Source organism: Allobosea psychrotolerans (assembly GCF_002917105.1).
GTDB classification, from domain to species: Bacteria; Pseudomonadota; Alphaproteobacteria; order Rhizobiales; family Beijerinckiaceae; genus Allobosea; species Allobosea psychrotolerans.
This window is the reverse complement of record NZ_PQFZ01000010.1, coordinates 1-53910: the sequence shown is the minus strand read 5'-3', so window position 1 is coordinate 53910 and position 53910 is coordinate 1. Positions and strand designations below refer to the sequence as shown.

Sequence of the window (53910 nt, the reverse complement as noted above, 5' to 3'; positions counted from 1 at the left end):
GAGGGCGGCATCATTGCGCCCGCTCTGGCGCAGTGCCAGCGCGCGATTGGTGTAGGCCGAGGCGAGATTCGGATCGATCTGCACCGCCTTGGTGAAGTCGGAGATCGCGTCCGAGAACCGGCCGACCCGGGCATAGGCCGCGCCGCGCGTGTTGTAGGCGTTGGGGTCGTTCGGGTTGCGGGAGATGACCTCGCTCAGCGAGCCGATGTTCACGCTCGCATCGGCGGCCGAGCTGGTGTCGATCTCCGCCACCGCCGGCTGGGAGCCGAGGCTCGAAACGGTATCGCAGCCCGCCAGCGCCAGGGTGATGCCCACTGCGGCCAGCCAGTTCCTGCCGCGATCCATGCTTTGCTTCATCGGTCTTGGTTTCCGTGCCTTGCCTGTCGCACGCGGCAGGCTTGCCGTTCGCGACCTGATTGCGCCCCCCAACCGACAGCGCGCTGCGAAAGAAACAACGCCTGCATTGTGCCAAGACTTGGTTAACGGCGCTCGAAAAGCAACAGCGCCCGGAGCGGGCTCCAGGCGCGGTTAGGTCTGTCGGTCTTGCCCTGCGGCGGCCGATGCCGCCGCGCGCAGGAAAATCAGGGGCGCTTGGGCTTCACCGGCGCGGGCAGCAGGCCCTCGCGCTGCAGCTTCTTGCGCATCAGCTTGCGGGCGCGGCGCACGGCCTCGGCCTTCTCGCGCGCCTTCTTCTCGGAAGGCTTCTCGTAATGGCCGCGAAGCTTCATCTCGCGGAAAACGCCTTCGCGCTGAAGCTTCTTCTTGAGGGCGCGGAGAGCCTGATCGACATTGTTGTCGCGAACGAGAACCTGCACGTGAGTGTCCGTCTTTAGCGGGTTGGTCTAAAAAGTCGGGCGAGCGGGCCTGCCAGGCAGGTCGCTCGAAGGATCGTGCGGATAACAGAAATCAATCCGGCTGTCCACGCCGCGATGCAGTGAAAATGCGCGGAAAATCGGGCTTCGCGCGGCTTTGCGGTCTCATCCAGGAATGAGAACAGGATTTATGCGAAAAACCGGTGCCCACTTTTCGCATCCTGCTCTGGCTCAGGCTTTTTCGGGCGTGACCCGCGTGACATGGCCCATCTTGCGGCCCGGACGGGCGTCGCGCTTGCCATAGAGATGCAGATGCGCGCCGGGCTCGGCCAGGAGATCGCGCCAGCGCAAGGCCGCAACGCCGATCAGATTCTCCATCTCGACGCGGCCGCGCCGGGTCGCCGAGCCGAGCGGGAAGCCGCAGACGGCGCGGACATGCTGGTGGAATTGCGAGGTCTGCGCGCCCTCGCTGGTCCAATGTCCGGAATTATGCACACGCGGCGCGATCTCGTTGACGATCACGCGCTCGGCCGCACCTTCGCCGACCACGAACATCTCGACTGCGAAGACGCCGATATAGCCGAGCGCGTCACCGATCCGGCGCGCGGCCGCAATGGCGGCCTCGCCGGTCTTCGGCGAAAGCTGCGCCGGCACGCGGGTGAAGGCGAGGATATGGTCGCGATGCTCGTTCTCGCAGACGTCGAAGGCGGCGAACGCGCCGTCGGCGCCGCGCGCCGCGACGACCGAAACCTCGCGCGTGAAGGGCACGAAGCCTTCCAGGATCGCGGAGAAATGGCCGATCGCCTCATAGGCTTCGGCGAGGTCGCTTCCGGCGGCGATCTTGACCTGGCCCTTGCCGTCATAGCCGAAGCGTCGCGTCTTCAGGATACTGGGGCGGCCGAGATCGGCGACGGCGGCCTTGAGATCAGCCAGCGAATCGACGGCGCGGAATGGGGCGACAGCCAGGCCCAGCTCGGCGACGAAGCTTTTCTCGCTGAGGCGGTCCTGCGTCACCGCGAGCGCGCGCGCTCCGGGGTGCAGCGGTGTGCGGGCGGCGAGGAAGGCTGCGGTCGCGGCCGGCACGTTCTCGAATTCATAGGTCACGACGTCGACCGCATCGGCGAAACGCGCCAGCGCCGCTTCATCCTCATAGTCGCCGACGGTATGGCGAGCCGCCACGTCGAAAGCCGGGCTGTCGGGCTCCGGCGCGAAGATATGGGCGCGGATGCCGAGATCGGCGGCGGCGAGCGCGAGCATGCGGGCGAGCTGGCCGCCGCCCAGGATGCCGAGCATGGCGCCGGGTGCAAGGCCGCTGGAATCGGGCGTGCTCATTTCTCGTCCTTCGCGGGGCGTGTCTCGTCCTTCACAGGGCGCGTCTCGTCCTTCACCGGATGCTCGGCGATCGCGGCGCTCTGGCGGGCGCGGTAGGCGTCGAGGCGCCTGGCCAGTGCTTCGTCGCCGAGCGCGAGCACCGCTGCGGCGAGGAGAGCGGCGTTGACCGCGCCGGCGCGGCCGATGGCGAGCGTGCCGACCGGGATGCCGGCCGGCATCTGTACGATCGAGAGCAGGCTGTCCTGACCCGATAACGCCTTCGATTCGACCGGTACGCCGAAGACGGGCAGGGGGGTCAGGGAGGCGGTCATGCCTGGCAGATGAGCTGCGCCGCCGGCGCCTGCGATCACCACCTTGAAGCCTTCGGCCTTGGCGCCGCGCGCGAAGCTGAACATCCGGTCCGGCGTGCGATGGGCGGAGACGATGCGCGCATCATAGGTGATGGCGAGCGCGTCCAGCGTCTCGGCGGCATGGCGCATCGTCGCCCAGTCGGACTGGCTGCCCATGATGATGGCGACGGCGGGGCTGGTCTGGGCCATGAAACGGATCGCTTCCGGAGCTTCGCGGCAGAAAGAGCCTGATGTTACCCGAAAACCGGGATCCGCTTTCGCTAGGGCGGACCTTCGGCTCGGCATCCTGCTCCGAGGACAAGGAAGCGCGCGATCTAGACCACGCAACGCTGCGGAAGCAAGCGGCGAATCGCCGTCATCCTGCTCAGGCGATGATATCGGGGGTCAAAGCGTCCTCGATCTGCGCGATGCGATCCTTCAGATAGAGCTTGCGCTTCTTCAGGCGTTGCACCTGGATCTGGTTGACCGCGCCGACCCGCTCCAGCGCGTCGATGGCGCTGTCGAGGTCGCGATGCTCCTCGCGCAGCCGCGCCAGTTCCGTTGTGAAGGCCTCGACCTCGTCAGGGCTGAGCTCGAATCCCATGAAGTGATCTCATCATCGCCGCGATTGGGCGCGACTATGCTGAGACGCCGCGTGCGCCGCAAGTGCGGGGAGCCTGCGGCGGAGGCAGGAGCGCATCATATTCGCGCCTTCCGAGACAGGAGCCGTTCACGATCACAGAATCTCATGGTGCGGCGCGAGATTGCCCCGCAGACGTGAAGCCGGCTCTGTGTCAGACTGTCTTGTCAACCGCTCATCAGGAGGATCCAGATGTCGCTGCAGACCCATCTCGTCGAGCTCGAACGGAAGCATCGTCAACTCGAAGAAGCCATCGCACAGGCCGTATCGAGCCCGTCCTCGGACGATCTCAGTGTGGTCGAGTTGAAGCGCAAGAAGCTGATGCTGAAGGAAGAGATCGAGCGGGTGCGGCAGACGATGCCGGACCGAACTCTGCATTGAGGGCCTAAGGCGGGCCGTAACAGCTTTGATGACGCATCAGCTCGCTCGGAACACCGGTTCCCACTTTTCAGGCTGATGCGCTCATCAAAAGGTTAGAGCAGGATCGACGCGAAAAACCGGTTCCCACTTTTTCGCATCCTGCTCTAGCGACCCGTTCTGGAGATTCTATTTCATCAGATCAGGCCGGCCCCGAGAGGGGCCGGCTTTTTGTTGGCGAAACCCGATGGAAATGGGCCGTCCCGACCTGCGGGTGAAACTCCGCCGGGGCAGTGCGGGAGAGCCGGAACTTCTCTCTGCGTCGGATGTTGAAGGGGGCGTGCGGAAGCGTGGGAGGCTGTCTTGGGTATCGTCTGGACCATCGTCGTCGGTTTCATCGCCGGCATCGTCGCAAAATTCATCATGCCGGGCCCGAACGAGCCTTCGGGCTTCGTGCTGACGACGATCCTCGGCATCATAGGGGCTTTCGTCGCGACTTATCTCGGCCAGTCGCTCGGCTGGTACGCGCCGGGCCAGGGAGCGGGGCTGATCGGCGCCATCGTCGGTGCGATCGTCGTGCTTCTGGTCTGGGGCATGATCAGTGGCCGCGACCGCTCCGTCTGATCGCAGCGATCTCATCCCGAAGCAGGAGTCAGTGTCGTGAGTGATGACAACACCAGCAGCAGCCGCAGCGGCTTTCCGTCGATGACCGCCCTTCTGGGACTTCTTGCCGTCGCCGGCTACCAGAACCGCGACAAGATCGCTGAATGGCTCGGCGGGCGAGGCCAGCCTGATGCCGGACAGGTCGCCGCGCCGCAGCAGGGACAGGCCGGCGCCGCGCCCGCAGAGCATGGCGGCCTTCTCGGCAGCCTCGGCGGCCTGCTGGGAGCCGGCGGGGCGGGCGCCGTGCTCACGAGCGGGCTCGGCGAACTCGTCGATCGCTTCAAACAGGCGGGACAGGGCGACAAGACCGATTCCTGGGTGCAGCCGGGCCCCAACAAGGCGGTCGCGCCGGGCGATCTGGAGCAGGCTCTCGGGCCGGAGGCTCTCGACGCGATTGCGCGCCAGACCGGGCTGTCGCGCACGGAGCTGCTGGAACGGCTCGCGCGCGTGCTGCCGGAGGCGGTCGATCGCTATACGCCGGAAGGCAGCCTCACCCGCTCTCCGGCTTGAAGCGCCATCGATCGAGGCGGGCGCCGCCTGGCTGCAGGGCTTCCTTGCCCGTGGCTCAGGCGCGGCTCTTACCCGTTCGGCTGGCTCCCGCCGAATGGACGGCCGAGCGGTAGCCTTGCCGATAGAGGCAGCGGAGGGGTCAGAGCGAGCGCGCCATTTCGCGCAGCTTGAATTTCTGGATCTTGCCCGTCGAGGTCTTGGGCACCTCGATGAAGATCACCGTGCGCGGGCATTTGAACGAAGCGAGCAGGCCCTTGCACCATGCGATGATCTCCGCTTCCGTCACGCTCTGCCCCGGCTTGAGTTCGACGAAGGCGCAAGGGGTCTCGCCCCATTTCTCGTCGGGTCTGGCGACCACGGCCGCTGTCTGCACGGCCGGATGCTTGTAGAGCGCGTCCTCGACTTCGATCGAGGAGATATTCTCGCCGCCCGAAATGATGATGTCCTTGGAGCGGTCCTTGAGCTGGATATAGCCGTCGGCATAGCGCACGCCGAGATCGCCAGTGTGGAACCAGCCGCCTTCGAACGCCGCCTTGGTCGCCTTCGGATTCTTGAGATAGCCCTTCATCACCACATTGCCGCGCATCATGACCTCGCCCAGCGTGGTGCCGTCATGGGGCATGGGCTCCATCGTCTCGGGATCGCGCACGTCGAGGCCTTCCAGCGCCGGGTAACGGACGCCCTGGCGCGCCTTCAGGGCCGCCTGGTCGGAGGCCGGTAATGCGTCCCAGTCCCGATTCCATTCGTTGACGACCGCCGGGCCGTAGCACTCGGTCAGGCCGTAGAGATGGGTGACCTCGAAACCGGCCTGCTTCATCGCGCCGAGCACGGCTTCGGGCGGCGGCGCCGCGGCGGTAAAGAAGGCGACCTTTTGCGAGAAGTTGCGCCGCTCCTCCGGCCGGGCATTGAGCAGCGTCGACATCACGATCGGCGCGCCGCAGAGATGGGTGACGTGGTGGTCGGCGAGCGCGTCATACATCGCCTTGGCGCGGACCTGGCGCAGGCAGACATGGGTGCCGGCCAGGATCGAGATCGTCCAGGGAAAGCACCAGCCATTGCAGTGGAACATCGGCAGCGTCCAGAGATAGACCGGGTGTCTGCCCATGCCGCCTGTGATGACGTTCGAGGTGGCGAGCAGGCTCGCGCCGCGATGATGGTAGACCACGCCCTTCGGGTCGCCGGTGGTGCCGGAGGTGTAGTTCAGCGCGATGGCGTCCCATTCGTCTGATGGCATCGCCCAGGCGAAATCGGCATCGCCGGTCGCGAGGAAGTCCTCGTATTCGACCGTCCCGACGCGCTCGCCGGGCCCGTCATAAACCGGGTCGTCATAATCGATGACGAGCGGCTTCACCGTGCACAGCGCCAGCGCCTCCTTGATCGTCCTGGAGAATTCACGGTCGGCGATCACGACCTTGGCCTCGCCATGGTCGAGCGAGAAGGCGATGATCGCGGCATCGAGCCTGGTGTTCAGCGTGTTCAGCACGGCCCCACACATCGGCACGCCGTAATGGCATTCGAGCATGGCAGGCGTGTTGGGCAGCATCGCCGCGACGGTGTCGTTCTTGCCGATGCCGTGCTTCTGCAGCGCCGAGGCGAGGCGGCGCGAGCGGGCGTAGAACTCGGCGTAGCTCCGGCGCAGCGGGCCATGGATGATGGCGACCTGTTCGGGGAAGACGCTCGCGGCGCGCTCCAGGAAGGGCAAGGGCGTCAGCGGCTGGAAATTCGCCGGATTGCGGTCGAGGTCGGTGTCATAAGCGCTGATGGTCATGTGGCGTCGTCTCCCCTCGGCCGTGCGGCAGCCTTAGCCTCTGCGAGCCTTGCGAGTAATCCATCCCTTTTTCCGAGATGGCGCAATCGGCGCGGGCTTCAGCCGAGCAGGTGCAGCCCGCGCACGCCGTCGAAGACGAGCTTCCCTCCGACCGCCAGCAGCAGCCAGTAGATGATCGTGTAGAAGCGTTCGGCCGGGACACGGCGCACGAGCCAGACGCCGGCGATGGTCGAGACGATCGCGACCGGGAACAGCGCAACCGAGGCGGTGAGGTTCGCTGTGGTGAACTGGCCGAGCGCGAGATAGGGGCCGAGCTTGATCAGGTTGAGCATGGCGAAGAAGATCGCACCCGTGCCGACGAAGACGGCAGGGGCCAGGCGCTGCGGCATGACGTAGATCTGGAAGGGTGGGCCGCCGGCATGGGCGACCATGCTGGCGAAGCCGCAGAGCGCGCCCCAGAACGAGCCGGCGCCATAGCTCGCTCGCGTCACCGGCGCTGCCGCTTTGCCGTCGCCCAGCATGCGGCGCAGCGCAAACCCCATCGAGATCAGCCCGATCGCGAGCCCCACGGCCGCGTCCGAGACCTTCGCCGCCAGCAGATAGCCGGCGAGGATGCCCAGCAGCGCGCCGGGCAGCAACGTCGCGAGATTGCTCCGGTCGAATTCACGGCGATAGGACCAGACCGTCACGACATCCTGCGAGATCAGCAGCGGCAGCATGATCGCTGCCGCCTGGACCGGCGAGACGACGAGCGCCATCAAAGGCAGGGACAACAGGCCGAGCCCCGAGAAGCCGCCTTTCGAGAGGCCCATCAGGATGACGGCGGGCACCATGGCGGCGAAGAAGGCGGGGTCGAGAATCATGGAGCCGGGGTGCTTGCGTCACAGCGACGCAAGGAGGGCTGAAAGGCCTCCTTGCTGGGCGAAAGTCGCACGGCCCTGCGCTTGCGCCGGAAGGGGCGAATGCGCACGATCCCCAGCAAAATGAGCCTCCGCCGCTGCCGTTCGATCTAGCGGTGTAGGCCAGAACAGGGCGAAGAGGATAAGCGTTCCATGAATGCCCCGCATGCAAGCCGCTACGCCGAGACCTATGCGCGCTGGCAGGCCGATCCGGAAGGGTTCTGGGCGCAAGCCGCCCAGGCCGTCGACTGGATCAAGCCGCCCAAGGCGATTTTTGACGCGACGCAGGGAGCCTATGGCCGCTGGTTCCCCGATGCGAGCTGCAACACCTGCTTCAACGCGCTCGACCGCCATGTCCGCGACGGCCGGGGCGAGCAGGCGGCGCTGATCTACGACAGCCCGATCACCGGCACGAAGGCGACCTACAGCTACGCGCAGATGCTCGACGAGGTCGCGACTCTGGCCGCGGTTCTGCAGGATCTCGGCGTCGGCAAGGGCGACCGCGTCATCCTCTACATGCCGATGATCCCGGAGGCGGCCTTCGCCATGCTCGCCTGTGCGCGGATCGGGGCGGTGCATTCGGTCGTGTTCGGCGGTTTCGCGGCCAAGGAACTGGCGACGCGCATCGACGACGCCACGCCCAAGCTCATCCTGACCGCAACCTGCGGCATCGAGCCGAGCCGCATCGTCGAGTACAAGCCGCTGCTCGATGCGGCGATCGATCTGGCGCAGCACAAGCCGCAGACCTGCCTCGTGCTGCAGCGGCCGCAGGCCGACGCCTCGATGCATGTCACCCGCGACAGGAACTGGCGCACGCTGACGGCGGCCGCCAAAGCCGCGGGCCGCAAGGCCGATTGCGTCGAGGTTGCCGCGACCGATCCGCTCTATGTGCTCTACACCTCCGGCACGACCGGTCGTCCCAAGGGCGTGGTGCGCGACAATGGCGGTCATATGGTCGCGTTGAAATGGACGATGGACAATCTCTACGACGTCAAACCCGGCGAGGTGATGTTCACGGCGTCGGATGTCGGCTGGGTCGTCGGCCATAGCTATATCGTCTACGGGCCTCTGCTGCAGGGCGCGACGACTGTTCTCTATGAGGGCAAGCCGGTCGGCACGCCCGATCCCGGTGCGTTCTGGCGGGTCATCGCCGAGCACAAGGCGGTCGCGCTCTTCACCGCGCCGACGGCCTTCCGGGCGATCCGCAAGGAGGATCCGCAGGCGAAACATCTTGCCGGCCACGATCTGTCGCATTTCCGGGCCTTGTTCCTGGCCGGCGAGCGTGCCGATCCCGATACGCTGAAATGGGCCGAGGCGATTCTGAAGGTTCCGGTCATCGACCATTGGTGGCAGACCGAGACCGGCTTCTGCATCGTCGGCAATCCGATCGGGCTCGAACTGCTGCCGGTCAAGCCCGGCTCGCCGACCGTGCCGCTGCCGGGTTACGACGTGCAATGCCTCGACGAAGGCGGCCGGCCCGTCCCCGCCGGGACGATGGGGGCGATCGTGGTCAAGCTGCCGCTGCCTCCCGGCGCCCTACCGACGCTGTGGCAGGATGACGAGCGCTTCAGGGAGGGCTATCTCGCGGCCTTTCCCGGCTACTACAACACGTCCGATGCCGGCTTCATCGATGCCGACGGCTATGTCTTCATCATGGGGCGCACCGACGACATCATCAATGTCGCCGGCCACCGGCTCTCGACCGGCGGCATGGAGGAGGTGCTGGCCTCGCATCCGGCCGTGGCGGAATGCGCGGTGGTCGGCATCAAGGATGCGCTCAAGGGCGAGCAGCCCTGCGGCTTCGTCGTGCTGAAATCCGGGGTGACCCAGAGCCCGGCCGAGATCGAGCGGGAGCTGGTGGCGTTGGTGCGCGACAAGATCGGCCCGGTGGCGGCTTTCAAGCTGGCCTTGACGGTGAGCCGGCTGCCGAAGACGCGTTCGGGCAAGATCCTGCGTGCCACGATGAAGAAGATCGCCGATGGCGAGGACTACGCGATGCCCGCGACGATCGAAGATGCGACCGTGCTGGGGGAGATCGGCATCGCCTTGAAGGGCAGGGGTCTGGGGTAGGGGCGTGTCGCTCCGGGGCTTCGCGCAGCGAAGAACCCGGAATGGCAGTCAGAACCCGATCGTCGCCCCATTCCAGCTCAGCTGGCGCGCAGGCCACTCCAGCCGCATCAGATCCTCGCCGATGATCAGCGGGCCGGCATAGCCTGCCTGCCTGACCTCGCGGGCGAGCGCGGCGGTGTCGGCGGCGGGGGGCACGAGATGGGTCAGCGCCAGCGTTTTTGCGCCCGACCGCAGCGCCAGCCCCGCCACCACCTCCGGCGTCATGTGGTAGCTCTGGACCGAAGCGACGGTCTCTGCGGAACGGACGCCCGCGACGACTGGCATCTGGCTTGAGATGAAGACCTCGCAGACGAGCAGGTCGCAGCCCTGCGCCGCCTGCTCCAGCGAGGGGGTCAGCCGCGTATCGCCGGAGAAGACGATGCGGCTGCCGCCATGGGAAAAGGACAGCCCGAAGGCCGGCTCGACCGGCCTGTGATCGACGAGGAAGGCCTCGATCGCGAGATCGCCGAGGCCGGAAACGATGCCCTCGCGCAGCTCCTCGAAGTTGACCTCCAGCCCCGTGGCGTCCGGGCGCCTTTCGAAGGCGATGCGCAGGGCGCGTTCGCGGGCGAAGGCCTCGTATTGCGCGTGCATATTGGCGAGCGCCGGGGCCGGGGCCAGGACGCGCCAGGGCCGGTTGCGGCCCTGATGCCAGGAGGAGACGACGAGCTGGTAGAAGTCGACCAGATGGTCGGAATGCTCATGGGTAACGATGAGCAGGTCGATATCGGCACCATGATGACCGGCGGCCACGAGGCGCTGGCTGACGCCCGAGCCGCAATCGACCAGCACTTTGCGCCCCGCCGCCTGGATCAGATGTGCGGGGCCGGCGCGGCGCAGGCTGACCGGCGGTGCGCCGGTGCCGAGGAAGGTGAAGGCCAGTCTGTTGTCCGTCATGGCGCGAGGCTGTCAGGCGGCGCGCATCTTCGCAAGCCGGGCGACGCGGACGCGTCCCGTTTCGGTTTGCGTGTCATACGACTTTACTTTGAATTTTGCGGGCGGCCGACAAAGTTCCCGGGCGCTGGATTGCGCCGTCGGGCTCTTCATGCGGCCATCTCCTGACCCCGCCGCCTGCTGCGGGGCGGGAGAGGTCTCAGTCCTCGTCGTCCTCGGCCGGGCGCTTGAGCTGCTTCAGCTTGGAGAAGACCGAATCGACGTCGATGGCCTCTTCTTCCTGGCGCTTCGGCTTGCCCATATCGGCGAAGGTCTGGTTGAGCGCAGGCGCCGGCGCGGTCGTCTCCTCGGCGGGGAGCAGGGTCGAGCCGATTTCGGCGATCACGGCGGGACGGTCCTTGGCGGCGCGGCCGACCTCGAAGTCGAGATCGATCTGCGAGCACAGGCCGAGGCTGACCGGGTCGATTGGCGTCAGGGTCTGGGCGTTCCAGTGAGTGCGGTCGCGGATCTGGGCAATGGTCGACTTGGTCGTGCCGATCAGCCGGATGACCTGCGCGTCCTTGAGCTCGGGATGGTTGCGCAACAGCCAGAGGATCGCGTTGGGTCGGTCCTGGCGCTTGGAGACCGGGGTATAGCGCGGACCCTTGGCGCGCTTGATCTCGGGCACCTTCACCTTGCGCTCGGCGAGCTTGAGGTGGTGGCTCGGGTTCTTGGCGGCGCGCTCGAGCTCCTCGCGGGTGAGCTGGCCCGAGGTGATCGGGTCGAGGCCCTTGATGCCGGCGGCGACTTCGCCATCGGCGATGCCGCGCACTTCGAGCGGGTGTAGTTTGCAGAACTCGGCGATCTGCTCGAAGGTCAGGGAGGTGTTCTCGACGAGCCAGACCGCGGTGGCCTTAGGCATCAGCGGGGGTTGTGACACGGGACGTCTCCTGAATCTCGAAAGCCGGTCTCAGACCGGGTCAGCGTCGCGGACAATAGCTCTCATGCGCAGACCGGCCTCCTCGGCCGGCCATCCAAATCATCGACGATGAACAGGATGGCGCGGCTTATAGGCAAAGCCGGGGCAGGTGTCCATGAAAAGCGTGAGCTGCCCCGTCATTGCTTTGCCGCGCTTGCAAGGAGGATGGGCCTCAGACTGTCAGCACGATCTTGCCGATATGGGCATTGCTTTCCATCAGCGCGTGGCCGGCGGCGGCTTCCGCGAGCGGGAAGGTTGCGTGGATCACCGGCTTGCAGCGCCCGGCCTCGATCAGCGGCCAGACCTTGGCCTCGAGCTCGGCTGCGATCCCGGCCTTTTCCGCGATGGTGCGTGGTCGCAGCGTCGAGCCGGTATGGGTCAGGCGCTTCATCATCAGCCTGCGGTAGTCGACCTCCGCCTTCGGGCCGTTGAGGAAGGCGATCTGCACGATGCGGCCGCTCTCCGCGGCTGCGTCGTAGTTGCGGTTGATATAGTCGCCGCCGACCATGTCGAGGATCAGATCGACGCCGCGCCCTCCGGTTGCCTCCTTGGCGGCCGCGACGAAATCCTGCTCGCGATAATTGATCGCATGGTCGGCGCCGAGGTCGCGGCAGGCCTGGCATTTCTCCGTGGAGCCCGCGGTCGCCAGCACCGTTGCGCCAAACGCCTTGGCGAGCTGGATCGCGGTGGTGCCGATGCCCGATGTGCCGCCATGGACCATGAAGCTCTCGCCGGCCTGCAGGCGGCCGCGCTGGAAGACGTTGGTCCAGACGGTGAAATAGGTCTCGGGGATGGCGGCCGCCTCGATCAGCGAGAGCCCGGCCGGCACGGGCAGCGCATTGCTCTCATGGACCACGGCATATTCCGCATAGCCGCCGCCGGCGACGAGACCGCAGATCCTGTCGCCGAGCTTGAAGCGGCTCGCGCCCTCGCCGAGCGCGACGACGGTGCCGGCGATCTCAAGGCCGGGAATATCGGAGGCGCCGGGCGGTGGCGCGTATCCGCCCAGCCGCTGGAGCACGTCGGGACGGTTGATGCCGGCGGCCGCGACCGCGACCAGCACCTCGCCGCGCCCCGGCTGCGGCACGGGCCGCTTCCGGGCCTGGAGAACCTCGGGGCCTCCCGGAGCCTCGAAGCCGATTGCGGTCATCATCTGGGGCAAGGCGGTCATCGGGTTCGGGTCCTGTCCGAAAGAGGGGCGGCGAGGGGCGGCGCGGGACGTGCCGCCCCTCGCCTCGGATGAAAGTGGAGCTGCGGGCGCGATGCCACTGTAGTGCTTTGATCCTGCATCGGCTTGTCCCGAAAACCGGTTCCCACTTTTCGTAGCCGATGCTCTACTCTGCGCCGCCGTCGAGTTGTCGAATGTGAGGCCGCCATGTCGATCTTTCCAGAGGATGACCGTCCGAAGCCGAAATCCGTGCATGAAATCGGGCAGGATCTTTCGATGCTGTCGCTGGCCGAGATCGACCTGCGTGTCGAGGCTCTGAAGGCCGAGATCGAGCGGCTGGCCGAGGCCCGGGCCAAGAAGGATGCTTCGCGCTCGGCGGCCGACGCCTTCTTCCGCAAACCGGGCTGAGCACGTCTTCTGCCCTTGCGTCATTAAGGGTCTCTTAACGATTCCAAAGTATGAATCGGATTGTCCAGTTTGTCTGGATGTCGAGTGGCTCCTGCCCACTCTGTTTGACGCCTCCCTGTTGACCTTCGAGCCGCCCAAGGGCGGCTCTTTTTTCAGCTGCATTATCCCGTTAAGGTTAACCCTATCTTACCGCAGCCCCGATCGCGCTTCGGCGCTATCCTTGCGGTGTTGTCGGCCTGAAGCGTTGCCGCGTCCCTGACGCGGACGCTGTTGTGCCGAAGGGGAACACCGCGATGAACGATGTGCTGATGCTGGAGCCGCAGGTTGACGATGGCGCGATCTCCTTTGCGCGCGGTTTCGTCAAATCAGACGCCTTCATGCTGCTGTTTCGCGAGGGCATGGGGCTGGTCGAGCAGACGGCGTCCTATCTCGACGGCGACGGGCGTGCCGAGTCGGCGGCCCTGCCGCGCGACGTCGCGCTGACCTACGCCACCGAGAGTATGCGGCTGACGACACGATTGATGCAGATCGCCTCCTGGCTCCTGGTGCAGCGCGCCGTCGCCGAAGGCGAGATGACGGCCGAGCAGGCCCGCGCTGAGAACAACAAGGTCAGGATGTCCGATGCTGCAGGGCAGCCGGCTCATGACGAGGTGGCCCGCCTGCCGCAGACGCTGCGCGATCTGATGGCACATTCCGTCCGCCTGCAGGAGCGCATCCGCCATCTCGAAGGCCAGATGTCGGGCGCTGGCCTTGCCCGCGAGCAGGCCAACCCGGTGCAGGACCAGCTCGCCAACCTGCAGGCGCGGCTGGGGCTTGGTCGCTAAGTCCCTTCGCGGGCGCGACCAATCGCCGCCGAAACGCAAAAAGGCCCGGCCAAATTGGCCGGGCCTTTTTGATTTAGATCAGGGGCGACCGTAGCCGATCGCCGCTAAATCACTTCTTGCCGAGAGCGCCAAACGCGCCAAAGCGGGAATTGAAGCGCGAAACGCGGCCGCCGCGGTCGAGCATGTGCTGCGTGCCGCCGGTCCAGGCGGGGTGGGTCGTGGGATCGATGTCGAGATTGAGGGTGTCCCCCTCCTTGCCGAGCGTCGAACGGGTGAAGTATTCCGTGCCATTGGTCATGACGACCTTGATGGTGTGGTAGTCGGGATGGATGCCGGTCTTCATGGCGAAATCCTCAATCGATAAAAACGGGCCTGCCTCGATCAGCGGGCATGGATAGTCGGCCCGTCGAATAATTTCGTATGAGCCTGTCTGTGAAGTCGCCAGCGCCATAGCGCAGGCGGGCCGGCAGTGCAAGCATGACAGGATAAAGACGCGTGGCCGAAGCCAATAAAGACGATACCAAACCGCGGCCTGATTTCCGCTCGCTCTCCTCCTTCTGGCCCTATGCGCTGGCCCAGAAGGGCCGGATCGCGCTTGCTCTCCTGGCGCTGGTCGTGGCTTCGGCCGCGACGCTGGTTCTGCCGCTGGCCGTGCGCCGCGTCATCGATGTCGGCTTTTCCGGCGGCGAGCAGCGAATGGCCAACAGCTATTTCCTCGTCCTCGTCGGCATCGTCGCGATCCTGGCGCTGGCGAGCTCGGCGCGCTTCTACCTCGTCATGACGGTGGGCGAACGCATCGTCGCCAATCTGCGCTCGGACGTCTTCGCACATCTGACCAAGCTCGAGCCGGCCTTCTTCGATTCGAGCCGGGCGGGCGACCTCGTCTCGCGGCTCACCGCGGACACCACGCAGATCAAATCGACCTTCGGCTCCACGGCCTCGATCGCGCTGCGCAACGGCATCATGGTGATCGGCGCGCTCGGCCTGATGATCTTCACCAGCCCGCAGCTCTCGGCCATCGTCATTGCCGCGATCCCGGTCATCGTCCTGCCGCTGGTATTGTCGGGCCGCTCGGTGCGCCGACGCGCGCGGGCGGCGCAGGACCGGCTCGCCGACGCCTCGGCCTTCGCTTCGGAAGCGGTCGGCGCGATCCGCACCATGCAATCCTTCGGGGCATCCCAGCAGACGGCAGCGCGTTTCGCAGCGGCCTCGGACGATGCCTTTGACGCCTCGCGCTCGGCCACGGCCTCGCGCGCGCTGCTCTCGGGCGTCGCGATCTTCCTGGTCAGCGCCAGCGTGGTCTGGGTCTTGTGGACCGGTGCGACCGAGGTGTTCGAGGGCCGCATGACCGGCGGGCGGCTGTCGCAGTTCATCCTCTATGCGGTGATGGCGGCAAGCTCGCTCGGGCAGCTTTCGGAGGTCTATGGCGAGATCTCGGCTGCTGCCGGCGCCGCTGGACGCCTCGGCGAAATCCTGGCGATGAAACCCGCCATCGCCGCCCCGCCGAATCCGCGGCCGATGCCGCAGCCTTCACGTGGCGAACTCTCCTTCGAGCAGGTTTCCTTTGCCTATCCCGGCCGCAGCTTGTCCGCGCTGCATGGACTCAGCTTCAAGGTCCGGCCCGGCGAGCGCGTCGCGCTGGTGGGACCTTCAGGGGCGGGCAAGAGCACGGTGCTGCAATTGGCGCTGCGCTTCTACGATCCAGCCAGCGGCCGCGTCGTCGTTGATGGCGTCACCGGACCGGAGGCCGATCCCGAGGATTGGCGCCAGCGCTTCGCATTGGTGCCGCAGGAGCCGACGGTGTTCGGCGTCTCCGTCGCCGACAACATCGCCTATGGCCGGCCCGAGGCCAGCCGCGCCGAGGTCGAGAACGCGGCCAGGCTCGCCGCCGCTGACGGCTTCATCCGCAGCCTGCCGCAGGGCTACGACACCATTGTCGGCGAGCGCGGCGTCACGCTTTCTGGAGGCCAGCGCCAGCGCCTGGCGATCGCGCGCGCGGTGCTGAAGGACGCGCCGATCCTGCTGCTCGACGAGGCGACGAGCGCGCTCGATTCCGAGAGCGAGCGGGCGGTGCAGGATGCACTTGACCGGCTGATGCAGGGGCGCACCACGCTGGTCGTGGCGCACCGCCTCGCCACCATCCTCTCGGCCGACCGCATCCTGGTGATGGATGAGGGGCGCGTCGTGGAGGATGGGACGCATGCCGAACTCAAGGCCCACGGCGGGCTCTATGCGCGGCTGGCGGCGCTGCAATTCGGGCTGGAGGCGGCTTAGAGGCGCTCGCTCCCGTCATTGCGAGCACCCGGGTCTTGCCTTCGGCAAGCCCGAGTACAGGCTCCGCGAAGCAATCCAATGTCGTAGAGCGCTAGGTCCCTCTGGATTGCTTCCTCGGCTTCGCCTTCTCGCAATGACGGAAAGGGCCTCAACCCTCCGCCCCATGCGTGCGCGAATAGGCGTTGCGCTCCGGTGGCATCCACCCGGCGAGCAGGGCGGGCTCGGTACGGAAGATCTCGACCTTGAGCGGGTAGCAGGCAGCCTCGTCACTCGAATGACTCGCGCTGCAGTCGCCGCCGGGGCAGGCCGAGAGCGCGCCGAGGAGGTCGATCTCGGCGAAGAACTCGATGTAGTCGCCCGGGCGGACCGGGCTCGCCTTCATGAAATACTGGTGTGTGTCGCGGGTGAAGCCGGTGCACATGAAGACGTTGAGTACGTCGTGGACGTGTTGCTCGACCTCGCGCGCCGGGAGGCCCTTGGCGGCGCCAAGCGCGCGGGCGAGGTTCGAATGGCAGCAATGATGATAGTCGCCGCCGCTCAGGAGCCGGTTGGTGTAGGGGTCGCAGCGCGTGCCGATGACGTCGTGGATGCCGCCGCCATCTTCGTCCCAGCCATACCAGCCGAGCGTATCCTGCGTGATCGTCGCCATTGGCCGCAATGAGGGCAGCGTGCTCCAGAGCAGGTCACCCGTGCCGAGATGGGTTGCGTGCAAGGCGCGGGTCTTGCCGCTGAAGAAACGCTCGGAGAGATCGTCGGCGTTCCAGAGATTGAGATCGCCGACCTGCGGGCCCTCGATGCTGGTGATGCGGAAGAAATGGCCCTTGGGCACCCGGAAGGCGCGCCCGTCGCGCGGCGGAACGATGACCTCGTCGAGTTTGGTCAGCTTTTGCCGCGCCGCCTGCAGCATCGCCATGTCGACGCGGGGCAAGGTCGCGTTGGGATAGACCACCACGGCGGGCTTGCTGCGCCGCTCGGCGGCATCGGCTGGGGCTGTTGTCGTCGCTGCGTCCTGCATGGTTCCAATCCGTGAAGATGGCATTGTTCGTCCCCGCCTGCGTCAAGCTGTCTCGGCGAAGGCGCGGATCGTCATGGCGGCCGCGCCGACCGCCTTGATCGGAACGGCGAAGAAGCGAAAGCCCGATGCCGGCAAGCGATCGAGATTGCACAGATTCTCGACGATGAGGATATCCTGGCCGAGCAGGATCGAGTGGGCTGGCCGCGCTGGATCGTGACGGGTATCGACATTGGGTGTGTCGACCCCGAGCAGGCGCGCGCCGCGGCCGCGAACCGCCTCGATCACATCCGCGTCGATGAAGGGATAGTCGTCATAGGCTGGCTGTCCCCAATGGGTGTCCCAGCCGAAGCGGATCAGCACGGCAAGGCCCGAGAGGTCGGCAGGCAGGTCGATGCGGTCGAGCCCGATGCGCTCGCCGGGGCGCGCTGCGGCGACGCTGACGCACAGCCCCGGCAGCACGAGTTCGTCGAGGGTCAAGGCCGCGATGTCGCGGCGCTCCTTCCAGCGGTGCCGCGGCGCGTCGAGATAGGTGCCGATCGAGGTCTGGAAGAACATCTCGGTGATCTCGAAGCTGGCCTTGCCGTCATAGAAGGGCGCGGAGGCCTCATGCGTCACGAAGGGTCTGATTGCGGCGGTGAACTGCTTGACCTCGCCCTCGCGCCGCAGCGAGAAGCCGGGCATGCCGTCGGTAAAGTCATGGCTGAGGTCGAGCAGAGGCATCGCGGCGGCATTCCAGATTCAGGGAAGGCCAAGTAAAGCTGACCTGAACACCGGCGCAATCTCCGATTTTCTTGCGCTAAGGGTAAGTCAGGCTTAGCCTTTATGGCATGAGATATCCCCCCCTTGGCGGTTTGCGCGCCTTCGAGGCGGCGGCCCGCCATGAAAGCTTCGCTGCTGCCGCTGCCGAGCTGAACCTGACGGCGGCTGCCGTCAGTCAGCATGTGCGTGCGCTCGAGCAATGGCTGGGCGTCCCGCTGTTCCAGCGCCATCCGCGCGGCGTGGCGCTGACGGCCGCCGGAGGGGATTTCGGCGCCGCCGTCTCGCATGGGCTGACGCATATCGCGCTCGCGGCAGGGCAGATCGCCGCGAAGACGCGCCGGACCCTGGTCAGCCTGGCCTGCCTGCCCTCGGTCACGACGTGCTGGCTGATTCCACGCCTGCCGCTGTTCCGGGCAACGCACCCGGAGATCCAGCTCAATCTGGTCTATGCGCTCGATGCGCGTAGCCCAGCGCAGGCCGGAGTCGATCTGCTGATCCAGCACGGGGTCAGGCCTGACGCGAGGGCGACCGCGATCCTCAGCGCCGCCACGCGCCCGACCTGCTCACCCGAATTCCTGGTTCGGCACGGCCCATTCGCTGCCGCGTCCGACCTGCTGGCCGTCGAACTGCTCCATGACGAGACCCCGTCCGCCTGGAGGCGCTGGTTCGCCGCAGCCGGGCTGAACGCCCCGATCGGGGGCGGGCCGATCTTTGCCGACTTCAATCTTCTCGTTGCCTCGGTCATCGCCGGGCAAGGCGTCGGGTTGTGCCCGACCTCGCTCATCGCCGATGAACTCAAGCGCGGCAGCCTGACGACGCTGTTCGAGCAGCCCTGCGACGAGGACAAGCACTACTGGCTGCTGGAGGCGGGCGGCTTGTCGCCTGAGGCGGCGATCCTGCGCGACTGGCTCGTCACCATGAGCCGGGGCTGAGATCCTGCTCCGAGAGCGCTTTCGAGCGAAGTGGATACCGGTTCGCGTGAAGAAAGCGCGTTAAAACAATGATCTAGAGCAATTGAACGATCCAACTGGGTCGGAAATTGCTCTGGTCGCGTGTCCCGATCAGGGCACTACCGCGGCGGCAGCGCCGCATAATAGGCAGCGAGCGCTGCGATCTCGTCGAGCGACATGGCGCGAGCCATGAAGCGCATCTCCTTGTGGGTGCGTTTGCCGGAGCGGAAGGCCAGCATCTGGTTGGCGAGATAACGTTCATTCTGACCGGCGAGATGCGGCACTTCGCTATCGCGTGCGATCCCGTCCTGGCCATGGCAAGCGGCGCAACCTTCGACTGAGGAGGCACGGGGCTCGGCGCAAACCGGCGAGGCCGCAAGCATCAATGCCAGCGCAAGCCCGAATTTTCCAGTCGGCAGCCAGTCCAGGACAGGCATCGAATCGCCCCTTCAGTCGTCGCGCGCCATCACTGCATCATCAGCCGCATGGCTGCACGAGGCACAAAGAAGGGGGCTATTTCGTCGAGCCGAAGTCAATGGGACATCAGCACCGGCACGGTCATCGCCTCCAGGATCGAGCGGCTCACGCCGCCCAGGATCGCCTCGCGCAGGCGCGAATGGCCGTAGGCGCCCATGACCAGCAGGCCGGAGCCATTGTCGGCCACATGCGAGAGCAGGGTATCGGCGATGCCGATCTCGCTTCGAAAAGCCCGGTACTCGGCCTCGATGCCATGACGCAGGAGATGGCGGATGATCGCCTTGCCATCGTTGGCGTCAGCCGTGGAGGACACATTCACCACCTCGACCTTGCTCGCCATGCTCAGCAGCGGCAGAGAATCGGCCAGGGCGCGAGCGGCAGCGACGCTGCCGTCCCATGCCACGGTCACAAGGTCGAGCCGCAAAGCGGAGGGGCCGATATAGGGTACGATCAGGACAGGGCGGCCCGCCTTGAGCAGCAGGGCTTCCAGATAGAGATCCGAGGGCTTGGGCTTGCCCGGCTCCTGCTGCTCGATGATGGTCAGATCGGAGCGGCGAACCGTTGCGTACAGGATATCGTCGCCGGCACCATCCGGGTTGCAGAGGACGACCTCGTCGAGCGGAACCTCTGCAGCCGCTGCATCCCGCTTGAACCTTGCGGCTGAGTCCTGCGCCGCCTGAATCGCGCTCTCCTGCTCGGCGACGGCCAGATCATAGCGGACCTCGGAATAGGCGGCTGCGTCGAAGGGCCCCTCCGCTGCGACCGAAACCGCGGATATGACGGCGCGCAGATCCTTGGCGAGTGCGAGCGCGAACGGAACCGTCCGCCGACCGGTTTCGTCCAAGACGACAACGATGTCCCTGATCATGGCCAATGCCTCTGCCGCTATGCTGGATCAACGGCAGGCAGTTTCGGCCAATCCGCTGCGGATGCCTTGATGCAGCGCAAAGTCGCGGCGACCGAGGACGCGCGCGAGAGGGATTCAGCGCTCCGTGATCTTGAACTCGATGCGGCGGTTGCGGCGCCAGGCCTCGTCGTTGTTGGCGACGTCGAGCGGCTGGAACTCGCCGAAGCCGGTCGCGGCGATGCGGTCGCTGGGAAGGCCGCGCGTGATCAGGTACTCGACCACCGCCACTGCGCGCGCGGTCGAGAGGCTCCAGTTCGAAGGGAATTGCGGCGAGCGGATCGGGCGGTTGTCGGTATGGCCATCGACGCGCAGGATCCAGGGAATATCCGGGGGCATCTCGCGGCCGAGATCGACCAGGATCGCGGCAAGCTTGTCGAGTTCGCCGCGACCTTCCGGCTTCAGCACAGCCTGGCCGGCGTCGAAGAAGACCTCGGACTGGAAGACGAAGCGGTCGCCGACGACGCGGATGTCGGGCCGCGTGCCGAGCACCTGGCGCAGGCGGCCGAAGAAGTCGGAGCGGTAGCGCGCCAGTTCCTGCACGCGCTGGGCCAGCGCCACGTTCAGCCTGGAGCCGAGCTCGGAGATGCGCGCCTGCGATTCCTTGTCCTTGGTCTCGGAGGCGTTGAGCGCCTGCTCCAGCGCTGCGAGCTGGCGGCGCATCGCCAGGATCTGCTGGTTGACCAGATCGACCGTCGCCTGGGCGCGGGCCGAGAGCTGCTTCTCGTTCTCGAGAGCTTTCTGGGTTTCGGAGAGCTGGGCCGGCGCGTTGCCGGCTTGCGCATCGAGCAGGCCCTGGACACGGCTGCGCTCGCCCTGCTCGCGCGTGAGTGTCGACTGCAACAGGGTCAGGTTTTCCTGGGCCTGCCGGTTCGAAGAGCGCTCCAGCGCGAGCAGGTCGGTCAGTTCCGAGATCTGGCGGTTGAGGCGGTCGAGCGCGGTATCCTTGCCGGTCAGCTCCTGCGAGAGGAAGAACTGGCCGAGCACGAAGACCGAGAGCAGGAAGACGATGCCGATCAGCATCGTCGAGAGCGCATCGACGAAGCCGGGCCAGAAATTGATCTCGTCGCGGCGGTGGGAGCGGGAAAGGGCCATGCTTAGCGGCTCCTGCGGATCAGGCCGTTGTTCCGGGCGTGTCGTGTCTGCGCGCTCATGGCTCCGTGACGTGGTCGGCGGTCAATCTCTCGATCAGGCGCTTCATGTCCTTCTCGCGCGAGGCCTGCGCCTCGACCCAGTCGCGAATGAGTTGCTGCTCCGCGCGCATATGCTGGACGAGCCCCTGGATGCCCTCGGCGAGGTTGGAGAGCGCCTGGGTCGCGGCGCGGTTGTTGGCGCCGCTTTCGGCCATGGCGGCGCTGAGCTTGTCGAAGCGGTCGTTCAGCGCGTCGCCCGCGAAGGGCTGGGAGGTGGTGACCGAAATGGCGCTGGCGGTGCGTGTGCCGAGCCAGCTCTCGATCTCGTTGCGGAAGCGGCGCTGGGCCTGGGCGACCTGCAACTCCAGGAAGCCGAGGATCAGCGAGCCGGCGATGCCGAAGAGCGAGGAGGAGAAGGACAGGCCCATGCCGGCGAGCGGGGCGGCAAGGCCCGCCTTGAGCTCGTCGAAGAGCACGCCGGCTTCCGCGCCCGTACGCAGCGACTTGATGACGGTGCCGACGGAGGAGACCGTGTCGAGCAGGCCCCAGAAGGTGCCGAGCAGGCCGAGGAAGACGAGCAGCCCGGCGAGATAGCGCAGGACCTCGCGGCCGTCATCGAGCCTGACCGCGATCGATTCCAGAACGGTCGAGGCCTGGGCGGGGGCGAGGCTGCCCCTGTCGAGCTGAGGCAGCACGCCGCTGAGCGGGGCGATGACCTGATGACGCCGAACCTCCGCCTGCAGCGGCGCGGCGGCGAGGCGGGTGGCGGCGCGGGCCTCGCTATAGAGGCGCCAGAGCTCGCGCAGCGCGATCAGCACGCCGACGAAGAGCGAGCCGAGGATCAGGCCGTTCAGGCCGGGATTGGTCATGAAGGCGGTGGCGAGACCGCCTTGCAGGATATAGCCGAGGAAGCCGATCAGCGCGAGGAACAGGAGCGCGCGGACGACATAGCGCAGCGGACGCGAAAAGCGGGTCTCCTCCCGCATCGTTGCGACCGTGATCTTTTCGGCCGCTATGCCCTCATCCGCCATGCTTCGTCTTCCGTTCAGGTCATGCCGCCTGAGGGACTGTCGCCTCCAGCGCCGCCGGGATCAAGCGTGAAAGAGCAAAGATATATGTCAGCCTGCCGACTTGAGCGCGGCGCGCAGTGACTGTTCGCCGACTTCATTGCCGCAGATGATGTCCTTGGCGCTGGTCGGCTGCTTGCCGTCGAGCGTGCCGAAGGTGCCGCCGGCCTCGCGGATCATCACGGCGCCGGCTGCGAAATCCCAGGTGTTGAGGCCGCGTTCCCAATAGGCGTCCATGCGGCCTGCCGCGACATAGGCGATGTCGAGCGCGGCCGAGCCCATGCGCCGGACATTGGCGAAGCGCGTCATCACCGCGCCCAGCTCGTGCAGGAAGAGCGGGTGCCCGCCCTTGCCGATATGGGGCACGCCCATGCCGATCAGCATCTCGGCGGGCTCGCGGCGGCCGGAGACGCGCATGCGGCGGTTGTTGACATAGGCGCCCTTGCCCTTCTCGGCGATGAAGAGCTCGTCCTTGGCGGCGTCGTAGACCACGCCGGCGATGAACTGGTTGTCGCGCTCGAGTGCGACCGAAATGTTCCAGTGCGGGATGCCGCGCAGGAAGTTATGGGTGCCGTCGAGCGGGTCGATGTGCCAGCGGTTGCTCTCGTCGGTGCCGTGGACGACGCCGCTCTCCTCCATGACGAAGCCGTAGCCGGGGCGGGCCTTCTCCAGCGCGGCGCGGATGATCTCCTCGGCCTTGGTGTCGGCCTTGGAGACGAAATCGCCGGGGCCCTTGGCGAGCACCTGCAGGTTCTCGATTTCGCCGAAATCGCGCTTCAGCGAGCGGGACGCCTTCATCACGGCGTCCGTCATCACGGTCATCAGGGGGGAGCGGATCATCGATACCTCAGGGTGCAGCAGTCGAACGGCGGCGTCGCGGCGCCGGTCAAGATGTAAAAGAGCTGGCTGGAACGTCCCGAGCCCTCATCCCGAGGCGCAGCATAGCGGCTCCTCGGGATGAGGGCTGAAGATGTCAGCCTCGAAGTTCAGCCGGTCACTTGCTCGTCTGGCCGGGCGACGTCAAGGCCGCGCCTTCGATCCGGGTCGCGGCCAGCGCTGCGGCGCGGCCCTGCTGCTCGTGACTGAGGCGGTCGAAAAGCTGGTCGAGACCGGCATCGTCCAGCCCCCGGGCGCGGGCGGCGAGGTGCCAGGCGGCGGCCTCGATCGAGTCGGGCGCGATGCCGCGGCCGGACTGGTAAAGCCGAGCCAGCCGGTTCTGGGCGATCGGGTTGCCCTGGTTCGCGGCGCGCAGGAAGAGCTTGGCGGCGGCGGTCTCGTCCTTGGCGACGCCGGTGCCGTTGAACAGCATGATCGCGTATTCGACCTCGCCGGGCACATTGCCGGCCTGGGATGCCTTGGCCATCCATTCGGCGGCCTTGGTCTCGCTCTGGGGCAAGCCGCGGCCCTGCTTGGAGAGGATGCCGAGCGCCATGAGCGCGTCGCCGATGCCGGCATTCGCGGCGATCTCCAGACAAGCGACGGCGCGCTTGTCGTCGTCCTCCTTGCCCGTCGCGAGCAGAGCGAGGGCGAGATTGTAATTGGCGGCGGGGTGGCCGGCGGCGGCGGCCTTGCGCAGCAGCATGCCGGCGCGTTCGGGATCGCGCTTGCCGCTGCGCTCGTCCAGGAGGGCGGATGCGAGGGCATAAGCCGCGTTGATGTCGCCGCGGGCGGCGGCGCGGTCATACCATTCGGTTGCGATCTTCTGGCTTTCGGGCACGCCGAGCCCCAGGCGATAGATCTCGCCGAGCAAGGTCATGGCGGCGGCGTCGTTATTATCGGCCTCGATGCGTTTCAGCGCCTCGTCGAGGGCGCGACGGTAATGGCCGGCCTGATAGGCGCCGTAAGCCAGGTCGGGCTCGGCGGCGCCAACTGCCGCCGTCGTTCCCAGGAGCAAGCCGGCGAGCACGAGGCCGCGGCAGGCCCGGTTCATCGCGCGGCCTTTCGGGCGGCGTAGGCCGCGATGGTGGCATTGGCCTGCGTCACCAGCGCGCGAATGTCGCAGGCTTCGTCGAAGGCCCAGGCGCCGAGCGCGACGAATTCCGCTCCGGTCTCGACCAGGGCTGCAACCGATTCGGCGTCCGGCGCATAGGCGACGCAGGGTGTCTCGAAGATCTCGGCCCACCAGGAGGCGCGCTCGATCACGGCGGCCAAGGGCGGCAGGGAGCCGTCCGGGCGCGGCTCGCCAAACATCACATAGTCGACGCCCGCCTCGCCGATATCCATGGCGTCATGGCGCGCGCGCAACGATCCCGCACCGATGATGCGTTCGTTCTTCAGGCTGGAACGCGCCTCGGCGACGGCTTCCGGCCCGTTGGTGATGTGGACGCCGTCAGCCCCGCCGCGCGCGGCGACAAGGGCCGGGGCCTCGACGATGAGCGCGACATTGGCCGACTGGACGGGGCCGACGAGGCGCTTGACGCGCTCGATCTTGCTGCGTTCGTCGCCCTCGGAAAGGCGCAGCAACACGGCTGCGACGTCGCCGCCGGCGAAAGCCTGCATCAGGCGGAAGGCCATCGCCTCGGCATCCGCGACAAGCGGGGTGACGAGCATCAGGCGGGTGGGTGTGGGTGCGTTGGTCATGATCGTGCGCGCAAACGGCCCATGAGTGCGTCCAATGTCAAGACGCCAAGCCCGATGACGAGACTCCAGAAGGCCGAGCCGATGCCGAACAGCGAGAGGCTGGAGGCCGCGACGGCGAAGGCGAGGACGGCGGCGAAGCGCTCCTTATCGGAGGACATGGCCTGTCCGAGCGCGCCGGTGAGCGAGCCGACGAGGCCCAGCCCCGCGACGGTGATGATCAGCGCCTTGGGCATGGCGATGATAAGGGCGAGCAGGAGGCCGGCGCAGGCCGCGATCGCCAGCCAGAGGAATCCGTAGATAACGCCGGCCTTCCAGCGTTGGGCCGGATCGGGATGAGTGTCGGGGCCGGTGCAGATCGAGGCGCTGATCGCGGCCATGTTGACCATATGGGCGCCGAACGGGGCGGTGAGGAAGGAGGCCAGGCCGGTGACGAAGAGGCTCGCCGTCGTCGGCGGCTGATAGCCTGCCGCGCGCAGGACGGCGAAGCCGGGCAGGTTCTGGGCCGCCATGGTGACGAGATAGAGCGGGACGCCGACGCCGAGCATGGCGGCAATATCGAAGCGCGGCGTGACGAATTCGAGGCCGCTCAACGACAAAGGCCCGGCGGGCCAACTGGCAAGGCCCCCCAGGAAGCTCAGGACGAGGCCGGCGCCCAGCGCCGCGATGACGCCGAGGAACGGGTTGATCAGCCGCGCCAGCAGGAAGACCGCGAGCAATGGCAATACGAGCGCGGGGCTCAGCCGCATCTCGTCGAAGACCGCGACGACGAAGCGGAAGATCACGCCGGCGAGCATGGCCGCCGCGATCGGCATCGGAATGCGCTCGATCAGCGCGCCGAGCGGGCGGAACGCCGCCGTCAGCATCATCAACAGCGCCGCCAGCAGGAAGGCGCCGACAGCGGTCGGGAGGTCGAGCCCGCTCGTCGCCGCGATCAGGGCGGCACCCGGCGTCGACCAGGCGCAGATGACCGGGATCTTGTGGCGCCAGGACAGCCAGATGCTGGCGAGGCCCTTGGCGATGGCGAGGCCGGCGATCCAGGACACGGTCTGCGCCGGCGTCGCACCCACGGCCTGGGCTGCCGCAAGCACTACGGCGACGGCCGCCGCGAAACCGACGAAGGCCGCGACCAGCGCGGAGAAGACGATCGACATGGGCGCTCTTGCGACGCTCTCGCGAAAGGGCGCCGACACGCCCGGGGCGTTCCTTCAATCAGAAAAGCCGGAGCGTCGGAAGCCTCACGGCATCCTGCGGCCATGAAGTGCACGCGGAGCGGTGCCTCTCGGGCGCGAGACTCCTCTGCATGAGGCCCGATCAAATTTCCTGCCGATGCTCAAGCGTCTTGATGCTCAGGCGTCCTGGCGCATCACCAGATGGTACACGCGGCCCTTGAACAGCGGCATGATCGTGCCGAGTTGCTGCCGCACCTCCTGCCGGATTTCGCTCGCCAGCGCCTGGTGCATCGCCTCCAGGCTGTCGAAATGGAGGTCGAAGACGACATAGACCGGCGGCGCACCGGCTTCCTGCTCGGCCGCCCAGCGCAGCTTGACGTCGCGGATGCCGGGATAGCGTCGGATCGCCGGCAGCACGGTCTCGCGCATCTGACGGTCGAAATGGGCGCGGTCGGCTTCGGGCACCTCGCCCTCGAGCACGGCTGAGCGGATAATCATCGGGACTTCTCCTCGGAGGTGTCCAGGCCGATCTGCAACAGGCGCACGACGCTGGTCTGGGTGGCGTGGAGATGGGCGTCGAGCAGGGCGCAGGCGCGCTCCACCTCGCGCGCCAGCACGGCTTCCATGATGGCGGCGTGCTCGCTGTTGACGTCGCGGACCTCGGCTGGCGCTTCCCGGTGGTGCAGCAGCCGGATCTTGCGATAGCGCTCGGAATGGTCGGCGAGCGTGCCCCAGAAGCGCAGCAGCCAATCCGAACCACAGGCGGCGACCAGGGCGGCATGGAAGCGCCGGTGACGGTCCTCCCACAAGGTCGCGGCCGCGCGGTCGTCCTGCGAGGCGGGCAGGGGGGTGCGCGAGAGCATGTGCATGGCCGCGACGATCTCGGCCTCCCAGGCGGCGTCGCCGAGAGCGATCGCCTTGGTCAGGCAGAGCCGCTCGATCTCCCGGCGCGTCGCCATCAGGTCGGTGAAGGCGCCAAGCGAGGTCTCGGTGACGCGCGAGCCGCGATGCGTCTCGGCTGCGACGAGCCCCTCGGTGGAAAGCCGCATCAGGGCCTCCCGGATCGGCGTCAGGCCGAGCTGGAAGCGGTCCTGCAGGTCGTTGGCGCGCAGGCGCTCGCCCGGCATCAGGTCGCCATGCAGAATCTCGCCGCGCAGGCGCTGATAGGCTCGCTCGGCTTGCGAGCGGTTCTCCGTCAGGGTGTCCATAGCCGCCGCACATTTCATGTTGACTCGCAGATTTTATAAAATCATCCTGATCTCATAGCAAGGCGGCTTTGAGTGGAGATGACGGCGATGGCGCAGGCCAGGTGGGCTCTGACGACGGTCGAGGTGGCGAGCGGGCCCGCTGCCTGCCTCGAGGTGGAGGGCAAGCTCTATGCTCTGGAGCCGTCGTTGGCGCGGGTCGGGTTTCCCGGGCAGGCCAGCGTCATCGGCCTGTTCGCGGATTGGGCGCGTGCCGAGGCAGCTCTGGCGATGGCGGCCGTCGAGGTCGATCCGTCCGATCTGATCACGGCCTCGCGCCGTCTCGCGCCGCTGCTCTACCCCGGCAAGATCCTCTGCGCCGGCGCGAATTATTTCGACCATCTCGCCGAGATGGGCATGCCCGGCGCCAAGAAGGAGGAGCAGCGGCTGTTCTTCTTCATGAAGCCGCCGCGCAACGCGGTCGTCGGCGAGGGGGCAACCGTGCGCATGCCGATCGGTACCGAGAAATTCGACTGGGAGATCGAGCTCGCCGCCGTGATCGGCAAGACGGCGCGCAATGCCTCCGTCGAAACCGCGCTGTCGCATGTTGCGGGCTATACAGTCGCGATCGACTTCTCCGCCCGCGACCATAACCGCGCGCCGGAAACCTTCTACAAGCTCGACTGGGTGGCGGGTAAGGCCAACGACACCTGCTGCCCGCTCGGCCCGCGTTTCGTGCCGGCCTCGGCTATCGCCGATCCGCAGAATCTCGGCTTGAAGCTCGCGGTCAATGGCGAGCTGAAGCAGGATGGCCGCTCCAGCGACATGATCTTTTCACTCGCCGAGCAGATCGCGACCGCGTCGCGGATCATGACGCTCGACCCCGGCGACCTGATCCTGACCGGGACGCCCGCCGGCGTCGGCGTGCCCAAGGGCACCTTCCTGTCTGTCGGCGACACGGTCGATGCCGAGATCGAGGGCATCGGGACGCTCAGCGTCGTCATCCAGGCCGCGGCCTGAGATGGGAGCCGCGCCCGACGACATCGCCGGCGCGATCGCCTTCCTGGCCTCGCCGGCGACGAAATTCATCACCGGTCAGACCTTGTTCGTGGATGGCGGCAAGTCCCTGGGCGGTCTGGGTCTGTGAAACTGGGCCTGTGAATTTGGCCTGTGAACGAGACGTCCTGATCACAACGCATAATGAGGGGAAAACAGCGATGACGACGCGGCGTGGGATCATCAAAGGCGCACTGGCCGGTGCGCTCATCGGCTATGCGGGGCGGAGCGCGGCGCAGGCGCCGGTGCAGATCCGCATCTCGACGGCGGCTCCGCCGAGCGATTTCCTGGCCAAGGCGCTCGACGCCCTGAAGGCCGAGATCGACGGCAGTTCGGCTGGGCTGAACGTCAGCGTCCACACGGCGTCGACCCTTTTCAAGCAAGGCACCGAGGTACAGGCGCTGCAGCGCGGCAACCTCGAAATGAGCACGATGACCACCTTCGAGGTGGCCCAGCAAATGCCGGAGCTCGGCTTCTTCAACCGCGGCTATCTGTTCAAGGACCATGCCCATCTGCGCCGCGTCTTCGACGGGCCGATGGGCGAGGAGTATCGCAAGGTCGTGTCCGAGAAGATGGGCATCGAGATCCTCGCGACGCATTATCTCGGCACGCGGCAGGTTTCCCTGCGCACCAAGCGCAATGTGAAGGGGCCGGCCGACCTCGCTGGAACCAAGCTGCGCATGCCGGCGGGGCCGGAATGGCTGCTGCTCGGCCGGACGCTGGGGGTGAGCCCGCTGCCGCTCGGCATGCCCGAGGTCTATCTCGCCCTCAAGACCGGTACGGTCGACGGCCAGGAGAACCCGCTCTCGATCTTCAACGCCGCAAAACTCTACGAGGTGAGCGAGCAGGTCGTGCTGACCTCGCATATGCTGCAGCCGGTGTTCTTCGCCATTGCCAAGCCGGTCTGGGCCAAGCTCTCGGCGGCGCAGCAGACGGCCCTGCAGGCGGCGGCGCGCAAGGCCGCCAAAGCGGGCGATGACGGTCGCCTCGCCGACGAGGCCAGCATCATCGATGCGCTCAAGGGCCGTGGCCTGAGCGTCGACGCGATCGATCTCGCTCTGTTCCGCGAGGGGGCCGACAAGGCCTATTCCGGAGCCGATGCGACCAAGGCCTGGGACATGGCCTGGCTCAAGCGCGTCACCGAGGCCTGAGGCGTCATGCAGACGGGCGCGGCGGTGGAGACGCAAGGCGAGAGTGCAACCGGCTGGGGCGCGCGGCTGCGGCGCTTCGCGACCGCTGTCCCGGCGCTGATGTTCGCGCTCGTCTTCCTGATCTTCAACTACAAGATCATCACCCGCTATCTCGAACATGACGAGGCGGCCTGGGCCGACGAGGTTTCGGTGATCCTGTTCATCTGGATCATCTTCTGGGCCAACGCCTTCGTCGTGCGCGACAAGGAGCAGATCACCTTCGATCTGGTCTACCGCCCGCTGCCGGAGCGCTGGAAACGCGTCATGGCGCTGGCGCGGCTCGTCTTCGTCGGCGGCATCTTCGTCTGGGCGCTGCCGGGCTCGCTCGACTACATCGCCTTCCTCTGGCGCGAGCGCACGCCGGTGCTGAACCTGCGGCTCGACCTGATCTATTCCTGCTTCGGCCTCTTCCTCATCGCCGTGGTGGCGCGCTCGGCCTGGCAGATCGTCAAGCTGCTCGGGCCGGGCTGGCGCTCACATATCTGACGGGAGACGGGGACGCATGTCCGACGGGTTGTGGGTTTTGATGGGCGTCTTCACTGCTGCCGCCGTGCTTGGCGCGCCGCTTGGCCTGTCCATGCTGGCGGCGGGCTTCGCCTATATGATCTCGACCCATCAGGATGTCGGGCTCGTCGTCGACCAGACGATGAACGGGCTCTACAGTTCCTATCTGCTGATCGCGGTGCCGCTGTTCATCTTCGTCGCCAATGTGATGAATGCGAGCGGGGTGATCGAGCGGTTGCTGCGCTTCGGCTCGGCCATGGTCGGGCATCTGCCGGGCGGGCTCGCGCAGGTGAATGTCGTCTCAAACCTGATCTTCTCCGGCATGAGCGGCTCGGCCGTCGCCGACGCCTCGGGACCGGGCCTGATCGTAGCGCGGATGATGACCAAAAACGGCCGCTATCCGCGTGGCTTCGCGGCGGCGACCTCGGTCGTCTCGGCGACGCTGGGGCCGCTGATGCCGACCTCGATCCCGATGATCTTCTATGCGCTGATCGCCAATGCCTCGGTCGGTGCGATGTTCCTGGGCGGGCTCGTGCCGGCCGGGATGATGGCGCTGGCGCTGATGGGCGTGATTGCCGTCATTTCCCGCCGCCGCAATTTCCCACGCGAGGAGAAGGTGTCCTGGGGCGCGATGCCGGCCGTCTTCGGCCGGGCCTTGGCGCCGCTCGCGCTGCCCGGCATCCTGCTCGGGCTGATCTATTCCGGCGTCACCACGCCGACGGAGGCCGCCGCGATCGCGGCGAGCTATGCGCTGATCCTGGCCTTCGTCGTCTATCGCACGCTCAAGCCCGCGCAGTTGCTGGTCGTGATGGGCGATACGGTGAAGGCGACCGCGATGATCGCGCTGATCATGGCCGGCGCCTTCGTCTTCAACTATGCGGTCGCCAATGAGGGCGTGCCGAAGCTGATCCAGTCGACCCTGCTGGCCTGGAACCTCTCGGCGACGCAGTTCCTGCTGATCGTCGACCTGCTGATGCTGCTGCTCGCGATCGTGCTCGACGAGGTCACGATCCTGCTCGTCATCGTGCCGCTGATCGTGCCGGTGGCGCAGGGCCTAGGCATCGATCTCGTGCATTTCGGCATCGTCGTGGTGCTCAACATGATGGTGGGGCTGACGCTGCCGCCGCATGGCCTGCTGCTCTTCGTCATGGCAGGGCTCACCGGCACGCCGCTCTCGGAGATCTTCCGGGAGGTCCCGCCCTTCATCGTCGCGATGCTGGCGATCGTGCTCGCGGTGACGTTCTTCCCCGAGATTGCATTGTGGTTGCCCAGGACGACGGGGCTGATCAAGTCGTGATGGTTTGACTCGGAACCTCACCGTCATTCCGGACAGGCCGCGAATGCGGCGCCGATCCGGAATCCATCGAAGGGTGCTGAACTCTACGATGGATTCCGGGCCGCCACTTCGCTGCGCCCGGAATGACGGCGCGGATATGATAGTCGGCTAACGGAAAAGGGCGTGGTGACCATCGGTCGCCACGCCCTTTTCATTTCACATCAATGCGCGTGACGGCTCACGCCGCCTTCGGCTTGCCGAAGGTCGGGTCGAGCTCGCCCTTGGCGTAGCGCTTGGCCATTTCGGCGGTGGTCGCGATGCGCTTGATCTTGCTCGCCTGGCCGGCGGTGTTGAATTCCTTCAGCCGCAGCGTGCAGAGCTTGGTCATCGCCTCCATGGCGGGCTTCAGGTACTTGCGCGGGTCGAATTCGCCGGGGTTCTCGGAGAGGATCTTCCGGATCTGCCCGGTCATCGCCATGCGGTTGTCGGTGTCGATGTTGATCTTGCGCACGCCATGCTTGATGCCGCGCTGGATCTCCTCGACCGGCACGCCCCAGGTCTGGGGCATCTTGCCGCCATACTGGTTGATGATGTCCTGGAGGTCCTGCGGCACCGAGGACGAGCCATGCATGACGAGATGCATGTTCGGCAGCTTCTTGTGGATCTCCTCGATGACATGCATCGCCAGGATCGCGCCGTCGGGCTTGCGGGTGAACTTGTAGGCGCCGTGCGAGGTGCCCATGGCGATGGCGAGCGCATCGACCTTGGTCTCGGCGACGAATTTCACCGCCTCCTCGGGGTTGGTCAGGAGCTGGTCGTGGGAGAGCTTGCCCTCGAAGCCGTGACCGTCCTCCTTCTCACCCTCGCCGCTTTCGAGCGAGCCGAGCACGCCGAGCTCGCCCTCGACCGAGATGCCGCCGAGATGGGCCATTTCGGTTACGGTCCTGGTCACGCCGACATTGTAGTCCCAGTCGCCCGGCGTCTTGCCGTCGGCCTTGAGCGAGCCGTCCATCATCACCGAGGTGAAGCCGGCCTGGATCGCGGTCATGCACGTCGCCGGCTCATTGCCGTGGTCGAGGTGTACGCAGACCGGGATATGCGGATAGATCTCGGTGACTGCGTCCATCATGTGCTTGAGCATGATGTCGTTGGCGTAGGAGCGGGCGCCGCGCGAGGCCTGGATGATGACGGGGGCGTCGGTGGCATCCGCCGCCGCCATGATGGCCAGCGCCTGCTCCATGTTGTTGATGTTGAAGGCGGGCACGCCGTAATCATGTTCGGCGGCGTGATCGAGCAACTGACGGAGCGTAATACGGGCCACGGAGGTCCTCCCGGTGCGGTTTCAAGGGCTGGGGAGGATTTAGAGCGGATAGGCGGCAGACGCAAAGCGAAAGCGGCGCGTAGCGTGAACGCTCAACGGCCTCGCGCTTCGGGAACCCCGACGCGCTCTTCGATTGCGGCGACCTGCTCGGCGAAGTCGCCGGTGACGGCCTTGGCCATCACGAGAAGGCCGGCGGTGTCGCGACGCTGCTTGCGGACGAGGTCTTCAAGATGCTCGAAGCGCGTGTCGGCCTCAGCACGAAACGAAGACAAGTCCTCCTGAACCTTCTTGAGGATCTCGAACATCGCTGTCTGCACGTTCTCGCTCATGAGGAGAACATAGCATAAACACCGACTGCCGCAAGGGCAGTCGGTCAGTGTCGCTCATGCTGCGCGCAGCGCTTCGACGCCCGGCAGGGCCTTGCCTTCCATCCATTCCAGGAAGGCGCCGCCCGCCGTCGAGATATAGGTCAGGTCGTCGGCGACGCCGGCATGGTTCATCGCCGCGACGGTGTCGCCGCCGCCGGCGACCGCGACGATCTGGCCGGCCTTGACGCGCTTGGCGGCGGCCTTGGCCACCGTCACCGTAGCGGTGTCGAAGGGCGGCAGCTCGAACGCCCCGAAAGGTCCGTTCCAGACCAGCGTCTTGACCTGGTCGAGCTTGAGCACGACTTCGGCGACGCTTAGCGGGCCCGCGTCCAGGATCATCTCGTCGGGCTCGACCTCGCCGATCTGGATGACGCGATGGCCGGGATGGGCCTTGAATTCGCGCGCGACCAGCGCATCGACCGGCAGCATAATCTCGCAGCCGGCCGCCTTGGCCTTGGCCTCGATCTCGCGGGCGGTGCCGACGAGGTCGTGCTCGCAGAGCGACTTGCCGACATTGATGCCGCGCGCGGCCAGGAAGGTGTTGGCCATGCCGCCGCCGATGACGAGCACGTCGACCTTCTTGACCAGATTGCCGAGCAGATCGAGTTTGGTCGAGACTTTCGCTCCACCGACGATCGCCATCACCGGGCGGGCGGGGTTGTCGAGCCCGGCAGAAAGCGCCTCGAGCTCCGCCTGCATCGAACGGCCGGCATAAGCCGGCAGGACATGGGCGAGGCCTTCGGTCGAGGCATGGGCGCGGTGCGCCGCCGAGAAAGCGTCATTGACGAAGAGGTCGCCATTGGCGGCGAGCGCCTTGACGAAGTCAGGGTCGTTCTTCTCGTCGCCGGCGTGGAAGCGGGTGTTCTCCAGCAGCAGGACTTCGCCGTTCTTGGCGGCTGCGACGGCCTTGGCGACATCCTCGCCGATGCAATCCTCGACGAAGGTGACGGGCTGGCCGAGCGCATGGGCGAGTGCGACCGCGACCGGCTTCAGGCTGTCCTTGGCGTCACGGCCCTTGGGGCGGCCGAAATGGGCGAGCAGGATGACCTTGCCGCCCTTGCCGGAGATCTCGCGGATCGTCGGCAGCACGCGCTCGATGCGCGTTGCGTCCGTGACCTTGCCGTTTTCCATCGGCACGTTGAGGTCGACGCGAACAAGCGCGCGCTTGCCCGCCAGGTCGAGGTCGCTCAGCGTCTTGAAGCTCATCGCGACAGCAAGCCCCCGAACAGGCCCGGCACGCCGAATTTGAGCACGAGCACGGTGAGCAGGACCGTCAGCACCGCGGTGGCGAGGCCGGTGATGAACAGCGCGCCGAAGCGCGGTGTCGCATCGACGCGCTGGCGCAGGGCGGCGACCTCGTCGCGGATGCTGGCGAAATCGAGGGTCGCGGCGGCGCTGTCGACCTTATGGGCGCTGCGCTCCAGCGAAGCTTCGGCGCGGGTCAGCACGGCCTCGTAGCGGGCAAACTTCTCCTCGATGCGCGCGGCCTTCTCCTCGATGCGGGAGAGCTGGTCGAGCCCGCGCGGCTCGCTTGCGGGCGTGTCCGCGGCCGGCGTCGCGCTGCCGACGACGTAAGGCGTGCCATGGGACGGCGCTGGCGTGACGATGGTCGGCTCGGCGGCGCTGGCCGGGGCTGCGACGGTCGGCTCGATCTTGGCCATGGGGTGTCCGTTCATGCGAGGAAAACAGGGAAGGCCGCGCCCAGATGGGCGCGGCATCGCTCAGGTCGGGTCAGAGCAGCTTGGCCATGGCGACGGCGGTGTCGCTCATGCGGTTCGAGAAGCCCCACTCATTGTCGTACCAGGACATCACGCTGACGAACTTGTCGTCCATGACCTTGGTCTGGTCGAGCGCGAAGGTCGACGAGGCCGGATCGTGGTTGAAGTCGATCGAGACATTGGGCTGGTCGGTGACGGCCAGGATGCCCTTGAGCGGCCCGCGCTTGCTGGCCTTGAGGATCGCCTCGTTGATCTTCTCGACCGTGGTCTTGCGCTTCGAGATGAACTTGAAGTCGACCATCGAGACGTTCGGACAGGGAACGCGCACCGACACGCCGTCGAGCCGGCCCTTGAGCTCGGGGATGACGAGGCCGATCGCCTTGGCGGCGCCGGTCGAGGTCGGGATCATCGACATGGCGGCAGCGCGGCCGCGATAGAGATCCTTGTGCATCGTATCCAGCGTCGGCTGGTCGCCGGTATAGGCATGGACCGTGGTCATGAAGCCCTTGTCGATGCCTACAGCGTCATGCAGCACGCGCACCAGCGGAGCCAGGCAGTTCGTGGTGCAGGACGCGTTCGAGACGATGATATGGTCCTTGGTCAGCTCGTGATGGTTCACGCCGTAGACCACGGTCAGATCGGCGCCGTCGCAGGGCGCCGAGACCAGGACGCGCTTGGCGCCGGCGGCGAGATGCGCCGAAGCCTTGTCCTTGGTCGTGAAGATGCCGGTGCATTCAAAGGCGATGTCGACGCCGAGCGCCTTGTGCGGCAGCTCCTTGGGATCGCGGATCGCGGTGACCTTGATCGGCCCGCGGCCGACATCGATCGTGTCGCCCGAGACGGTCACGGTGCCGGGGAAGCGGCCATGGACTGAATCGAAGCGGAAGAGATGGGCGTTGGTCTCGACAGGGCCGAGATCGTTGATCGCCACGACCTCGATATCCTTGCGCTTCGACTCGATGATCGCGCGCAGGACATTGCGCCCGATGCGGCCGAAGCCGTTGATCGCCACCTTGACCGTCATCTCAATCCTCTCCTTCGCCGGGTTTCGGCGCCTTGGGCCGCCATACACGCGGGCAAATCGGCCAAACGATGACCGAACGCAAGGCCTTTTGCGGGAATATCTGCCTTGCCTGGCAAGCGTCAGGCGTTATGGCGCTTCATCGCGGCTTCGACCACTGCGTCAGGCGTAATGCCGAAATGCTTGTAGACCTCCTTATAGGGGCCGCTGGCTCCGAAGGAGTGCATGCCGATGAAGCCGCCATCATGGCCGATCACGGCATCCCAGCCGAAGCGGACGCCGGCCTCGATCGCGATCTTGATCGGCGCGGAGCCGATAATGGCGCTCTGCGTGGCCTCGTCCTGGGCCAGCAGCAGCTCCAGCGACGGCACGGAGACGACGCGGGCGCGCACGCCCTTCTCGGCGAGGAGCTTGCGCGCCGCGACCGCGATCTCGAGTTCGGAACCCGAAGCGAAGAGCGAGACCTGGGCTTTGCCGCCCTCGGCCGCGAGCAGTTCGTAGGCGCCCTTGGCCGAGCGGTTGGTCGCGGTCGCGTCGGTGCGCAGCTGGGCGAGATTCTGGCGCGAGAGGGCGAGCACGGTCGGCCCCTTGGTGTTCTCCAGCGCGAACTGCCAGGCTTCGGCGGTCTCGATCGCATCGGCCGGGCGGAAGACATGCATGTTCGGCATGCAGCGCAGCGAGGCGATCTGCTCGACCGGCTGATGGGTCGGGCCGTCCTCGCCCAGGCCGATCGAGTCATGGGTCATGACATAGACGACCGGCAGGCCCATCAGCGCGGCGAGCCGCATCGAGGGGCGGGCATAATCGGCGAAGACAAGGAAGGTGCCGCCGCCGGTGCGGAAGCCGCCATGCAGGGTGATGCCGTTCATCGCGGCCGCCATTGCGTGCTCGCGGATGCCATAGCGGACATAGCGGCCCTTGGGCGTCTTGATGGTGAAGTCCTCGGCGCCCTTGGCCCTGGTGTTGTTGGAGGGGGTCAGGTCGGCCGAGCCCATGACCAGTTCGGGCATCACCGGCTCGATGACGTCGAGCGCGAGCTCGGATGCCTTGCGCGTCGCGATGGTGACGGGGCTGGCGATCAGCGCCTTCTTATGGGCGAGAATCACCTTGTCGAGCTTGGCGGGGACCTTGTGGGCGAGACGACGCTCGAACTCGGCGCGCTTGCGCTCGGAGAGCGCGGCGAAGCGCTCCTGCCATGCCTTGTGGGCGGTGCCGCCTGCGGTGCCGAAGCCGCGCCAGGCCTTGAGCACGTCGGCTGCGACCTCGAAGGGGCCGCCGGTGATGCCGAGCGCCTTCTTGGCGGCGGCAAGCTCTTCGGCGCCGAGCGGTTCGCCATGCGCCTTGGAGGTGCCGGCCTTCTTGGGTGCGCCGAAGCCGATCACGGTCTTGCAGGCGATCATGGTCGGCTTGTTCGACTTCTGGGCGCGGCGGATCGCGGCCTCGATCGCCTCGGGGTCGTGTCCATCGACGCGCTCGGAGCGCCAGCCGCAGGCCTTGAAGCGCGCGACCTGGTCGACCGAGTCGGAGATCGTCAGCGGGCCGTCGATCGAGATGCCGTTATCGTCCCACATCACGATCAGCTTGTTCAGCTTGTGATGGCCGGCGAGCGCGATGGCCTCGTGGCTGATGCCTTCCATCAGGTCGCCGTCGGAGGCGAGCACATAGGTGTGGTGGTCGACGACCTTCTTGCCGAATTCGGCGGCGAGCATGCGCTCGGCCATGGCCATGCCGACGGCGGTGGCGAGACCCTGGCCGAGCGGGCCGGTGGTGGTCTCGACGCCGAGCGTCATGAAGTTCTCGGGGTGGCCCGGGGTCTTGGAGTCGAGCTGGCGGAACTTCTTGAGATCGTCGAGTTCCATGCCCGGTACGCCGGTGAGATAGAGCAGGGCGTAGAGCAGCATCGAGCCATGGCCGGCCGAGAGCACGAAGCGGTCGCGGTCGGGCCAGTGCGGATCGGCGGCGTCATAATTCATGACGCGGGTGAACAAGACGGTCGCGACATCGGCGGCGCCCATCGGCAGGCCGGGGTGGCCCGATTTCGCCTGCTCGACGCCATCCATGGCGAGGGAGCGAATGGCGTTGGCGAGCTTGTCGTGCTGGCTCCGGTCGATCGATGTCATGGTATTTCAGGCTCCCGCCGGCGGATGGGGCAAGGCCGCGGCCAGCTCCCGTTCCAGAGACGGGGCGACGGCGGTCGCGATGTATGATCTCGGCCGATTGCCGACCGGGCTCGATTAGGCTGCCGGATCGACCTGAGTCAATTCGCTCCTCAGGCGTTTCGGCCATGCGACGGGCAAGGCCGGGCCCGAGACGGCGGCTGAGCAACTGCGCGCAAGCCCTTGGGATCGGGCCGCTCCTGACTGGGCTAGCGATTCACGTTTCGCCCGCAGATGCGCTAGTGTCGCGAATCGAGTGAGCCGGCTTCGTTCTGGAGGAGGAAAGACGGTGGCGAGCCTGATGCTGGAGAATGCGCTCGCGCGCCTCGACGGCGCGTTGGGACTGCTTGAAGCCGCCGCCCGCCGCCGTATCGAGGCGGAACGCGGGCGCGCCAATCTCGAGACGGAACTGACCCTGATGCAGGACGACCGCGCCCGGCTCGCCGCCGAGCTCGACGGCGCCGTCTCGCGGCTCGGCGAGGTCGAGAGCGCTGCCACCGATGTCGATCAGCGGCTGGAGCGGGCGATGAACGTCATCGGCGCGGTGATCACGCGTGCGCAGGCCGAGATGCCTCATCTGGATCATTGAGCGGGGGCGACCATGCCGCAAGTCAACGTCACCATCGCCGGCAAGGCCTATCGCATGGCCTGCGGGGAGGGCGAGGAGCCGCATCTGGAGGGGCTGGCCCGGCTCTATGACGGCAAGATCGACGAGATGCGCCAGGCCTTCGGCGAGATAGGCGACATGCGCCTGCATGTGATGGCAGCGCTGATGGTTGCCGACGAGGTCTCCGAATTGAGGCAGAAGGTTGCCGCGATGGAGATGCAGCTGGCCGCCGTGCAGGGCGATGCCGGCGCCGCCGATCACCGCCTGAACGAGGTCGAGGACCGCGCGGCCGAGGCGCTGATGGCGGCGGCGGAGCGCATCGAGGGCGTGGCGCGCAGCCTGGTCCCGGCGCCTGTCGGCTGATCCCGGCCCTGCATTGCGAATATTCCGATCCAGGGGCATCTGGCTGGCCTTGATTCGGAAATGATCGTTTCCTATAAATGGGGCATGGCCAATGTCGCCCCGTCACCCGCATCGATCTCCGTTTCGCGCAGCCGTGGCCGGCCGCGAGAATTCGATATGAATGACGCGCTCGACAAGGCCGTGCGGGTCTTCTGCGCACGCGGCTATCACGCCACCTCGATCGGCGACCTGACCGAGGCGATGCAACTGGCCCAGGGCAGCGTCTACAAGGCTTTCAAGGATAAGCGGGCGGTGTTTCTGGCGGCTTTCGACCGCAACAAGGCCGTGCGCGCAGAAAAGCTGCAGGACGCCATCGGCGCTGGCGGGACGGGGCGCGAGCGTCTTCGCAAGGTCCTGGCCTTCTATGCGGAGGCCTCGCATGGCGCCGAAGGTCGGCAGGGCTGCCTGGTCGTCGGCAGCGCGGCGGAGCTTGCCATCTTCGATGACGAGGTGGCGCAGCGTGTCGCGGCGAGCCTCGACAGGAACGAGGCGCTGCTGAGCGGCCTGATCCAGCAAGGCCAGGCGGATGGTTCGATCCCTGCCGATCTCGACAGTGCGGCGACCGCCCGGCTAATGCTCTGCCTTCTCCAGGGCATGCGCGTGGTCGGCAAGACCGGCCGCAGCCGTGACGAGATGGCGGCCGTGGTGGAGGTCGCGATGAAGGCGCTGGCCTGATTTTTTCGATGATTTAGGAAACGATTGTTCTCTATTCTGGAGCTGCCCATGGCTATCGCCGCGACCGCCGACAACCCGCCTGACGAAGGTGCGGTTTCCCCCTGGATCACCTTCGTCCTGGCGATGGCCTGCGGGTTGATCGCCGCCAACATCTATTATGCCCAGCCCCTGGCCGGGCCGATCAGCGCTGCGCTGGGCCTGTCCGCGCAAGCGACGGGGCTGATCGTCACCCTGACCCAGATCGGCTATGGGCTGGGCCTGCTGCTGATCGTGCCGCTGGGCGATCTGATCGAAAACCGCCGCCTTGCGCTCACCATGATCGGCGTCGCCACGCTCGGCCTGCTCGGTGCGGCCCTGTCGACCGAGGCCCTGCCCTTCTTCGCCGCAGCGCTTTTCATCGGCCTCGGCTCGGTCGCGGTGCAGGTGCTCGTGCCTTATGCCGCGCATATGGCGCCCGAGGCCGTGCGCGGCAGGGTCGTCGGCAACGTCATGAGCGGGCTGATGCTCGGGATCATGCTGGCGCGCCCGGTCTCGAGCTTCATCGCCGGATTGTCCTCATGGCATATGGTGTTCTTCCTCTCAGCCGGGGCGATGGTCGCGCTCGCCCTGCTTCTCTGGCGGACCTTGCCGCGGCGCGTGCCGGTGGCGAAGCTGCGCTATGGCGGGCTGCTGGCCTCCATGGGCCATCTGGCGGCGACGACGCCGATCCTGCAACGGCGCGCGCTGTATCAGGCCTGCCTGTTCGCCGCCTTCAGCCTGTTCTGGACCACGACGCCGCTGCTGCTGGCGGGGCCGCTGTTCCAGCTCTCGCAAACCGGCATCGCCTTGTTCGCGCTGGCAGGCGTGGCGGGCGCCGTCGCCTCGCCGATTGCCGGGCGGCTCGCCGACCGCGGCTGGACGAAGCCGGCCAGCATCTTCGCCATGCTGTCCGTCGCGGTCGCTTTCGCGATGACCCATCTCGGCGAGGCTGGTTCGAGCTGGGCGCTCGGTTTGCTGGTGGCGGCGGCGATCCTGCTCGATTTCGGCGTCTCGACCAATCTGGTGCTGGGGCAGCGCGCGATCTTCGCGCTCGGCGCGGAGCATCGCAGCCGCCTCAACGGGCTTTATATGGCGACCTTCTTCGCCGGCGGCGCGATCGGCTCGGCGCTTGGCGGCTGGGCCTTCGCGCAGGGCGGCTGGCCGCTCGCGTCCTGGATCGGCTTCGCGCTCCCGGTCGCGGCGCTGGTCTATTTCGCGACGGAGTAGAGCTTGCGGAGCGCTACCCTCAGTGGCGCTTCTCCCGACTGTGGACATCCGAACTGAAACGCGCTCCGGCCGAGATGCCCACTGGCGCTTTGCCGGCGCGCATCTTACATTGTGGATGCGGGGCTGCCTGGTGCGTGCGAGAACTGTATTCCCGGGCCCATACGACTCCCTAGGGAGCTGTCCCTGACCGGGTCCCTGGACCCGGACACACGGCGCCCACCTACTTTAGTAGGTGTCCCGGGATCGAAATCTCCACGGCCAAGGTGGCTCCGTACTTCCCATCATGACGAACCTACTCTCCGACAGCGCCGCCCACAGGAAAGCCGCCCTGCGCGAGGCCGCCCTGGCGCGTCGCGACGCGCTGGAGATCGACGACCGGCTGGAATGGGATCCGGTGATTGCCGAGCGGGCGCTGGCGCTGTCGGCCCTGTCGGGAGATGGCCCGGTCTCGGCCTATTGGCCGATGCGCTCGGAAGCAGATCCGCGCCCGATCCTGGAGGCGCTGCACGCGCAGGGTATGCCGCTTTGCCTTCCCGCCATCGTCTCGGGCGCGATGCTGTTCCGGCGCTGGGCGCCGTGGGAGCCGATCGTGCCGGGCGGATTCGGGACGCTCGTTCCTGAACCGGGCCAGGCCGAGGTCAAGCCAAGGATCCTGCTGGTTCCGCTCGCCGCCTTCGATCGACGCGGCTTCCGCATCGGCTATGGCAAGGGTTACTACGACAGGGCGCTGACCGAACTCGGTCCGGTCACGAGCATCGGCGTCGCCTATGCCGTGCAGGAGATCGAGGCGGTGCCGGACGAGCCGCATGATCGCAGGCTCGACTGGGTGGTGACCGAACGGGAAGCGATACGCTGCGGTTGATTCTGCCGCGCATTCGCGCGACGGAGGACGCCTCACAGCCATCCGAGTTCTCATCCCATGCGTTTTCTCTTCCTCGGCGATATCGTCGGCCGCCCCGGGCGAGTCGCGGTGCAGGAGCGTTTGCCGGCCCTGCGCCAGCGCTGGAGCCTCGACTGCGTGGTGATCAACGGCGAAAACGCGGCTGGCGGCTTCGGCATCACCGAGGCGATCTGCGACGAACTGCTCGCGGCGGGAGCGGACGCGGTCACGCTCGGCAATCATTCCTGGGATCAGCGCGAGGCGCTCGTCTTCATCGAGCGCCAGGACCGGCTGGTGCGGCCCGCGAACTACCCGACGGGTACGCCGGGGCGCGGCGCGACCGTGATCGAAGCGGCCAATGGCGCGCGGGTGCTCGTCGTCAATGCGATGGGGCGCATCTTCATGGATGCTCTGGACGATCCCTTCGCCGCTGTGGCGCGGGAGATTTCGGCCTGCCCGCTGGGCGAGGTCGCTGATGCGGTGATCGTCGACTTCCATGCGGAGGCGACGAGCGAGAAGCAGGCGATGGGCTATTTCCTCGATGGCCGTGCGAGCCTCGTCGTCGGCACCCACACCCATGCACCGACCGCCGATACGCGTGTGCTGCCTGGCGGCACCGCCTTCCAGTCCGATGCCGGCATGTGCGGCGACTATGATTCGGTGCTCGGCATGCAGAAGGACGAGCCGATCCGGCGTTTCCTGCAGAAGACGCCGGGCGCGCGGCTCGAACCCGCCACCGGCGAGGGCACGCTGTCTGGCGTCGCCGTCGAGATCGACGATGCGACGGGGCTGGCGAAGGCGGTCTGGCCGGTCCGGCTGGGCCCGCATCTGAGCGAAGCGGTGCCCGTCGGCTGGGAGCGCGCCTGACCGGCTCTCGTCAAGGAGTTAGAGCAGGATCAAAGTTCTACGGCCTCAGACCAAAGACGATATTCGGTCTGATGCCGCAAGCGGTCTCAGGCGGCGCGGTTGCGCTGCATCAGGTGGTCGAAGGCATCGGCGAGCGAGGCGGCCTTGGCGGCCAATGTGCCGGCGAGGTTGAGCACGTCGCCGACGCTGCTGCCGGCCTGCTGCGCCATCAGGCTGACGCCGCTGACGCTTTGCGCCACCTCTTCGGTGCTCTGGGCGGCGAGATTGACGCTGCGGGCGATCTCCTGCGTCGCGGCGCGCTGCTCCTCGATGCCGCTGGCGACGGTGGCCGTGGTCTGGTCCATCTGCCGGACGAAGGAGACGATGCGCTCGATCGCGGCGACGGCTTCATGGGTCGCCATCTGCATCGAGGGCACCTGGGCTGCGATCTCGTCGGTCGCCTGCGCGGTGCGGGCGGAGAGCTGCTTCACCTCGGTTGCGACGACCGCGAAGCCGCGCCCGGCCTCGCCGGCGCGGGCGGCTTCGATCGTGGCGTTCAGCGCCAGCATGTTGGTCTGGGCGGCGATGGTGCGGATCATCTCGACGATGGAGCCGATGGTCTGCGCCGAATGCGCCAGGCTCTTGACGATGATGTCGGTCTCGAGCGCGGCGGCGTTGGCGTCGTGGGCCATGGTGGCGGCGCGCGACACCTCGATCGCGACCTGATCGAGCGAAATCGACAACTCCTCGGCCGCGCCCGCGACGCTGTGGACATTGGTCGAGGCGGCGTCGGAGGCCTGCGAGGCGACGATCGCCTGGGTGCCGGTGTCCTGGACCACGCCGTTCATGGTCTTGGCCATGGCCTCGACGGTGCCGGCGCCGGAATTCACCGCGCCGACGACCTCGCGCACGGTCACCCCGAAGGCGGCGAATTCCGCACTGGCGCGCTCGCTGCTCTGGCGCTGCACCTCGGCATAGGTTTCCAGCAGAAGCTCGAGGTCGAACTGGGCGGCCTTGTTGAGCGCGGCGCGCAGCGCGATGCGGCGGCGGAATTCCTTGCGGCGCCAGAAGCCGTTCATCGCCCGCAGCGCGTCGCGGTCGAGGCCCAGTTCGGCTCCGATCCGGTTTGAGACGATGGCGTGGCAGATGACGACCGCATAGGCGGGGACGCCGTGATCGTGGAAGGCGGCCGCGAGACGATGCGCCGATTCCATGAACCCATCGTCGAGGTCGCCCGAGGTCAGCTTGATCCAGTGGCCGAGGCGCAGGGCATGCACCTCGGGCAGGCGCAGCGCTCGCGCGGTTTCGGGCCAGGGCTCGAACCGGGGATGCAGCTCCTCCAGCAGCGTGGGCAGCCGCGTCTTTGCGAACTGCGCTTGCTGGCGCAAGAGCTCGAGGTCGAACGGTTCGATCTGGAAGGCGCGGAAGCGCGTCTCCTGTTCGGCGATCGGGTTGCTGGAAAACGTCGTCATGAAGTCCGGATTCTGCGCGGGCCGCTCGTCGGCACGCGGACGACTCTGGGAGCTCATGGCAAATATTGACTTAACAGAACCGCTTGGGCGGGATGATCATGCGCGATTGCGGTTCGCTGGGGCCGCTGCGGCAGCTCTTGCCCCGGTGGCTTGCCTGTCGCCGAAGGCGGCGCTTATAAGGCCGGTCTCCCGCCATGGCCGCCGAAAGACGGGCCGGGCGATGTGCGCAGACGTGACAGCAGAGGCTGAATTGCCATGGCCGGCCATTCCCAGTTCAAGAACATCATGCACCGCAAGGGCAAGCAGGACGCCGTGCGCGCCAAGCTGTTCTCGAAACTGGGCCGCGAAATCACAGTCGCCGCCAAGATGGGCATGCCCGATCCGAACATGAACCCGCGCCTGCGCATGGCCGTGCTGGCTGCGCGCGCCGAGAACATGCCCAAGGACAATATCCAGCGCGCCATCAACAAGGCGGCCGGCGGCGAGGGCGACAACTATGACGAGGTCCGCTACGAGGGCTACGGGCCGGGCGGCGCTGCCGTCATCGTCGAGGCGCTGACCGACAACCGCAACCGCACCGCATCCGCCGTTCGCTCCTATTTCACCAAGTCGGGGGGAGCGATGGGCGAGAGCAACTCCGTCTCGTTCATGTTCAACCGCGTCGGCGAGATCAGCTATCCGCTCGAAGCGGGCGATGCCGACAAGCTCATGGAAGCGGCGATCGAGGCCGGGGCCGATGATGTCATCAGCGACGAGAGCGGCCACACCATCCTGTGCGCTTTCGACTCGCTGAACGAGGTCTCGAAGGCGCTGGAAGCGGCACTCGGCGCGCCGGCCTCGGCCAAGCCGGTCTGGCGGCCGACGACGACGACTCCGCTCGACGAGGAAAAGGCCGCCTCGATGATGCGTTTGATGGAAGCGCTCGACAATGACGACGACGTCCAGAACGTCTTCGCCAATTTCGAGATCGCCGACGAGGTGATGGCCAAGCTCGGCGCAGCCTGAGCCGTCATTCTCGGGCTTGACCCGAGAATTTCAGGCTGAAGGAGGCTCATCCAGCAGAAGATGCTCGGGTGCTCGAGCATGACGGGCCTGGCTCAGCGCCCGGTCAGCCCGTCCCATACCGGCAGGCTGACCAGCGCGCTCAGGAAAATGACGAGATAGGCGATGCGGCGGAAGGCAGCGTCCGACGCCAGCCTGAAGCCATGCGTGCCGGCCCAGAGACCCACGCCATAGACGGCGCAGAGCGGCAGCGCCATCAGCGCCGCCCCGCTCGTCAGGATGCCGTTCAGCCACAGGATCGTGCCGCTGATCAGTGTCGATATGCCGAAGAAGGTTTGCAGATTGGCGCGTGTCTTGTGCTTGTCATTGCGCTGCGCGCCCAGCCAGAACACCGCGAGCGGCATGCCGCCGATGCTCGCCATGCCGTTGAACAACCCCGACAGCACACCGACGCCGAGCGAAAGCGGGATGCCAGGCCGGCCGTGATAGCGCCAGCCCGAAGCCATCAGCGCGACGGCAGTGAGCACGAGCCCGGCCAGGATCCAGCGCATGGTCTCGCGATCGAGCCAGATCAGGAGCCAGATGCCGGCCGGCAGCGCCAGCGTCGCGGCGGCAAGCAGCGGCAACACCTCGCGCCATTCGGCGTTCTTGGCGCTGCGCGCCGCCAGCGGCAGCGCATAGGGCAGGTCGATGAACCAGATCAGCCCCAACGCCGCGACCGGCCCGAGCACGATGCTGGCCAGCGGCATGAAGACCATGGCGAAGCCGAAGCCGGTGAAGCCGCGCACGATTCCGCCGAGTGCGCTCGCGGCCAGCAGGATCGTCAGTCCGGAAGCCGAAATTCCGGGAAGGAGCGCGTTCAGGAGATCGTTCATCTGCGGAGGGCGAGAGGAGAAGGACGTTCTCTTCGCACCAACATGGATCTCCGGCTGCGGGCAACTCTTTCCTTGTGATGCGATCGATGCGCGCCGGTCATCGATCGTTAGGACGGAGATGGAACAAAGGGTGTCCACGGTTTAGGCTCATCTTCACATGGCACCTCCGATTCGCATTCTTGGTCTCGACCCCGGTCTCCGGAAGACCGGCTGGGGCGTCGTCGTCTCGGAAGGCAGCAAGCTCAGCTTCGTCGCCTGCGGCTGCGTCGAGAGCGACGGCACGCTTTCGCTGGGCGAGAGGCTGCGGCAATTGCATGAGGGCATCAGCCGCGTGATCGCGACCTGGACGCCCGACGAAGTCGCGGTCGAGGAGACCTTCGTCAACCGCGACCCGCAATCGGCGCTGAAGCTCGGCCAGGCACGCGGCATCGCCGTGGTCGTGCCGGCGCTGGCGGGGTTGGACGTTGCGGAATATGCGGCCAACCTCGTCAAGAAAACGGTGGTCGGCGTCGGCCATGCCGACAAGAAGCAGGTCCAGATGATGATCCGCGTGTTGCTGCCCAAGGCGGAGACGAAGTCCGCGGATGCGGCCGATGCGCTGGCGGTCGCGATTTGTCATGCCCAGCATCGCGGCATGCGGACCCTGGTCGCGCAGATGCGGGTTTCCGCGTGAGGCGCTACAGCTTGTATCCTGCTCCAAGCGGCGAGGCCTTCGATGATCGGTAAGCTCAAGGGCCTGATCGATTCCTATGGTGAGGATTTCGTCATCATCGACGTGCAGGGCGTCGGCTATGTCGTGCAATGCTCGTCGCGAACCCTGCAGCGCCTGCCCAAGCCCGGCGTGGCGGCGGCGCTCTCGATCGAGACGCATGTGCGCGAAGATGCGATCCGGCTCTACGGCTTCCTCTCCGACAATGAGCGCGACTGGTTCCGGTTGATGCAGATGGTCCAGGGCGTCGGGGCCAAAGTCGCGCTCGCGATCCTCTCCATCCTGGAGCCTGGCGCGCTGGCGACTGCGATCGCCACCAACGACAAGGCGGCCGTGGCGCGCGCCTCCGGCGTCGGGCCCAAGCTCGCGCAGCGTATCTGCGCCGAGCTCAAGGACAAGGCACCGGCCTTCGGCCATATCGATCCCGGTGTCGCGCAGCTCGCTGGCGCGCTGGAGGACAGGAAACTGCCGCAGCCGGTGGCCGATGCCGTCTCGGCGCTGTCGAATCTCGGCTACCCACAGGCACAGGCCGTCGCTGCCGTGGCGGCGGCGTCGCGGGCGGCGGGCGAGGGGGCCGGCACGGCGCAGCTCATCAAGCTTGGGCTGAAGGAATTGGCGAAGTGAGTGCGCCCAGCGCCGGCATCATCCGCGACGTCGAGGACAAGAGCGCGTTCCTGGCGCTGATGATGGCGAGCTGGGGCTCGCACAGCATGATGATCGGCCTGCATGTCTATGACTGCGCCGAGCTCGATCTGCTCGGCGTCTTCGCGCCGGATGGCAAGGCGATGGCCTATGCGAGCTGGACCATGCGCGGCGATGTCGCGCTGCTCTGTGCGCTGCATTCCGTGGCTCAGGGGCAAGGTGCGGCGATTCAGATTCTCGATGCGGTCAAGACTGCGGCCAAGGCCAAGGGCGCGGTCAAGCTGCGGGCGATGCTGACCAATGACAACATGCCCGGCCTCGCCTTCTACCAGAAATGCGGCTTTCGCTTCTCGGGGCTTTATGTCGAGGCGATCGACGCCTATCGCTCGGTGATCCCGACGATCATCAAGACGGGTTATCAGGACCTGCCCGTGCGTGATGCGCTCGAATTGGAGATCGAATTGTGAGCGATGCGCCGCGCCGCCCCGGCCTGATGACCGCCGACCGTCGCGACGACGATAGCGAGAGCTCGCTGCGGCCGCTCTCGCTTGCCGATTTCACCGGCCAGGCGGCGGCGCGGGCCAATCTCCAGGTCTTCATCAACGCCGCCAAGTCGCGCGGCGATGCGCTCGACCACGTCCTCTTCGTCGGTCCGCCGGGGCTCGGGAAGACGACGCTGGCGCAGATCGTGGCGCGCGAGCTCGGCGTCAATTTCCGCTCGACCTCGGGGCCCGTCATCGCCAAGGCCGGCGATCTCGCGGCGCAGCTCACCAATCTCGAGGAGCGCGACGTGCTCTTCATCGACGAGATCCACCGGCTCAGCCCGGCGGTCGAGGAAATCCTCTACCCGGCGATGGAGGATTATCAGCTCGATCTGATCATCGGCGAGGGGCCGGCCGCGCGCTCGGTCAAGATCGACCTGCCCAAATTCACGCTGGTCGGCGCCACCACCCGGGCCGGCCTGTTGACGACGCCGCTGCGCGACCGCTTCGGCATCCCGATCCGGCTCCAGTTCTACACGGTCGAGGAATTGCAGGGCATCGTCGCGCGGGGCGCTCGCGTGCTCGGCGTGCCGATGTCCGATGACGGCGCCAACGAGATCGCCAAGCGCTCGCGCGGAACGCCGCGCATCGCCGGACGCCTGCTCAGGCGCGTGCGCGATTTCGCCATTGTCGACGGGGACGCCATCGTCACGCGCTCGGTCGCCGACAAGGCGCTGCACCTGCTCGATGTCGATGCGATCGGCCTAGACCAGATGGACCGGCGCTACCTCACCATGGTCGCGATCAATTTCGGCGGCGGCCCGGTCGGGATCGAGACGATCGCCGCCTCGCTTTCGGAGCCGCGCGATGCGATCGAGGAGATCATCGAGCCCTTTCTGCTGCAGCAGGGCTTCATCCAGCGCACTCCGCGCGGCCGGCTTCTGACGCCGCACGCATTCCGCCATCTCGGCATGCCGGAGCCGGTGCGCGAGACGGCGCAGTTCGGGCTGTTCGGCGATGGCGAGGAGGAGTGATGCTGGCGACGATCAGGTTTGCTCTGCCGGCGATGGCGTTGACGCTGCTGCCGGCTGTTGGGGCAGGGGCGGCCTATGCGGCCGAAACCTCGCCTGAAGCCACGGTCCGCGAGGCCTATGCGATCACGATCCGCGAGCTTGCCGGCATCGAGGCCGGCAAGGCCGCCCAGCCGCCCTTCCGGCCGCCGCACCGGCAGCGGTTGATGACCAAGGAGCTCTCGGCGTTGTTCGCGCGTGACGAGCAATTCATGAAAGAGAGCGGCGATCAGGGCAATATCGGCTCTGATCCCTTCATCAGCGGGCAGGATGGGGAGGTCAAGCAACTGCGCGTCACGGTCGCCGAGCGCTCGGTCGCGAGCGCCACGGTCTTCGCCGACTTCATCAGCTTCGGCCCGGTGCGCGTCACCTTCCGGATGAAGCTGGAAGATGGCCGCTGGCGCATCGACGACATCGTCAACCGGATGGACGGCAAGGACTACACGGTTCGCAGCCAGCTTTCGCAGCCCTATGACTGCGGCTCCTTCATGAAAAAGCCCTGCAAGCGTTAGAGCATTTTCGAGCGAAGCGGACAGCGGTTCGCGCGAAGACAATGCGATAGAACAATAGGGCAGAGCATTTCCGCGATTTGGAGAAACGCGAAAATGCTCTGGCGCCCAGACCGACTCGTCGATCGCAGGCTCCGGGCAGATATATAGCCATATGCCTGCTGTCTTGGCATTGGGGGCGTCGGTGGGTTCGCCTCCTCATCTGAGATTGCGCCATCGCTCCCAGGACGTCCGCTGTCGCGGCGGCCATGCGAGCGCAAAATCCTCAGCGGCATTGTCGAAATTGGGGCTGTAGAACGGATCGTTCAGCAATTCGCCGCGCCAGGACGCCTGCATGAAGCGGCATTCGCGGTGGAAGCGGTCTCGCGTGTCCGGCCTGTCGTCGGAGGGACGCGAAGCCGATTCAAGATGGTAGAGCACGGCGTTGGGCGTCCAGACGACGCGCAGGCCGTGCTGGCGGACCTTCATGCACAGGTCGACGTCGTTGAAGGCGACCTTGAGCCGGGTGTCGTCCAGGCCCCCGACAGCCTCGTAGACCTCGCGGCGGATCGCCAGGCAGGCTCCGGTGACGGCACCGACATCCCGGGTCAGGCCGAGATGGCCGAAATAGCCTGGGTCCGTGGCGCTGCGGAACAGGCCGATATGGCCGGCGATGCCCGGGCCGTTCTCGAAGGAGCCGGCACCGAGCCTGACCCCGGCATGCTGGATCTTTCCGCTGCCATAGAGGAGTTTCGCGCCGACAGCGCCGATATCGGGTCGAACTGCGAGGCTGACGAGTTCGTTGAGCCAGTCGTCGGCAATGACCTCGATGTCGTTGTTGAGCAGGAGCAGGATATCGCCCCGCGCCTGGCGGGCGGCGAGATTGTTCAGGGCGGAGTAATTGAACTCTCCATCGACGCGCAGGATGCGCACGCGGTCGTCCTGCTCGAGGGTATCCAGGAGAGCCAGCGCATCGTCCTCGACGCTGCCATTGTCGACGACGATGATCTCGAGCGCGGGATAGGCCGTCTTTCGCAGCAGCCCGTCCATGCAGCTGCGCAGGAGTGCGGCGCGATCGCGCGTCGGCACGATGACCGTGACGAGGGGCGCCGGATCAGGAACCGGCCATTCGACACGGTTCCATATCCTGGCGAGCGGCGCTTCCGAAACCTTGGCGGCACTGTGCCCCATGCGGTCGAGATGCCGTCTTACGGCCATGCGGGCATTGCGCAGGCAGGCTTCCAGGCGCCGCTGCGAGAAGGAGCCGCCACCGGATTCCTGCCGCCAGTGATACAGAACGAACGGAATATGCCGGATGCGGCTCGGATCGATCGCTTCGATCGCGCGCAAGGCGAGATCGTAATCCTGGCTGCCGTCCAGCGATGGATCGAGGCCGCCGACCCGCTCGAGCAAGGCCCTGCGATAGACCGCGAGATGGTTGATCAGGTTCTGGCCCAGCAACAGATCGTAACTGTATTCCGGCTTGAAATAAGGCTCGCTGCGCCGGCCCCGCTCATCGACCTTGTCCTCGTCGGAAAACAGCAGATCGGTCGCGGGATGGCGCTCCAGCTCGGCGGCGATTTCATAGAGCGCCCGCTCGGCCAGCAGGTCGTCATGGTCGAGCAGGGCGACGAATTCGCCTGTTGCGAGCGCGAGCGCGCTATTGGTCGCCTCCGCGATGCCGCCGTTTGTCTCGCGGCGGATCCAGCGAATGCGCGAGTCCAGCGCGGCCTGCTCGCGCAGGATGTCGGTGACGTGGCTCGAGGGTGATGCGTCGTCGACGATGCAAAGCTCCCAATGCGGATAGACCTGGCCGCGCACCGACTCGATCGTTTCGCGCAGGATGCGCGCGGGCGTCTGATAGGCCGGAACCACCACTGAGATCTGCGGACGGCGTGGCATGGCCGCGATATGGCGGCGGATCGCGGACCGGTCGGCGCCGCTCAACGTGTCGTAGGACGAAATCCATTTGCCGTAGGAAAATCCGGCCCGGGGCCGCATGGCCGGAGGCGCGAAGGGGGCTGCGAGCAGGTCTCCGACGGCTGGCCAGCCGCCGCTCGAGTAGCGCTGCCTGGCCAGTTCCAGACGTCGGGACATCCGCTGGGGGGTCGCCAGCCAATAGCACAACCGTGTCGCGGCGCGCGCATAGGAGCCCTTTCGCTGCCACCATGTGCTGTCGGCTATCTTGTAGACTGTCTGATGCAGAGCCATCCGCGCCTCGTGCTGCGTCCGGACGGAACTGCCCGGCAACCGTTGTCGCTGCGGATGCCGCTGCCGCGGCGTGGCGCTTCTTGGGCAGTTGATCGACGGAAATGTCGCCTGGCGTTGCCGGATTGTTTCAGGCTCACGGCTGCGCCGGATCATGTGAGGGCAGGGTGCGAGGAAGTGGGCGCCGGTTTTCGCCTTGATCCTGCTCTCACGCCTGGATGCGAGACGGATTCAGATGTCAGATGGGATCACTTTGTGATTCCATCTGACATCATCCGGCTCTAGAGGGCCGGTGGACCCATTGCCGAGGCGCTGCATCCCCGCACGCGGCGCCTTCGCTCAGCAGAGTATTCGATCGTGACCGTCCACCGGCTTTCCGTCCGCGTCTATTACGAGGACACCGATTTTTCCGGCGTCGTCTACCACGCCTCCTATCTGCGCTTCATGGAGCGCGGGCGCACCGAATTGATCCGGTCGCTGGGCATCGCGCAGCGCGAATTGTTCGATGGCGGCACCGCGCTCGGCTTCGCCGTGCGCAAGATGGCGATCGAGTTCATCAGGCCGGCGGTGATGGACGATCTTTTGACGGTGGAGACACGCTCGGTCGCGGCGCGCGGGGCGACGATGGATGTCGAGCAGCGGGTGCTGCGCGGCGAGGAGGTCCTGGTCACGGCCCAGGTCCTGGTCGCCTGCGTCGGCGGCGGGCGGGCGCGGCGGATTCCGGACGGACTCAGGCGCAGGCTCGAGGACGGGACGGACGACGCATAATGTCTGGTCGACGCTGGCCTGGCGCCATGTTAGCGCTCGATACATGAGCTGGAAGCGCAATACCCCCGATCCGCCACGCGGCTATCATCACGGCAATCTCAAGGAAGAGCTCGTGCGCGCCGCGCTCGGGCTGATCGGGGAGAAGGGCCCCAATGGCTTCACCTTCGCCGAAGCCGCGCGGCTTGCCGGCGTCAGCCCGGCGGCGCCCTATCGGCACTACCGCGACAAGGACGCGCTGCTGGCCGATGTCGCGGCGCGCGGCTTCCTGGTGTTCGAGGCGGCGCTGTCGCGCGCCTGGGACCAGGGCAGGCCGGATCCGGAGACGGCGTTCCACCGGCTCGGACGTGCCTATCTGGCCTTCGCCCATGACGAGCCGGCCTATTACTCGGCGATGTTCGAGGCCGGGGTGCCGCTCGATGCGAGCCCCGAACTGCGCAGTGCGGCGGATCGCGCGTTCCAGGGCCTGCGCGCAGCTTCGGAGGCGCTGATCGCCTTGCTGCCGGCGACAAAGCGCCCGCCGGCGCTGATGATGGCGCTGCATGTCTGGGCGATGTCGCACGGCGTCGCCGCCTTGTTCGGCCGCGCCGATGGCGGCCGGCGGCCCTTGCCGATGTCGGCCGCGGAGCTGCTCGAAGCCGGCATGCTGATCTATCTGCAAGGGCTGGGGCTGGGCTCGGATACGCGCGGCTAGCGCGCGCCGATCAGGTGGCGATGCATCCTGATCAGAAAATACCCTCGCTTTCCGGTCTGGCGCGATTTCTTCACGCGAATCGGTGTCCGCTCTCTTTGGAAGGGCTTCTGCCGGAAGCGCTTCTGCAGGCCCATCTTGACAAAAGGCCCGGTTGCATCCATTTATGTAAATGTGATTTACATTCACGCCTTTCCACGGTGAGGAAACAATGCCGATCGTCGCGAAGCTGGACGAGTTTGGGAGAGGGGCCTGGATCGCCTTCACGGTCCTGGGCTTCATGGTTTGGTGGCCTCTGGGTCTGGCGACCCTGGCCTTCACGATAGGGAGTGGTCGCATGGGATGCGGATATGCCGGGGCCGGCCGTCAGGAATACCGGATGAGCCGTCTCCAGGAGAAGATGGACCGTCTGCGTAGCCGCATGGGCGGCGAGGGTGGCGGTTTTGGCGGCGGCTGGCATCGCGGCCCCTCGAGCGGCAACCGCGCCTTCGACGAATATCGCCAGGAGACGCTGCGCCGCCTCGAGGACGAGCAGCGCGAATTCCACGACTTTCTGGGGCGGCTGCGCATGGCCCGGGACAAGGCCGAGTTCGACCAGTTCATGGCCGACCGGCGTGGCGGAGAGGCCACTCCCCCCACCGCCGGCTGACGCTCAAGACGCATAACGACCTGTCGCTAGCCTCGCCCGCCCCGGACAACCGGGGCGGGCGTTTTCGTTTGCGGCGCCTGGCTAGAGCTGTTGAACGACCCAATTGGATCGTTCAACCGCTCTAGCTCTTTGTTTTGACGCGTTTTCTTCACGCGAACCGGTATCCACTTCGCTCGAAAACGCTCTAGGTGGCGTGGACTCTTGGGATTCCCAAGAGTGATTTGGCGTGATTCAAGGCTGTCTTTTGGAGGCAGCCATGGGCGTTCTGGACCGCTTGATTCTTAGAGACGATCAGTGGGAGCGGATGTCGCTCCATATCATCGGCGATGAGCGCACGCGCGGTTCGTCTGGGCGCGACAACCGCATGTTCGTGGAAGCGGTGTTGTGGATCGTGCGGACCGGCTCGCCC

General features: G+C 66.6%; 60 protein-coding genes, 1 other RNA gene and 1 pseudogene (1 of these 62 only partly in view). 30 read left to right on the top strand and 32 right to left on the bottom strand.

All coding sequences use genetic code 11. The features are described 5' to 3' along the window. From CYD53_RS17340 to CYD53_RS17320, 5 genes are all read right to left on the bottom strand, one after another. On the bottom strand, nt 1–357 hold the start of the coding sequence (locus CYD53_RS17340; RefSeq protein ID WP_245928290.1) for a tetratricopeptide repeat protein. Its footprint begins 516 nt before the window's first position; the window shows 357 of its 873 coding nt (coding positions 1–357); the start codon lies at nt 355–357; its stop codon lies off the left edge, out of view. 224 nt (nt 358–581) lie between these two features. Then, on the bottom strand, nt 582–815 hold the full coding sequence (rpsU, locus tag CYD53_RS17335) for a 30S ribosomal protein S21 (RefSeq protein ID WP_069693011.1): 234 nt from the start codon (nt 813–815) through the stop codon (nt 582–584). Between the two features lie 228 nt (nt 816–1043). Further along, a complete protein-coding gene (locus CYD53_RS17330) occupies nt 1044–2144 on the bottom strand; it encodes a 5-(carboxyamino)imidazole ribonucleotide synthase (RefSeq protein ID WP_103719336.1) in 1101 nt (366 codons plus the stop codon). Continuing rightward, nucleotides 2141–2683 carry a 5-(carboxyamino)imidazole ribonucleotide mutase gene (purE, locus tag CYD53_RS17325; RefSeq protein WP_103719335.1) on the bottom strand — a complete coding sequence of 181 codons (543 nt, stop codon included), beginning with the start codon at nt 2681–2683 and terminating at the stop codon, nt 2141–2143. The genes CYD53_RS17330 and purE overlap by 4 nt, the downstream gene beginning before the upstream one ends. A 175-nt stretch (nt 2684–2858) precedes the next feature. Continuing rightward, nucleotides 2859–3077 (bottom strand): YdcH family protein, encoded by a 219-nt coding sequence (locus CYD53_RS17320; protein ID WP_069693008.1) that lies wholly within the window; start codon nt 3075–3077, stop codon nt 2859–2861. Between the two features lie 228 nt (nt 3078–3305). On the opposite strand from CYD53_RS17320, the gene CYD53_RS17315 reads away from it, so the two are divergent. The 3 genes from CYD53_RS17315 (at nt 3306) to CYD53_RS17305 (ending at nt 4643) form a co-directional block, all read left to right on the top strand. Beyond that, nucleotides 3306–3494: a YdcH family protein gene (locus CYD53_RS17315; protein WP_092167646.1), complete on the top strand. Its 189-nt coding sequence runs from the start codon at nt 3306–3308 to the stop codon at nt 3492–3494. A 339-nt stretch (nt 3495–3833) separates the two neighbouring features. Further along, nucleotides 3834–4094: a GlsB/YeaQ/YmgE family stress response membrane protein gene (locus CYD53_RS17310; protein WP_103719334.1), complete on the top strand. Its 261-nt coding sequence runs from the start codon at nt 3834–3836 to the stop codon at nt 4092–4094. Nucleotides 4095–4175: 81 nt separating this feature from the next. Continuing rightward, on the top strand, nt 4176–4643 hold the full coding sequence (locus CYD53_RS17305; RefSeq protein WP_103719333.1) for a YidB family protein: 468 nt from the start codon (nt 4176–4178) through the stop codon (nt 4641–4643). A 139-nt stretch (nt 4644–4782) separates the two neighbouring features. Here the strand turns inward: CYD53_RS17305 and CYD53_RS17300 are convergent, their stop codons facing one another. Beyond that, nucleotides 4783–6411, bottom strand: coding sequence for an acyl-CoA synthetase (locus CYD53_RS17300; protein WP_103719332.1), 1629 nt, complete (start codon nt 6409–6411; stop codon nt 4783–4785). A gap of 98 nt (nt 6412–6509) precedes the next feature. Further along, the gene (locus CYD53_RS17295) at nt 6510–7274 is read right to left on the bottom strand and encodes a sulfite exporter TauE/SafE family protein (RefSeq protein WP_103719331.1); all 765 of its coding nucleotides are present in this window, start codon (nt 7272–7274) and stop codon (nt 6510–6512) included. A 189-nt stretch (nt 7275–7463) separates the two neighbouring features. Between CYD53_RS17295 and CYD53_RS17290 the strand changes: the two genes are divergently transcribed. Beyond that, nucleotides 7464–9380 (top strand): propionyl-CoA synthetase, encoded by a 1917-nt coding sequence (locus CYD53_RS17290; RefSeq protein ID WP_103719330.1) that lies wholly within the window; start codon nt 7464–7466, stop codon nt 9378–9380. Between the two features lie 48 nt (nt 9381–9428). On the opposite strand, the gene CYD53_RS17285 is transcribed toward CYD53_RS17290, so the two are convergent. The 3 genes from CYD53_RS17285 to CYD53_RS17275 form a co-directional block, all read right to left on the bottom strand. Then, nucleotides 9429–10316 (bottom strand): MBL fold metallo-hydrolase, encoded by an 888-nt coding sequence (locus tag CYD53_RS17285; RefSeq protein ID WP_210202365.1) that lies wholly within the window; start codon nt 10314–10316, stop codon nt 9429–9431. Between the two features lie 196 nt (nt 10317–10512). Next, a complete protein-coding gene (locus CYD53_RS17280) occupies nt 10513–11232 on the bottom strand; it encodes a DUF1013 domain-containing protein (protein ID WP_103719329.1) in 720 nt (239 codons plus the stop codon). Between the two features lie 211 nt (nt 11233–11443). Further along, nucleotides 11444–12442 (bottom strand): NAD(P)H-quinone oxidoreductase, encoded by a 999-nt coding sequence (locus tag CYD53_RS17275; RefSeq protein ID WP_103719328.1) that lies wholly within the window; start codon nt 12440–12442, stop codon nt 11444–11446. Nucleotides 12443–12646: 204 nt separating this feature from the next. Between CYD53_RS17275 and CYD53_RS17270 the strand changes: the two genes are divergently transcribed. Both CYD53_RS17270 and rcdA read left to right on the top strand, forming a co-directional pair. Continuing rightward, nucleotides 12647–12847 carry a DUF1192 domain-containing protein gene (locus CYD53_RS17270; protein WP_103719327.1) on the top strand — a complete coding sequence of 67 codons (201 nt, stop codon included), beginning with the start codon at nt 12647–12649 and terminating at the stop codon, nt 12845–12847. 293 nt (nt 12848–13140) lie between these two features. Further along, nucleotides 13141–13671, top strand: a complete 531-nt coding sequence (gene rcdA / locus CYD53_RS17265) for a protease adaptor protein RcdA (protein ID WP_425428312.1) — start codon at nt 13141–13143, stop codon at nt 13669–13671. Between the two features lie 109 nt (nt 13672–13780). On the opposite strand, the gene rpmE is transcribed toward rcdA, so the two are convergent. After that, nucleotides 13781–14014 (bottom strand): 50S ribosomal protein L31, encoded by a 234-nt coding sequence (rpmE, locus tag CYD53_RS17260; RefSeq protein WP_069692997.1) that lies wholly within the window; start codon nt 14012–14014, stop codon nt 13781–13783. A gap of 152 nt (nt 14015–14166) precedes the next feature. On the opposite strand from rpmE, the gene CYD53_RS17255 reads away from it, so the two are divergent. Then, nucleotides 14167–15945 (top strand): ABC transporter transmembrane domain-containing protein, encoded by a 1779-nt coding sequence (locus tag CYD53_RS17255; RefSeq protein ID WP_103719326.1) that lies wholly within the window; start codon nt 14167–14169, stop codon nt 15943–15945. A 148-nt stretch (nt 15946–16093) separates the two neighbouring features. On the opposite strand, the gene CYD53_RS17250 is transcribed toward CYD53_RS17255, so the two are convergent. Further along, nucleotides 16094–16960 (bottom strand): urea carboxylase-associated family protein, encoded by an 867-nt coding sequence (locus CYD53_RS17250; protein ID WP_103719325.1) that lies wholly within the window; start codon nt 16958–16960, stop codon nt 16094–16096. Between the two features lie 42 nt (nt 16961–17002). Continuing rightward, nucleotides 17003–17680, bottom strand: a complete 678-nt coding sequence (locus CYD53_RS17245; protein WP_103719324.1) for a cyclase family protein — start codon at nt 17678–17680, stop codon at nt 17003–17005. 107 nt (nt 17681–17787) lie between these two features. Between CYD53_RS17245 and CYD53_RS17240 the strand changes: the two genes are divergently transcribed. After that, nucleotides 17788–18651 carry a LysR family transcriptional regulator gene (locus CYD53_RS17240; RefSeq protein ID WP_103719323.1) on the top strand — a complete coding sequence of 288 codons (864 nt, stop codon included), beginning with the start codon at nt 17788–17790 and terminating at the stop codon, nt 18649–18651. Between the two features lie 137 nt (nt 18652–18788). On the opposite strand, the gene CYD53_RS17235 is transcribed toward CYD53_RS17240, so the two are convergent. The 10 genes from CYD53_RS17235 to CYD53_RS17190 form a co-directional block, all read right to left on the bottom strand. Further along, on the bottom strand, nt 18789–19106 hold the full coding sequence (locus CYD53_RS17235; protein WP_103719322.1) for a c-type cytochrome: 318 nt from the start codon (nt 19104–19106) through the stop codon (nt 18789–18791). 95 nt (nt 19107–19201) lie between these two features. After that, nucleotides 19202–20014: a universal stress protein gene (locus tag CYD53_RS17230; protein ID WP_103719321.1), complete on the bottom strand. Its 813-nt coding sequence runs from the start codon at nt 20012–20014 to the stop codon at nt 19202–19204. Nucleotides 20015–20128: 114 nt separating this feature from the next. Next, nucleotides 20129–21145, bottom strand: a complete 1017-nt coding sequence (locus tag CYD53_RS17225; protein ID WP_103719320.1) for a peptidoglycan -binding protein — start codon at nt 21143–21145, stop codon at nt 20129–20131. Nucleotides 21146–21200: 55 nt separating this feature from the next. After that, on the bottom strand, nt 21201–22214 hold the full coding sequence (locus CYD53_RS17220) for a flagellar motor protein MotA (protein ID WP_425428311.1): 1014 nt from the start codon (nt 22212–22214) through the stop codon (nt 21201–21203). A gap of 87 nt (nt 22215–22301) precedes the next feature. After that, complete coding sequence (locus CYD53_RS17215; RefSeq protein WP_092167618.1) at nt 22302–23090, bottom strand: inositol monophosphatase family protein; 789 nt, start codon at nt 23088–23090, stop codon at nt 22302–22304. Between the two features lie 154 nt (nt 23091–23244). After that, nucleotides 23245–24180 (bottom strand): tetratricopeptide repeat protein, encoded by a 936-nt coding sequence (locus CYD53_RS17210; protein WP_103719319.1) that lies wholly within the window; start codon nt 24178–24180, stop codon nt 23245–23247. Continuing rightward, nucleotides 24177–24830, bottom strand: a complete 654-nt coding sequence (locus tag CYD53_RS17205) for a thiamine phosphate synthase (RefSeq protein ID WP_103719318.1) — start codon at nt 24828–24830, stop codon at nt 24177–24179. Before CYD53_RS17205 ends, CYD53_RS17210 begins: the two co-directional genes overlap by 4 nt. Further along, the gene (locus CYD53_RS17200; protein WP_103719317.1) at nt 24827–25981 is read right to left on the bottom strand and encodes a benzoate/H(+) symporter BenE family transporter; all 1155 of its coding nucleotides are present in this window, start codon (nt 25979–25981) and stop codon (nt 24827–24829) included. The genes CYD53_RS17205 and CYD53_RS17200 overlap by 4 nt, the downstream gene beginning before the upstream one ends. Before the next feature lie 195 nt (nt 25982–26176). Further along, nucleotides 26177–26497: an EthD family reductase gene (locus CYD53_RS17195; RefSeq protein WP_103719316.1), complete on the bottom strand. Its 321-nt coding sequence runs from the start codon at nt 26495–26497 to the stop codon at nt 26177–26179. Beyond that, the gene (locus CYD53_RS17190; RefSeq protein WP_210202364.1) at nt 26494–27207 is read right to left on the bottom strand and encodes a GntR family transcriptional regulator; all 714 of its coding nucleotides are present in this window, start codon (nt 27205–27207) and stop codon (nt 26494–26496) included. The genes CYD53_RS17195 and CYD53_RS17190 overlap by 4 nt, the downstream gene beginning before the upstream one ends. 87 nt (nt 27208–27294) lie before the next feature. Between CYD53_RS17190 and CYD53_RS17185 the strand changes: the two genes are divergently transcribed. From CYD53_RS17185 to CYD53_RS17165, 5 genes are all read left to right on the top strand, one after another. Next, entirely contained in the window at nt 27295–28203 is a 909-nt protein-coding gene (locus CYD53_RS17185) for a fumarylacetoacetate hydrolase family protein (protein ID WP_103719470.1), read from the top strand. Then, nucleotides 28148–28330, top strand: a complete 183-nt coding sequence (locus CYD53_RS17180) for an SDR family oxidoreductase (protein ID WP_103719314.1) — start codon at nt 28148–28150, stop codon at nt 28328–28330. Before CYD53_RS17185 ends, CYD53_RS17180 begins: the two co-directional genes overlap by 56 nt. Before the next feature lie 70 nt (nt 28331–28400). Next, on the top strand, nt 28401–29390 hold the full coding sequence (dctP, locus tag CYD53_RS17175) for a TRAP transporter substrate-binding protein DctP (protein ID WP_181011915.1): 990 nt from the start codon (nt 28401–28403) through the stop codon (nt 29388–29390). Nucleotides 29391–29396: 6 nt separating this feature from the next. Further along, nucleotides 29397–29915, top strand: coding sequence for a TRAP transporter small permease (locus tag CYD53_RS17170; protein WP_103719312.1), 519 nt, complete (start codon nt 29397–29399; stop codon nt 29913–29915). Nucleotides 29916–29931: 16 nt separating this feature from the next. Further along, nucleotides 29932–31230: a TRAP transporter large permease gene (locus tag CYD53_RS17165; RefSeq protein WP_103719311.1), complete on the top strand. Its 1299-nt coding sequence runs from the start codon at nt 29932–29934 to the stop codon at nt 31228–31230. A 217-nt stretch (nt 31231–31447) separates the two neighbouring features. Here CYD53_RS17165 and fba read toward each other — a convergent pair whose 3' ends face one another. The 6 genes from fba to tkt form a co-directional block, all read right to left on the bottom strand. After that, entirely contained in the window at nt 31448–32530 is a 1083-nt protein-coding gene (gene fba, locus CYD53_RS17160; RefSeq protein WP_103719310.1) for a class II fructose-bisphosphate aldolase, read from the bottom strand. Between the two features lie 92 nt (nt 32531–32622). Next, nucleotides 32623–32835 carry a hypothetical protein gene (locus CYD53_RS17155; protein WP_245928289.1) on the bottom strand — a complete coding sequence of 71 codons (213 nt, stop codon included), beginning with the start codon at nt 32833–32835 and terminating at the stop codon, nt 32623–32625. Nucleotides 32836–32913: 78 nt separating this feature from the next. After that, a complete protein-coding gene (locus CYD53_RS17150) occupies nt 32914–34104 on the bottom strand; it encodes a phosphoglycerate kinase (RefSeq protein ID WP_103719308.1) in 1191 nt (396 codons plus the stop codon). Then, a complete protein-coding gene (locus CYD53_RS17145) occupies nt 34101–34559 on the bottom strand; it encodes a hypothetical protein (RefSeq protein ID WP_103719307.1) in 459 nt (152 codons plus the stop codon). Before CYD53_RS17145 ends, CYD53_RS17150 begins: the two co-directional genes overlap by 4 nt. Nucleotides 34560–34629: 70 nt before the next feature. Beyond that, entirely contained in the window at nt 34630–35640 is a 1011-nt protein-coding gene (gene gap, locus CYD53_RS17140; protein WP_103719306.1) for a type I glyceraldehyde-3-phosphate dehydrogenase, read from the bottom strand. A gap of 119 nt (nt 35641–35759) precedes the next feature. Next, nucleotides 35760–37757: a transketolase gene (tkt, locus tag CYD53_RS17135; RefSeq protein WP_103719305.1), complete on the bottom strand. Its 1998-nt coding sequence runs from the start codon at nt 37755–37757 to the stop codon at nt 35760–35762. A gap of 325 nt (nt 37758–38082) precedes the next feature. Between tkt and CYD53_RS17130 the strand changes: the two genes are divergently transcribed. The 7 genes from CYD53_RS17130 (at nt 38083) to CYD53_RS17100 (ending at nt 42469) form a co-directional block, all read left to right on the top strand. Further along, nucleotides 38083–38382 (top strand): DUF4164 family protein, encoded by a 300-nt coding sequence (locus tag CYD53_RS17130; protein ID WP_245928288.1) that lies wholly within the window; start codon nt 38083–38085, stop codon nt 38380–38382. Nucleotides 38383–38394: 12 nt separating this feature from the next. Further along, on the top strand, nt 38395–38763 hold the full coding sequence (locus CYD53_RS17125) for a cell division protein ZapA (protein WP_092167592.1): 369 nt from the start codon (nt 38395–38397) through the stop codon (nt 38761–38763). Between the two features lie 60 nt (nt 38764–38823). Next, nucleotides 38824–39477, top strand: coding sequence for a TetR/AcrR family transcriptional regulator (locus CYD53_RS17120; protein ID WP_245928287.1), 654 nt, complete (start codon nt 38824–38826; stop codon nt 39475–39477). Between the two features lie 48 nt (nt 39478–39525). Then, on the top strand, nt 39526–40722 hold the full coding sequence (locus tag CYD53_RS17115; protein ID WP_103719304.1) for an MFS transporter: 1197 nt from the start codon (nt 39526–39528) through the stop codon (nt 40720–40722). A gap of 117 nt (nt 40723–40839) precedes the next feature. Next, a non-coding RNA gene (gene ssrS / locus CYD53_RS17110) (6S RNA) lies at nt 40840–40996 on the top strand. A 9-nt stretch (nt 40997–41005) separates the two neighbouring features. Then, a complete protein-coding gene (locus tag CYD53_RS17105) occupies nt 41006–41584 on the top strand; it encodes a 5-formyltetrahydrofolate cyclo-ligase (RefSeq protein ID WP_103719303.1) in 579 nt (192 codons plus the stop codon). A gap of 57 nt (nt 41585–41641) precedes the next feature. After that, nucleotides 41642–42469 (top strand): TIGR00282 family metallophosphoesterase, encoded by an 828-nt coding sequence (locus tag CYD53_RS17100; protein WP_092167584.1) that lies wholly within the window; start codon nt 41642–41644, stop codon nt 42467–42469. 86 nt (nt 42470–42555) lie between these two features. Here CYD53_RS17100 and CYD53_RS17095 read toward each other — a convergent pair whose 3' ends face one another. Then, complete coding sequence (locus tag CYD53_RS17095) at nt 42556–43920, bottom strand: globin-coupled sensor protein (protein ID WP_181011914.1); 1365 nt, start codon at nt 43918–43920, stop codon at nt 42556–42558. Between the two features lie 255 nt (nt 43921–44175). Here CYD53_RS17095 and CYD53_RS17090 point away from each other — a divergent pair, with 255 nt between their 5' ends. Next, nucleotides 44176–44925, top strand: coding sequence for a YebC/PmpR family DNA-binding transcriptional regulator (locus tag CYD53_RS17090; RefSeq protein WP_103719301.1), 750 nt, complete (start codon nt 44176–44178; stop codon nt 44923–44925). Nucleotides 44926–45017: 92 nt separating this feature from the next. Here CYD53_RS17090 and CYD53_RS17085 read toward each other — a convergent pair whose 3' ends face one another. After that, nucleotides 45018–45797, bottom strand: coding sequence for a sulfite exporter TauE/SafE family protein (locus CYD53_RS17085; protein WP_103719300.1), 780 nt, complete (start codon nt 45795–45797; stop codon nt 45018–45020). 157 nt (nt 45798–45954) lie between these two features. Here CYD53_RS17085 and ruvC point away from each other — a divergent pair, with 157 nt between their 5' ends. From ruvC to CYD53_RS17060, 5 genes are read left to right on the top strand one after another with little or no spacing between them, the layout of a single operon-like run. Then, complete coding sequence (gene ruvC, locus CYD53_RS17080; RefSeq protein WP_103719299.1) at nt 45955–46470, top strand: crossover junction endodeoxyribonuclease RuvC; 516 nt, start codon at nt 45955–45957, stop codon at nt 46468–46470. 42 nt (nt 46471–46512) lie between these two features. Continuing rightward, nucleotides 46513–47130 (top strand): Holliday junction branch migration protein RuvA, encoded by a 618-nt coding sequence (gene ruvA, locus CYD53_RS17075; protein ID WP_103719298.1) that lies wholly within the window; start codon nt 46513–46515, stop codon nt 47128–47130. Next, the gene (locus tag CYD53_RS17070; RefSeq protein ID WP_103719297.1) at nt 47127–47615 is read left to right on the top strand and encodes a GNAT family N-acetyltransferase; all 489 of its coding nucleotides are present in this window, start codon (nt 47127–47129) and stop codon (nt 47613–47615) included. Before ruvA ends, CYD53_RS17070 begins: the two co-directional genes overlap by 4 nt. A 26-nt stretch (nt 47616–47641) precedes the next feature. Further along, nucleotides 47642–48664 carry a Holliday junction branch migration DNA helicase RuvB gene (gene ruvB, locus CYD53_RS17065; RefSeq protein ID WP_103719467.1) on the top strand — a complete coding sequence of 341 codons (1023 nt, stop codon included), beginning with the start codon at nt 47642–47644 and terminating at the stop codon, nt 48662–48664. Beyond that, nucleotides 48664–49212, top strand: a complete 549-nt coding sequence (locus tag CYD53_RS17060; RefSeq protein WP_103719296.1) for a DUF3828 domain-containing protein — start codon at nt 48664–48666, stop codon at nt 49210–49212. The genes ruvB and CYD53_RS17060 overlap by 1 nt, the downstream gene beginning before the upstream one ends. A 195-nt stretch (nt 49213–49407) precedes the next feature. On the opposite strand, the gene CYD53_RS17055 is transcribed toward CYD53_RS17060, so the two are convergent. Then, nucleotides 49408–51399, bottom strand: a complete 1992-nt coding sequence (locus tag CYD53_RS17055) for a glycosyltransferase family 2 protein (protein WP_181011913.1) — start codon at nt 51397–51399, stop codon at nt 49408–49410. Nucleotides 51400–51753: 354 nt separating this feature from the next. Between CYD53_RS17055 and ybgC the strand changes: the two genes are divergently transcribed. The 4 genes and pseudogenes from ybgC to CYD53_RS17035 form a co-directional block, all read left to right on the top strand. Further along, nucleotides 51754–52164 (top strand): tol-pal system-associated acyl-CoA thioesterase, encoded by a 411-nt coding sequence (gene ybgC, locus CYD53_RS17050; protein WP_103719294.1) that lies wholly within the window; start codon nt 51754–51756, stop codon nt 52162–52164. A 43-nt stretch (nt 52165–52207) separates the two neighbouring features. Continuing rightward, nucleotides 52208–52855, top strand: a complete 648-nt coding sequence (locus tag CYD53_RS17045) for a TetR/AcrR family transcriptional regulator (RefSeq protein ID WP_103719293.1) — start codon at nt 52208–52210, stop codon at nt 52853–52855. A 208-nt stretch (nt 52856–53063) separates the two neighbouring features. Continuing rightward, nucleotides 53064–53501, top strand: coding sequence for a DUF2852 domain-containing protein (locus tag CYD53_RS17040; protein ID WP_103719292.1), 438 nt, complete (start codon nt 53064–53066; stop codon nt 53499–53501). 256 nt (nt 53502–53757) lie between these two features. Further along, nucleotides 53758–53910: pseudogene (locus CYD53_RS17035) on the top strand (IS5/IS1182 family transposase); the annotation flags it as partial.

Coding starts and splice junctions, on each gene's coding strand:
- CYD53_RS17195 (WP_103719316.1), bottom strand. CDS start 26,497: ATGATTATCCGCTCAGCCGTGCTCGAGGGCGAGGTGCCCGAAGCCGAC.
- CYD53_RS17230 (WP_103719321.1), bottom strand. CDS start 20,014: ATGATCAGGGACATCGTTGTCGTCTTGGACGAAACCGGTCGGCGGACG.
- ruvB (WP_103719467.1), top strand. CDS start 47,642: ATGACCGCCGACCGTCGCGACGACGATAGCGAGAGCTCGCTGCGGCCG.
- CYD53_RS17100 (WP_092167584.1), top strand. CDS start 41,642: ATGCGTTTTCTCTTCCTCGGCGATATCGTCGGCCGCCCCGGGCGAGTC.
- ruvA (WP_103719298.1), top strand. CDS start 46,513: ATGATCGGTAAGCTCAAGGGCCTGATCGATTCCTATGGTGAGGATTTC.
- CYD53_RS17150 (WP_103719308.1), bottom strand. CDS start 34,104: ATGAGCTTCAAGACGCTGAGCGACCTCGACCTGGCGGGCAAGCGCGCG.
- CYD53_RS17095 (WP_181011914.1), bottom strand. CDS start 43,920: ATGACGACGTTTTCCAGCAACCCGATCGCCGAACAGGAGACGCGCTTC.
- CYD53_RS17055 (WP_181011913.1), bottom strand. CDS start 51,399: ATGGCTCTGCATCAGACAGTCTACAAGATAGCCGACAGCACATGGTGG.
- CYD53_RS17115 (WP_103719304.1), top strand. CDS start 39,526: ATGGCTATCGCCGCGACCGCCGACAACCCGCCTGACGAAGGTGCGGTT.
- CYD53_RS17125 (WP_092167592.1), top strand. CDS start 38,395: ATGCCGCAAGTCAACGTCACCATCGCCGGCAAGGCCTATCGCATGGCC.
- CYD53_RS17305 (WP_103719333.1), top strand. CDS start 4,176: ATGACCGCCCTTCTGGGACTTCTTGCCGTCGCCGGCTACCAGAACCGC.
- CYD53_RS17215 (WP_092167618.1), bottom strand. CDS start 23,090: ATGATCCGCTCCCCCCTGATGACCGTGATGACGGACGCCGTGATGAAG.
- CYD53_RS17300 (WP_103719332.1), bottom strand. CDS start 6,411: ATGACCATCAGCGCTTATGACACCGACCTCGACCGCAATCCGGCGAAT.
- tkt (WP_103719305.1), bottom strand. CDS start 37,757: ATGACATCGATCGACCGGAGCCAGCACGACAAGCTCGCCAACGCCATT.
- CYD53_RS17205 (WP_103719318.1), bottom strand. CDS start 24,830: ATGACCAACGCACCCACACCCACCCGCCTGATGCTCGTCACCCCGCTT.
- CYD53_RS17235 (WP_103719322.1), bottom strand. CDS start 19,106: ATGCCTGTCCTGGACTGGCTGCCGACTGGAAAATTCGGGCTTGCGCTG.
- CYD53_RS17330 (WP_103719336.1), bottom strand. CDS start 2,144: ATGAGCACGCCCGATTCCAGCGGCCTTGCACCCGGCGCCATGCTCGGC.
- CYD53_RS17105 (WP_103719303.1), top strand. CDS start 41,006: ATGACGAACCTACTCTCCGACAGCGCCGCCCACAGGAAAGCCGCCCTG.
- CYD53_RS17290 (WP_103719330.1), top strand. CDS start 7,464: ATGAATGCCCCGCATGCAAGCCGCTACGCCGAGACCTATGCGCGCTGG.
- CYD53_RS17315 (WP_092167646.1), top strand. CDS start 3,306: ATGTCGCTGCAGACCCATCTCGTCGAGCTCGAACGGAAGCATCGTCAA.
- rpmE (WP_069692997.1), bottom strand. CDS start 14,014: ATGAAGACCGGCATCCATCCCGACTACCACACCATCAAGGTCGTCATG.
- CYD53_RS17190 (WP_210202364.1), bottom strand. CDS start 27,207: ATGGACACCCTGACGGAGAACCGCTCGCAAGCCGAGCGAGCCTATCAG.
- CYD53_RS17270 (WP_103719327.1), top strand. CDS start 12,647: ATGTCGATCTTTCCAGAGGATGACCGTCCGAAGCCGAAATCCGTGCAT.
- CYD53_RS17220 (WP_425428311.1), bottom strand. CDS start 22,214: ATGGCGGATGAGGGCATAGCGGCCGAAAAGATCACGGTCGCAACGATG.
- CYD53_RS17155 (WP_245928289.1), bottom strand. CDS start 32,835: ATGTTCGAGATCCTCAAGAAGGTTCAGGAGGACTTGTCTTCGTTTCGT.
- CYD53_RS17045 (WP_103719293.1), top strand. CDS start 52,208: ATGAGCTGGAAGCGCAATACCCCCGATCCGCCACGCGGCTATCATCAC.
- CYD53_RS17250 (WP_103719325.1), bottom strand. CDS start 16,960: ATGCAGGACGCAGCGACGACAACAGCCCCAGCCGATGCCGCCGAGCGG.
- CYD53_RS17285 (WP_210202365.1), bottom strand. CDS start 10,316: ATGACGGACAACAGACTGGCCTTCACCTTCCTCGGCACCGGCGCACCG.
- CYD53_RS17145 (WP_103719307.1), bottom strand. CDS start 34,559: ATGGCCAAGATCGAGCCGACCGTCGCAGCCCCGGCCAGCGCCGCCGAG.
- CYD53_RS17180 (WP_103719314.1), top strand. CDS start 28,148: ATGCCGAGATCGAGGGCATCGGGACGCTCAGCGTCGTCATCCAGGCCG.
- CYD53_RS17040 (WP_103719292.1), top strand. CDS start 53,064: ATGCCGATCGTCGCGAAGCTGGACGAGTTTGGGAGAGGGGCCTGGATC.
- purE (WP_103719335.1), bottom strand. CDS start 2,683: ATGGCCCAGACCAGCCCCGCCGTCGCCATCATCATGGGCAGCCAGTCC.
- CYD53_RS17225 (WP_103719320.1), bottom strand. CDS start 21,145: ATGGCCCTTTCCCGCTCCCACCGCCGCGACGAGATCAATTTCTGGCCC.
- CYD53_RS17245 (WP_103719324.1), bottom strand. CDS start 17,680: ATGCCTCTGCTCGACCTCAGCCATGACTTTACCGACGGCATGCCCGGC.
- CYD53_RS17320 (WP_069693008.1), bottom strand. CDS start 3,077: ATGGGATTCGAGCTCAGCCCTGACGAGGTCGAGGCCTTCACAACGGAA.
- gap (WP_103719306.1), bottom strand. CDS start 35,640: ATGACGGTCAAGGTGGCGATCAACGGCTTCGGCCGCATCGGGCGCAAT.
- CYD53_RS17210 (WP_103719319.1), bottom strand. CDS start 24,180: ATGAACCGGGCCTGCCGCGGCCTCGTGCTCGCCGGCTTGCTCCTGGGA.
- CYD53_RS17085 (WP_103719300.1), bottom strand. CDS start 45,797: ATGAACGATCTCCTGAACGCGCTCCTTCCCGGAATTTCGGCTTCCGGA.
- CYD53_RS17090 (WP_103719301.1), top strand. CDS start 44,176: ATGGCCGGCCATTCCCAGTTCAAGAACATCATGCACCGCAAGGGCAAG.
- CYD53_RS17295 (WP_103719331.1), bottom strand. CDS start 7,274: ATGATTCTCGACCCCGCCTTCTTCGCCGCCATGGTGCCCGCCGTCATC.
- CYD53_RS17170 (WP_103719312.1), top strand. CDS start 29,397: ATGCAGACGGGCGCGGCGGTGGAGACGCAAGGCGAGAGTGCAACCGGC.
- CYD53_RS17275 (WP_103719328.1), bottom strand. CDS start 12,442: ATGACCGCCTTGCCCCAGATGATGACCGCAATCGGCTTCGAGGCTCCG.
- CYD53_RS17060 (WP_103719296.1), top strand. CDS start 48,664: ATGCTGGCGACGATCAGGTTTGCTCTGCCGGCGATGGCGTTGACGCTG.
- CYD53_RS17120 (WP_245928287.1), top strand. CDS start 38,824: ATGATCGTTTCCTATAAATGGGGCATGGCCAATGTCGCCCCGTCACCC.
- dctP (WP_181011915.1), top strand. CDS start 28,401: ATGACGACGCGGCGTGGGATCATCAAAGGCGCACTGGCCGGTGCGCTC.
- CYD53_RS17200 (WP_103719317.1), bottom strand. CDS start 25,981: ATGTCGATCGTCTTCTCCGCGCTGGTCGCGGCCTTCGTCGGTTTCGCG.
- CYD53_RS17185 (WP_103719470.1), top strand. CDS start 27,295: ATGGCGCAGGCCAGGTGGGCTCTGACGACGGTCGAGGTGGCGAGCGGG.
- CYD53_RS17165 (WP_103719311.1), top strand. CDS start 29,932: ATGTCCGACGGGTTGTGGGTTTTGATGGGCGTCTTCACTGCTGCCGCC.
- rcdA (WP_425428312.1), top strand. CDS start 13,141: ATGAACGATGTGCTGATGCTGGAGCCGCAGGTTGACGATGGCGCGATC.
- CYD53_RS17240 (WP_103719323.1), top strand. CDS start 17,788: ATGAGATATCCCCCCCTTGGCGGTTTGCGCGCCTTCGAGGCGGCGGCC.
- ruvC (WP_103719299.1), top strand. CDS start 45,955: ATGGCACCTCCGATTCGCATTCTTGGTCTCGACCCCGGTCTCCGGAAG.